Origin of the sequence: Falsiruegeria mediterranea M17 (genome assembly GCF_900302455.1) — a bacterium.
Lineage (GTDB): Bacteria > Pseudomonadota > Alphaproteobacteria > Rhodobacterales > Rhodobacteraceae > Falsiruegeria > Falsiruegeria mediterranea.
Genome location: NZ_ONZG01000002.1, coordinates 392,494 through 450,164 on the forward strand (window position 1 = coordinate 392,494; position 57,671 = coordinate 450,164).

Annotated in this window: 47 protein-coding genes and 2 pseudogenes (2 of these 49 only partly in view); 19 read left to right on the forward strand and 30 right to left on the reverse strand. The window is 58.8% G+C overall.

What is annotated here, in order from left to right:
* Both TRM7615_RS05245 and TRM7615_RS26110 read right to left on the reverse strand, forming a co-directional pair.
* Positions 1–707: the 5' portion of an adenylate/guanylate cyclase domain-containing protein gene (locus TRM7615_RS05245; protein ID WP_165821366.1), read on the reverse strand. 1 nt of this gene lie to the left of the window's left edge; 707 of the gene's 708 nt are visible here — the first part of the coding sequence; it begins with the start codon at positions 705–707; only part of the stop codon is in view: it crosses the left edge, with 2 bases visible at positions 1–2.
* Positions 708–804: 97 nt separating this feature from the next.
* Positions 805–930: a hypothetical protein gene (locus TRM7615_RS26110; RefSeq protein ID WP_268877546.1), complete on the reverse strand. Its 126-nt coding sequence runs from the start codon at positions 928–930 to the stop codon at positions 805–807.
* Positions 931–1,176: 246 nt separating this feature from the next.
* Between TRM7615_RS26110 and parE the strand changes: the two genes are divergently transcribed.
* Entirely contained in the window at positions 1,177–3,135 is a 1,959-nt protein-coding gene (gene parE / locus TRM7615_RS05250) for a DNA topoisomerase IV subunit B (RefSeq protein WP_108785842.1), read from the forward strand.
* 9 nt (positions 3,136–3,144) lie between these two features.
* Here the strand turns inward: parE and TRM7615_RS05255 are convergent, their stop codons facing one another.
* On the reverse strand, positions 3,145–4,083 hold the full coding sequence (locus TRM7615_RS05255) for a hypothetical protein (protein ID WP_165821367.1): 939 nt from the start codon (positions 4,081–4,083) through the stop codon (positions 3,145–3,147).
* Positions 4,084–4,386: 303 nt separating this feature from the next.
* Between TRM7615_RS05255 and TRM7615_RS05260 the strand changes: the two genes are divergently transcribed.
* Entirely contained in the window at positions 4,387–5,154 is a 768-nt protein-coding gene (locus tag TRM7615_RS05260) for a hypothetical protein (protein WP_108785844.1), read from the forward strand.
* On the opposite strand, the gene TRM7615_RS05265 is transcribed toward TRM7615_RS05260, so the two are convergent.
* Complete coding sequence (locus tag TRM7615_RS05265; RefSeq protein ID WP_108785845.1) at positions 5,142–5,819, reverse strand: TIGR04283 family arsenosugar biosynthesis glycosyltransferase; 678 nt, start codon at positions 5,817–5,819, stop codon at positions 5,142–5,144. The two genes, TRM7615_RS05260 and TRM7615_RS05265, sit on opposite strands and share 13 nt — an antisense overlap.
* A 72-nt stretch (positions 5,820–5,891) precedes the next feature.
* Between TRM7615_RS05265 and ygfZ the strand changes: the two genes are divergently transcribed.
* A complete protein-coding gene (gene ygfZ / locus TRM7615_RS05270; protein WP_108785846.1) occupies positions 5,892–6,626 on the forward strand; it encodes a CAF17-like 4Fe-4S cluster assembly/insertion protein YgfZ in 735 nt (244 codons plus the stop codon).
* 71 nt (positions 6,627–6,697) lie between these two features.
* Positions 6,698–7,633, forward strand: coding sequence for an ABC transporter transmembrane domain-containing protein (locus tag TRM7615_RS05275; RefSeq protein WP_108785847.1), 936 nt, complete (start codon positions 6,698–6,700; stop codon positions 7,631–7,633).
* 307 nt (positions 7,634–7,940) lie between these two features.
* Here TRM7615_RS05275 and efp read toward each other — a convergent pair whose 3' ends face one another.
* Entirely contained in the window at positions 7,941–8,504 is a 564-nt protein-coding gene (gene efp / locus TRM7615_RS05285; RefSeq protein WP_108785848.1) for an elongation factor P, read from the reverse strand.
* 219 nt (positions 8,505–8,723) lie between these two features.
* Here efp and TRM7615_RS05290 point away from each other — a divergent pair, with 219 nt between their 5' ends.
* Positions 8,724–9,044, forward strand: a complete 321-nt coding sequence (locus TRM7615_RS05290) for a DUF6280 family protein (RefSeq protein WP_108785849.1) — start codon at positions 8,724–8,726, stop codon at positions 9,042–9,044.
* Between the two features lie 58 nt (positions 9,045–9,102).
* Here the strand turns inward: TRM7615_RS05290 and TRM7615_RS05295 are convergent, their stop codons facing one another.
* On the reverse strand, positions 9,103–9,672 hold the full coding sequence (locus TRM7615_RS05295) for a cobalamin biosynthesis protein CobQ (RefSeq protein WP_108785850.1): 570 nt from the start codon (positions 9,670–9,672) through the stop codon (positions 9,103–9,105).
* 67 nt (positions 9,673–9,739) lie between these two features.
* On the opposite strand from TRM7615_RS05295, the gene TRM7615_RS05300 reads away from it, so the two are divergent.
* A complete protein-coding gene (locus tag TRM7615_RS05300; protein WP_108785851.1) occupies positions 9,740–11,194 on the forward strand; it encodes a cobyric acid synthase in 1,455 nt (484 codons plus the stop codon).
* A 3-nt stretch (positions 11,195–11,197) separates the two neighbouring features.
* Here TRM7615_RS05300 and TRM7615_RS25475 read toward each other — a convergent pair whose 3' ends face one another.
* The 4 genes from TRM7615_RS25475 to TRM7615_RS05325 all read right to left on the reverse strand — a co-directional run bounded on the left by TRM7615_RS25475 (position 11,198) and on the right by TRM7615_RS05325 (position 15,680).
* Positions 11,198–12,265: a hypothetical protein gene (locus tag TRM7615_RS25475; RefSeq protein ID WP_165821355.1), complete on the reverse strand. Its 1,068-nt coding sequence runs from the start codon at positions 12,263–12,265 to the stop codon at positions 11,198–11,200.
* Between the two features lie 76 nt (positions 12,266–12,341).
* Positions 12,342–13,760, reverse strand: coding sequence for a TolC family outer membrane protein (locus tag TRM7615_RS05315; RefSeq protein WP_108786007.1), 1,419 nt, complete (start codon positions 13,758–13,760; stop codon positions 12,342–12,344).
* A gap of 93 nt (positions 13,761–13,853) precedes the next feature.
* Complete coding sequence (locus TRM7615_RS05320; RefSeq protein ID WP_108785854.1) at positions 13,854–14,507, reverse strand: protein-L-isoaspartate O-methyltransferase family protein; 654 nt, start codon at positions 14,505–14,507, stop codon at positions 13,854–13,856.
* A 273-nt stretch (positions 14,508–14,780) separates the two neighbouring features.
* Positions 14,781–15,680: a LysR family transcriptional regulator gene (locus tag TRM7615_RS05325; protein WP_108785855.1), complete on the reverse strand. Its 900-nt coding sequence runs from the start codon at positions 15,678–15,680 to the stop codon at positions 14,781–14,783.
* A gap of 98 nt (positions 15,681–15,778) precedes the next feature.
* Here TRM7615_RS05325 and TRM7615_RS05330 point away from each other — a divergent pair, with 98 nt between their 5' ends.
* The 5 genes from TRM7615_RS05330 to TRM7615_RS05350 all read left to right on the forward strand — a co-directional run bounded on the left by TRM7615_RS05330 (position 15,779) and on the right by TRM7615_RS05350 (position 20,563).
* Complete coding sequence (locus tag TRM7615_RS05330) at positions 15,779–16,564, forward strand: CmcJ/NvfI family oxidoreductase (RefSeq protein ID WP_108785856.1); 786 nt, start codon at positions 15,779–15,781, stop codon at positions 16,562–16,564.
* 38 nt (positions 16,565–16,602) lie between these two features.
* Positions 16,603–17,391: an SDR family NAD(P)-dependent oxidoreductase gene (locus TRM7615_RS05335; RefSeq protein WP_108785857.1), complete on the forward strand. Its 789-nt coding sequence runs from the start codon at positions 16,603–16,605 to the stop codon at positions 17,389–17,391.
* A 98-nt stretch (positions 17,392–17,489) separates the two neighbouring features.
* Entirely contained in the window at positions 17,490–18,335 is an 846-nt protein-coding gene (locus TRM7615_RS05340; RefSeq protein ID WP_108785858.1) for an enoyl-CoA hydratase/isomerase family protein, read from the forward strand.
* A gap of 149 nt (positions 18,336–18,484) precedes the next feature.
* Positions 18,485–19,390, forward strand: a complete 906-nt coding sequence (locus TRM7615_RS05345; protein ID WP_108785859.1) for a 2OG-Fe(II) oxygenase family protein — start codon at positions 18,485–18,487, stop codon at positions 19,388–19,390.
* 186 nt (positions 19,391–19,576) lie between these two features.
* Positions 19,577–20,563 carry a zinc-dependent alcohol dehydrogenase family protein gene (locus tag TRM7615_RS05350; protein WP_108785860.1) on the forward strand — a complete coding sequence of 329 codons (987 nt, stop codon included), beginning with the start codon at positions 19,577–19,579 and terminating at the stop codon, positions 20,561–20,563.
* Positions 20,564–20,709: 146 nt separating this feature from the next.
* Here the strand turns inward: TRM7615_RS05350 and TRM7615_RS05355 are convergent, their stop codons facing one another.
* The 6 genes from TRM7615_RS05355 to TRM7615_RS05380 all read right to left on the reverse strand — a co-directional run bounded on the left by TRM7615_RS05355 (position 20,710) and on the right by TRM7615_RS05380 (position 26,988).
* The gene (locus TRM7615_RS05355) at positions 20,710–21,684 is read right to left on the reverse strand and encodes a D-2-hydroxyacid dehydrogenase family protein (RefSeq protein ID WP_108786008.1); all 975 of its coding nucleotides are present in this window, start codon (positions 21,682–21,684) and stop codon (positions 20,710–20,712) included.
* Positions 21,684–21,866 (reverse strand): hypothetical protein, encoded by a 183-nt coding sequence (locus tag TRM7615_RS05360; RefSeq protein WP_108785861.1) that lies wholly within the window; start codon positions 21,864–21,866, stop codon positions 21,684–21,686. The genes TRM7615_RS05355 and TRM7615_RS05360 overlap by 1 nt, the downstream gene beginning before the upstream one ends.
* An 8-nt stretch (positions 21,867–21,874) precedes the next feature.
* The gene (locus tag TRM7615_RS05365; protein ID WP_108785862.1) at positions 21,875–22,690 is read right to left on the reverse strand and encodes a universal stress protein; all 816 of its coding nucleotides are present in this window, start codon (positions 22,688–22,690) and stop codon (positions 21,875–21,877) included.
* The gene (locus TRM7615_RS05370; protein WP_108785863.1) at positions 22,687–23,787 is read right to left on the reverse strand and encodes a 4-oxalomesaconate tautomerase; all 1,101 of its coding nucleotides are present in this window, start codon (positions 23,785–23,787) and stop codon (positions 22,687–22,689) included. Before TRM7615_RS05370 ends, TRM7615_RS05365 begins: the two co-directional genes overlap by 4 nt.
* 10 nt (positions 23,788–23,797) lie before the next feature.
* Positions 23,798–25,828 (reverse strand): tripartite tricarboxylate transporter permease, encoded by a 2,031-nt coding sequence (locus TRM7615_RS05375; RefSeq protein ID WP_108785864.1) that lies wholly within the window; start codon positions 25,826–25,828, stop codon positions 23,798–23,800.
* A 71-nt stretch (positions 25,829–25,899) separates the two neighbouring features.
* Positions 25,900–26,988 (reverse strand): type 2 periplasmic-binding domain-containing protein, encoded by a 1,089-nt coding sequence (locus tag TRM7615_RS05380; RefSeq protein WP_108785865.1) that lies wholly within the window; start codon positions 26,986–26,988, stop codon positions 25,900–25,902.
* 137 nt (positions 26,989–27,125) lie between these two features.
* Here TRM7615_RS05380 and TRM7615_RS05385 point away from each other — a divergent pair, with 137 nt between their 5' ends.
* Both TRM7615_RS05385 and TRM7615_RS05390 read left to right on the forward strand, forming a co-directional pair.
* A complete protein-coding gene (locus TRM7615_RS05385) occupies positions 27,126–27,794 on the forward strand; it encodes a response regulator transcription factor (protein WP_108786009.1) in 669 nt (222 codons plus the stop codon).
* On the forward strand, positions 27,794–29,167 hold the full coding sequence (locus tag TRM7615_RS05390) for a sensor histidine kinase (protein WP_108785866.1): 1,374 nt from the start codon (positions 27,794–27,796) through the stop codon (positions 29,165–29,167). Before TRM7615_RS05385 ends, TRM7615_RS05390 begins: the two co-directional genes overlap by 1 nt.
* Positions 29,168–29,325: 158 nt before the next feature.
* On the opposite strand, the gene TRM7615_RS05395 is transcribed toward TRM7615_RS05390, so the two are convergent.
* Positions 29,326–29,784 (reverse strand): Lrp/AsnC family transcriptional regulator, encoded by a 459-nt coding sequence (locus TRM7615_RS05395; protein WP_108785867.1) that lies wholly within the window; start codon positions 29,782–29,784, stop codon positions 29,326–29,328.
* A 114-nt stretch (positions 29,785–29,898) separates the two neighbouring features.
* On the opposite strand from TRM7615_RS05395, the gene TRM7615_RS05400 reads away from it, so the two are divergent.
* Both TRM7615_RS05400 and TRM7615_RS05405 read left to right on the forward strand, forming a co-directional pair.
* Entirely contained in the window at positions 29,899–31,101 is a 1,203-nt protein-coding gene (locus TRM7615_RS05400; protein ID WP_108785868.1) for a methionine gamma-lyase, read from the forward strand.
* Between the two features lie 10 nt (positions 31,102–31,111).
* Complete coding sequence (locus tag TRM7615_RS05405) at positions 31,112–33,508, forward strand: thiamine pyrophosphate-binding protein (protein WP_108785869.1); 2,397 nt, start codon at positions 31,112–31,114, stop codon at positions 33,506–33,508.
* Positions 33,509–33,834: 326 nt separating this feature from the next.
* On the opposite strand, the gene TRM7615_RS05415 is transcribed toward TRM7615_RS05405, so the two are convergent.
* From TRM7615_RS05415 to TRM7615_RS05425, 3 genes are all read right to left on the reverse strand, one after another.
* Positions 33,835–34,995 carry a calcium-binding protein gene (locus TRM7615_RS05415; protein WP_306417716.1) on the reverse strand — a complete coding sequence of 387 codons (1,161 nt, stop codon included), beginning with the start codon at positions 34,993–34,995 and terminating at the stop codon, positions 33,835–33,837.
* Complete coding sequence (locus TRM7615_RS05420; protein ID WP_207775211.1) at positions 34,965–36,854, reverse strand: integrin alpha; 1,890 nt, start codon at positions 36,852–36,854, stop codon at positions 34,965–34,967. Before TRM7615_RS05420 ends, TRM7615_RS05415 begins: the two co-directional genes overlap by 31 nt.
* Positions 36,855–37,288: 434 nt before the next feature.
* A complete protein-coding gene (locus TRM7615_RS05425) occupies positions 37,289–40,996 on the reverse strand; it encodes a calcium-binding protein (protein WP_108785872.1) in 3,708 nt (1,235 codons plus the stop codon).
* 367 nt (positions 40,997–41,363) lie between these two features.
* Between TRM7615_RS05425 and TRM7615_RS05430 the strand changes: the two genes are divergently transcribed.
* Complete coding sequence (locus tag TRM7615_RS05430) at positions 41,364–41,687, forward strand: site-specific integrase (protein ID WP_125133642.1); 324 nt, start codon at positions 41,364–41,366, stop codon at positions 41,685–41,687.
* A 787-nt stretch (positions 41,688–42,474) separates the two neighbouring features.
* Here TRM7615_RS05430 and TRM7615_RS25880 read toward each other — a convergent pair.
* A pseudogene (locus TRM7615_RS25880) lies at positions 42,475–42,624 on the reverse strand (IS5/IS1182 family transposase); the annotation flags it as partial.
* Positions 42,625–42,858: 234 nt separating this feature from the next.
* On the opposite strand from TRM7615_RS25880, the gene TRM7615_RS05435 reads away from it, so the two are divergent.
* On the forward strand, positions 42,859–43,113 hold the full coding sequence (locus TRM7615_RS05435; protein ID WP_108785874.1) for a hypothetical protein: 255 nt from the start codon (positions 42,859–42,861) through the stop codon (positions 43,111–43,113).
* An 8-nt stretch (positions 43,114–43,121) separates the two neighbouring features.
* On the opposite strand, the gene TRM7615_RS05440 is transcribed toward TRM7615_RS05435, so the two are convergent.
* Entirely contained in the window at positions 43,122–47,249 is a 4,128-nt protein-coding gene (locus TRM7615_RS05440; RefSeq protein WP_108785875.1) for a calcium-binding protein, read from the reverse strand.
* A gap of 123 nt (positions 47,250–47,372) precedes the next feature.
* Between TRM7615_RS05440 and TRM7615_RS05445 the strand changes: the two are divergent.
* Together TRM7615_RS05445 and TRM7615_RS26200 are read left to right on the forward strand one after the other, a co-directional pair.
* A pseudogene (locus TRM7615_RS05445) lies at positions 47,373–48,498 on the forward strand (IS3 family transposase).
* A complete protein-coding gene (locus tag TRM7615_RS26200) occupies positions 48,393–48,668 on the forward strand; it encodes a lytic murein transglycosylase (RefSeq protein ID WP_108785876.1) in 276 nt (91 codons plus the stop codon). The pseudogene TRM7615_RS05445 and the gene TRM7615_RS26200 overlap by 106 nt, the downstream one beginning before the upstream one ends.
* 207 nt (positions 48,669–48,875) lie before the next feature.
* On the opposite strand, the gene TRM7615_RS05455 is transcribed toward TRM7615_RS26200, so the two are convergent.
* The 8 genes from TRM7615_RS05455 to TRM7615_RS05490 all read right to left on the reverse strand — a co-directional run.
* Positions 48,876–49,085 (reverse strand): hypothetical protein, encoded by a 210-nt coding sequence (locus tag TRM7615_RS05455; RefSeq protein ID WP_108785877.1) that lies wholly within the window; start codon positions 49,083–49,085, stop codon positions 48,876–48,878.
* Positions 49,086–49,113: 28 nt separating this feature from the next.
* On the reverse strand, positions 49,114–49,845 hold the full coding sequence (locus tag TRM7615_RS05460) for an NlpC/P60 family protein (protein WP_108785878.1): 732 nt from the start codon (positions 49,843–49,845) through the stop codon (positions 49,114–49,116).
* A 70-nt stretch (positions 49,846–49,915) separates the two neighbouring features.
* Positions 49,916–50,278, reverse strand: coding sequence for a hypothetical protein (locus tag TRM7615_RS05465; RefSeq protein WP_108785879.1), 363 nt, complete (start codon positions 50,276–50,278; stop codon positions 49,916–49,918).
* Between the two features lie 18 nt (positions 50,279–50,296).
* Positions 50,297–50,626: a hypothetical protein gene (locus TRM7615_RS05470; protein ID WP_108785880.1), complete on the reverse strand. Its 330-nt coding sequence runs from the start codon at positions 50,624–50,626 to the stop codon at positions 50,297–50,299.
* On the reverse strand, positions 50,623–50,958 hold the full coding sequence (locus TRM7615_RS05475) for a hypothetical protein (RefSeq protein ID WP_108785881.1): 336 nt from the start codon (positions 50,956–50,958) through the stop codon (positions 50,623–50,625). Before TRM7615_RS05475 ends, TRM7615_RS05470 begins: the two co-directional genes overlap by 4 nt.
* Before the next feature lie 12 nt (positions 50,959–50,970).
* Positions 50,971–51,810, reverse strand: a complete 840-nt coding sequence (locus TRM7615_RS25720) for a hypothetical protein (RefSeq protein ID WP_207775212.1) — start codon at positions 51,808–51,810, stop codon at positions 50,971–50,973.
* Entirely contained in the window at positions 51,807–52,739 is a 933-nt protein-coding gene (locus TRM7615_RS05485; RefSeq protein ID WP_108785882.1) for a hypothetical protein, read from the reverse strand. The genes TRM7615_RS25720 and TRM7615_RS05485 overlap by 4 nt, the downstream gene beginning before the upstream one ends.
* Positions 52,736–57,671, reverse strand: the 3' portion of a protein-coding gene (locus TRM7615_RS05490; RefSeq protein ID WP_108785883.1) for a coiled-coil domain-containing protein. 821 nt of this gene lie beyond the right edge of the window; the window shows 4,936 of its 5,757 coding nt (coding positions 822–5,757); its start codon lies beyond the right edge, outside the window; it ends in the stop codon at positions 52,736–52,738. Before TRM7615_RS05490 ends, TRM7615_RS05485 begins: the two co-directional genes overlap by 4 nt.

Here is a 57,671-nt window from a genome sequence, read left to right on the forward strand (position 1 = left end):
CAATCGTTCAAACCCTGCATCGCCTGTTTCAGCTCGTTGCGTGCGCGTTTCTTTTCCAAAGACGCCATCCGCGAGGGATCTTTTACGAATGTGACTGCGGCGCTGTGATCTGAAAGGGCATGGGCTTCTCTTGTGCCAAGAACGCTGTATGTTTCGAGAGGGCGGACGAACCCTTTTACCGTCACAGCTCCAGCAGGTTCGGTCAAAATCGCGCCTTTGACCAAGGCATTTGTTTCATGAGCCAAAAGGAGTCCCCCGGCGTCAGCGGATGCTTCCATCCTCGCGGCCAAGTTCACCTCGCTCCCAATGATCGTAAAATCCATGCGCTGATCGGAACCGAAATTGCCTACTGTGCAAAACCCCGTGTTGATTCCGATGCGTAGATCGATGGATGCGTCCAACCCTTGCTCTCGCCACGACTCCCGCAACTTCGACATGCGCGCGCGCATCGCCAGTGCCATCTGAACACAACTGATTGCGCTTTCTTGCGCGCTTGCCCCGTCTGCGGCATCCCCAAAATGAACGACCACCGCGTCGCCGATGAACTTGTCCAGAATTCCGCCATACCGCAACACAATCTCGGACATCTCGGTAAGATACTGATTGAGCAGCGAAGTCAGTTCCTCGCTTTCCAACCGCTCGGTCATGGTGGTGAACTCCACGATGTCCGAAAACAGCACCGTCAGCTTCTTGCACTGAGAGGCCACCTCGACCTTTTGCGTTCTGGCGAAAATCGATTGATACAGCTGCGGAGAGATGTATTTCCCAAGTCGGGCTGACCATGAAGGTCAGGCAACAGCTGGCCTAGTTGGAAAAGACCGTGGCAGGAATGTTGCGTACCGTTTCCACGAACTTCTCGACGCTCAATTCGCGGATGGCGTCAGCCTCATTGACTGGAGTCGCGGCAAAGTCGGGATCGGGTTGTGACATGAGCGAGAGCGTGCGTGTTTCTGATCACCCCGGCAAGGACGGCGCGCGCAACAGAACAGCCACGTAATAGCTCCAGCTCTTCGCCCGACAGCCTTGGCATTCAATACAAAACACGGACAAATAGGCAGCTCCCCGGCACCGCTGACGCGCCAAGTTATACACAACACCCTGCGTCCCCCCTTCCCCCCAACCACATCACCTGCCATAATACCTGCCAAACAAGAGCCCAAGAATATGAGCAGCGACATGCCCGAAGATCTGTTGAGCGGAGCCCCCTCCGCAACTTATGACGCCTCCTCGATCGAGGTGCTCGAAGGGCTGGAACCGGTCCGCAAACGCCCCGGCATGTACATCGGCGGCACCGACGAGCGCGCGCTGCACCATCTGGTGGCCGAAGTGCTCGACAATTCGATGGACGAGGCGGTTGCTGGCCACGCCAACCGGATCGAGGTTGAGCTGCACGCAGATTACGCCATCACCATCCGCGACAACGGGCGCGGCATCCCGATTGATCCCCACCCCAAGTTCCCGGACAAATCCGCGTTAGAGGTCATCCTGTGTACCCTGCACGCGGGCGGCAAGTTCTCGGGTGAAGCTTATGAAACCTCGGGCGGTCTGCACGGGGTGGGCGCATCGGTCGTGAACGCGCTGTCCGATTCCATGGTCGTGCAGGTGGCGCGCGACAAGCAACTGTTCGAACAGCGCTTCTCACGCGGCATCCCACAAGGTCCCGTCGAAAAAATCGGCGCGGCCCCCAACCGGCGCGGCACCACCGTGACGTTCCACGCGGACGAGGAAATCTTTGGCCACCACAGGTTCAAACCCGCGCGCCTGTTCAAATCCATCCGCTCCAAGGCGTACCTCTTCTCGGGCGTGGAAATCCGTTGGAAGTCCGAGATTGATGACGGCGAGACACCGACCAGCGCCACGTTCCACTTCCCCGGAGGTCTGTCGGATTACCTGACCGAGACATTGGGCAGCGCGTCGACTTATGCCGACGTGCCCTTTGGCGGCACTGTGGATTTCAAGGAAAAGTTCGGCACGCCGGGCAAGGTGGAATGGGCGATCAACTGGACGCCCTCGCGCGATGGCTTCATCCAGTCCTATTGTAACACCGTCCCCACGCCCGAAGGCGGCACCCATGTCGCCGGGTTCTGGGCCGCGATCGTCAAGGGAATCAAGGCTTATGGCGAGCTGGTCAACAACAAGAAGGCCGCTCAGATCACCCGCGAAGACCTGATCACCGGCGGTTGCGCGCTGGTCAGCTGTTTCATCCGAGAGCCGGAATTCGTGGGCCAGACCAAGGACCGTCTCGCCACGGTCGAAGCACAGCGGCTGGTGGAAAACTCGGTCCGGGATCATTTCGACAACTGGCTGGCGGCGGACACGAAATCCGCCGGTGCGATCCTCGACTTCCTGATCCTGCGCGCCGAAGAGCGGCTGAAGCGGCGTCAGGAAAAAGAAACCGCGCGCAAATCGGCCACCAAGAAGCTACGACTGCCCGGCAAGCTGACCGACTGTTCGTCGAACACTCGCGAAGGCACCGAGCTATTCATCGTCGAGGGCGACTCGGCCGGTGGGTCGGCCAAGATGGCGCGCAACCGCAAGACCCAAGCGCTGTTGCCCCTGCGTGGTAAAATCCTGAACGTTCTGGGCGCCGCCAGTTCGAAACTCAGCTCCAACGCCGAGATCAGCGACCTGACGCAGGCGCTTGGCGTCGGCTTGGGGACCAAGTTCAACGTTGATGATCTGCGCTATGACAAGGTCATCATCATGACCGATGCGGACGTCGACGGTGCGCATATCGCGGCGCTGTTGATGACGTTCTTCTTCACCCAGATGCGCCCGATGATTGACGCGGGCCACCTGTATCTGGCCTGCCCGCCCCTCTTCCGCCTGACCCAAGGCGCCAAGCGTGTGTACTGCGTGGATGAGCCGGAACGGGACGCGTGGCTGGAGAAGGGTCTGGGCGGCAAGGGCAAGATCGACGTCTCGCGCTTCAAGGGTCTGGGCGAAATGGACGCCAAGGACCTGAAAGAGACCACGATGGACCCGAATTCCCGCACCTTGATCCGGGTGACGATTGACGAGGACGAACCGGGCGAAACCGGAGATCTGGTCGAACGCCTGATGGGCAAGAAACCCGAACTGCGGTTCCAGTATATTCAAGAGAACGCGCGGTTTGTGGAGGAGTTGGATGTTTAAGACACCAGCTCACTCTGGTGACCACTGCCAATTTCTGTGATCTAAGAGGCTATGCACCCTCCAAAGGAATACGTTGGAGACATTCAACTTTCGTTGCCACCTAGCGGTTTCGCCTGTGCCGTTGTCGACAAGATAAGCAGGCTTTTCGCGTGTCACTATTTCAACGGGCTTGTCTCGAAAGTAACGTCCGATAAGGCTGTTTAAGTGCAAGTCTTCACCGCCATAGCCGAACAAAACAACTGCATCAGACTCGTTCATGGCCTCTTCCAACTTCATCCAATAGGTTCGAAGTAGTGGACTTGACGCAATAACTGCCGCTTTGTGTGCGACATGGGTCAACACCAGATGTGTCGATGAATGGCCAATTAAAGCATTCACCCCTGCAAGGTTTGTCTTTCTGATAAGGCCCTGACCGTCAGTAAAGTAGAGCGGACTCCCATGAAGGTGCAAATAGTACCCCTGGTAGGTCGGACGATGTCTTTCCAGGTTTCCTTCTGCAAATTGATGCTGGAAGCCGTCAATAGGATAATGGTTTGGGCGAAATAGCTGACTTCCAATAAATGATCGATACAATAACTCATCATAGTTCAACGTCGCAATGTGGCTCCCAGTACCAGCCACGCTATCGATCAGAGTTGTTACAAAATCAATTGGCAGAGTGTGCTCTAGCCGATGAAAATATACAGCAGCTCGAAGAAAGTAACTTCTAATTGCATTTGGAAACGCTCTTCCAGTTTCGTTCAACCACCCCGCACCACCAGCGACTTCAACTTTTGATATCTCATCACACGCAGCGAGAACTCGTTGAAGCTTGTCAAGTTGCTCTTCGCCCTGAGGAGCCGCAGTTATGTCACCTTCGATTACTTCTTCTGGTAGACACTGATGAATCAACTGTTTTTGTTCGCCAGAAAGGACCGTACTATCGTCCCACGCCGATTGCAGTGCCATTGATAAACTGTAGTCCTCATTAGAAATCGCTCGTCCGAGACCATTTCCAAAAATGTACATTTTTCTCAAAATACAAACCTTTGCAACTTCGCCAAACCCAAAACAACTTCTGGTTATATTTCGCGGGAAATATCGTCAATAGAAGTTCATCACCGTAGGAAGGCTTGAAGCTATTTCCCGGGGGGAAGGTCAGGCGCAGCAAAATGCTCTGCATTTTGCTTGGGGGTGTTAGAGAGAGCGACACTAACCCTACAAATGCGTGAGGGCTGTTGCGTCACCCCACCAGCCGCCTAAACTCACCCCATGAACTTCATCGCTGACAACCAACTCCCCCTGCTCATTGCCTTTTTCCTGGCGGGCTGCATCGGCACCGGGTTCCTGTTCCGCAAACCCGCAGGCCACCGGGCGTGGAAGCTGGCGGATCTGGTCTGGGTCGTTTTGGGCGGCATCGGGGCCTTGGTGGCGGTGCTGGCGGGGCTCTACAAGGCCGACAGCTCGCGTCTGGATCGGCAGATCGACATCGCCTATGCCGCCACATCCGCATTCGACCGCGACGCCGCGCGGTTCCGGTTGCGGTTCTGCGACCCCGCCTATGACAGCGATATTGCGGTGCTGTGTGACAAGGTCGAGTTCCTCTCGGCCTCAACCGCGTCCAACGCCGAACTGCCCCTGTTCATCGCCGTGACGAATGAGGTTGCGCCTTTGGCGGGGTTGAGCTTTCTCTTTGGCTGGGGAGGCGATGACATGGACGAGATGGACGAGATGCGCCAACAGGCCAACGCATTCGATCCTGATCAGTTCCTTGTCTTCACTACGCTCGATGAGCCCACCAAAGCAGCCGTCGACAACATGCGCCGCAAGGTGCCGACGATTGCGGGCGATTACCTGATCCTGGCGATGGCCTATGACGATCTGGTCGAGCAGGTCGGCAAGCTGAAAGACGAGTGGGAGTATCTGCAGGACAACGCCCATATCCTGATCCTGCAGGTGATCGCGCTGTGTTTGGTGAGTTTCGCCGCGCCCTTTCGATTGGGCAAATCGGTGGTCGAGTTGGTGGATCAGCGGCGATAGCTGTCGGCCAGCGTCTCGGGCGACGTTCCGGCAAAGTACCGCATCAGCGTCCACAGGTTCCGGCTGCCCCGCTTGAGCCATCCGGCGCGCTGATACCGCTCGGCACTGGTGATCGCGCGCACGGGCAGGCCGGTGAGGCATGGGAGGGCGCGGACAATCGCCACATCCTCCATCAACGGCTGATCGGGATAACCGCCCGCCTTGTCATAGTCGATGCGCCGCACCAGAAGCCCCTGATCACCGTAGGGCAGCCCAAAGAGCCGCGACCGCAGATTGGCCCAACCTGCGACCCAAGCGGGCATGATCCCCCGCGCGCGGAATGCCAGTTGGAACCAGGCGGGCGCGCGGTTGGTCTGGATGTGGTCGGCGACAGCTTCGCTCCATCCTGTGTCCAGCACCGTGTCGGCGTGCAGCACCAGCAGCCATTCGCCCTTGGCCTGCGCGCAGCCGCGCCGCAATTGCCCACCACGAGACGGCGCGCCGGTGACGATCTCGGCCCCGGCCTCCTCGGCGATCTTGAGCGTTGCGTCGGTTGAACCCCCGTCCGAGATGATGAGCTCACGGATCAGCCCCTGCCCCAGCCCCTCCATCAGCGCCTCAAGCGTGCGGGCCAGATTGGCCTCGGCGTTCAGCGTGGGGATTATGATGCTGATTTTGGCGGGCATGTCCGTCCCCTCTGGTCACTGGCTTGGGTTCTCCTATATCACTGGCGCGTGGATTTGAAACGAGGGACCGCCATGACCGCCCGCCGTATCCTGCGCCTGAGCGGCGCGGACACTGTCACTTTCCTGCAAGGGTTGGTGACCAATGACGTGGACAAGCTGGATCAGGGGCTGGTCTATGCTGCGATCCTGACGCCGCAGGGCAAATATCTGGCCGATTTCTTTCTGGCACGCGATGGCGATGACGTGCTGCTGGACGTGGCCGAGGAGCTGGCCGATGGGCTGGTGAAACGGCTGAGCATGTACAAGCTGCGCGCAGACGTGCAGATCACCGACAGCGGGTTGAACCTGCAACGTGGCAGCGGTGAGGCCCCCGAAGGTGCTCTGCCCGACCCGCGCCATGGCGAGATGGGTTGGCGTGCCTATTCCACCGCCCCGGCCAGCGATGATGGCACGGATTGGGATGCAATTCGGGTGGCGCATTGTATCCCCGAGACGGGCATCGAACTGACCCCAGACAGCTATATCCTGGAAAGCAGGTTTGAGGTGTTGCAGGGCGTCGACTTCAAGAAAGGCTGCTATGTTGGCCAAGAGGTCACGGCGCGGATGAAACACAAGACCGAGCTGCGCAAGGGATTGCGCCAGGTCGTGGTCGAGGGTGACGCACCGGAGGGCACCGAGATTGTGGCCAATGGCAAATCGGTCGGTACTCTGTTCACCCAATCGGCCGGCAAGGGGATCGCCTACCTGCGCTTTGACCGGGCCAAGGGAGATATGCAAGCCGGAGAAGCCACGGTTCGTCTTGATTAACCCAAGGGTTTGAATTTCAAACCAAAGACCGGCACAGTGTCGACCAGGCAAGGGTCTTGGGGACACATCGCATGCTTCAGCTATACGCAGCCATTTGGCGGGTCAGTTCGGGTCGGCAGATCGTTCTGATCATCCTGTCGCTGGCCATCGCTTTTCTGGCTGCCGTCCCGCTGGAGTTCCAAAAGGACATCGTCAACCTGCTGACCGAGAACGAGATCAACGAAGAGGATCTGTTCTGGTACTGCTCATTCATGATGCTGGCGATCCTGCTGAGCCTGGGGTTGAAATGGCTGATGGGGTATCGCTCGGGCCTGCTGGGCGAGGACATCATCCGCTTGATCCGAAGCCGCCTGGTCGACGGGGCGATCTCTGCCGATAGCCAAGGCACCAGCCTGCGCAAAGGCACCCTGTCCACCGCTGTCTCGGCCGAAGCCGAAGAGTTGGGCAAGTTTGCAGGTGCCGCCATCTCGGAACCCGTGGTGCAGATCGGCACATTGGTCAGCGTGATCGGCTTTATCGCGACTTCACAGCCGGGGCTTGGGACGATCGCCCTGCTGATGATACTGCCGCAGGTGGTCATCGTTCTGGTGACGCAGCGCAAGGTGAACCAATACGTGGCCGAGCGGGTGCGCGTCCTGCGCAAGGCCACGGATCAACTGACGGCCCGCGACGTGCAAGAGGCCGAGGCTGCTGTCAAAACCCATTTTGACGAGATCTATGAAGCCCGGCGGCACATGTTCATCTGGAAGCTGTCGACCAAGTTCCTGCTCAGCACGATCAACGGCGCTGGAACCGTGGCCGTACTGTTGCTGGGTGGCTGGCTTGTGATCGAGGGGAAGACAGACATCGGAACTGTGGTTGCCGCCACCATCGGCCTGGGTCGCATTCAGGCACCGACCGCCTTTTTGATCGCTTTTTACCGTCAAGTCAGTGCCAACCGGATCAAATACGAGCTTCTGCGGGAGCTGTTTGAAGGTATCCCTACCCAACAGACGCAACGGGCCTAAGGCCCATGGCACACGCAAACACTGTCATTCGATCCATAAACCTGGCTGGGGAGACCATCTGTGTGGACATCTTTCGCCGCCCCAATGCAGCTACGGATTTGACGAATTTCGCCGCGACCCCGAGGACGCGCGCGGTTGGTACAGCATCGGGTATTTTGGAAACCAGACGTTTGAAAGCTTCGACGCAGCCCTCACTGCGGCCTGTGATGCGGTGCACTGGCTTGGCGACGCTTTGACCAACTAAACTGTCACAAAAAATGGCCGCCTCCCTCGGAGACGGCCATTTGTAATTCTCAAACGCTTCGGATCAGGCGCGTTCCGAGTATTCCATGGTCTCGGTGTTCACCACGATCATCTCGTCCTGGCCAACAAACGGAGGCACCATGACCTTGACACCGTTGTCCAGGATCGCAGGCTTGAACGAATTGGCAGCGGTCTGCCCCTTCACAACCGGCTCGGTTTCGACGATCTGGCATGTGACTTTTTGCGGCACCGTGGCGTTCAGCGCCTCGGAATCATAAAATTCGACAACAATTGTCATGCCGTCCTGCAGAAACGGGCGGCGATCCCCCAGCAATTCTGCGGGCAATTCGATCTGCTCATAGGTCTCGGTATCCATGAACACGAGCATGCCATCGCTCTCGTACAGGAACTGCTGATCTTTCTGTTCCAGGCGCACGCGCTCGACCTTGTCTGCCGAACGGAAGCGTTCGTTCAACTTGGATCCGTTGCGCAAGTTGCGCAGCTCGACCTGGGCAAAAGCGCCGCCTTTACCCGGCTTTACGTGATCGACCTTGACCGCGGCCCACAGACCGTCATTGTGCTCCAGAACATTGCCTGGACGAATTTCGTTCCCATTGATCTTGGGCATGACATATTTCCTTCACACATGCTTGATGCAGAGTTTGCAGACCCTATATCTGGCGGGACGTTACCTGGCAAGACAACGATACCTAGTGCTGCGGTTGCAGCGAGCCATGCAAATGACGCAACGGCGCTATGCAGAAACGGGGTACCCGAATCAAACCTGATCCGTCATAAGGAACGCCACGCCGGAAATTGCAAGAGCAAGAACAACAAGGAAGACGAGATGAGAGATTTCGTTGACGGCACTGCCTTTAATAATGAACAGGGCAATCGTGCACGTAAACTATTCGCAGCCGTTGTGTTGGCTGCACTGGATGACGCCATCGCCGATGACAAGAAATACGGCAATGGTCCTGAACAGATCGCCCGTTGGGCACGGTCGCGCGACGGCCGTGAAGTCCTGAGCTGCGCGGGCATCGACCCGAACGAACGCGTTGTCTCGGGCCTGATGGATTTTGTTGGCCGCGGTGTGCGCACCTCGGTTGCGCTGTCGCGCGAAGAAAGTGAGCGTCGAAACGCCGCTCAGCAGGCTGAAGCTGCCTAAACACAAAGCACTGCTGCATGAAAAAGCGTGCTCCTGGGGGAGCACGCTTTTCCTTTTTCTAGAAGTGCGACAGCCATTGGCTGGCCACCCATAGCTCGGCCGCCAACAGGCTGCCAAACCCCACCCGACCCCATGCGCTGATCCCCCCGCGCCACAGGTGCAAATAGGCCAGAACACAGGCTGACACCGCGATTGGAACGATCCAATGGGCGTGATGACTGCTGTCCCAATAGCTTACGGGGCTGTGAAACACCCAATCGTTCAGCGGCCAGAAATGCGCCCGGCCATCGCCCGAGTGCAACACGAAATCAGTCCCCAAATGCAACAACCCTGCGCTGGCAAAGGCCGTCATGGGTCGCCATCCCAACCGCAACGCCAGAGCCATAATCACACCCCAGATCAAAAACGAATTGTCGATTGCAAACACTGTCTGCCAGGCAGAAGAAAAGTAGAGCTCGCCAAACACCACATCTTCGGGGATGCCCAAGACAAACAGGGACACGCCGGCCAGCACATAGAGCGACACATCAGGCATCACCGCACCCAGCAGCGCGGCCCCCATGATCCGGCCATGACCGGGGACGCCGAAAGCAGCGGCCCCGATCAGAAGGTGCGCGGGTGTATTCATTTCGTCGCTTCCGGGCTTTCCCTTTGAGCACAAATCAGGTCATCTGCCCCCAGCATAGGAGGCACGCATGGTTCAGACCATCATGATTCAGGGCACCGGCAGCAATGTCGGAAAATCGATGTTGGTGGCGGGTCTTGCGCGTGCTTATACCCGTCGTGGCCTGCGCGTGGCCCCGTTCAAACCACAGAATATGTCCAATAACGCCGCCGTGGCCGAAGGCGGCGAGATCGGTCGGGCGCAGGCGCTTCAAGCCCGCGCGGCAGGGCGTGAGCCGCACACGGATATGAACCCGATCCTGCTGAAGCCCGAGACCGACACCGGTGCACAGATCATTGTGCAAGGCCAGCGACGCGGCACCATGCGCGCGGGGGATTATCGCAAGAGCAAGACACAGCTACTCGAGGCGGCGTTGGAGAGCTTTGGGCGCCTGTGTTCTGATGCCGATCTGGTGCTGATCGAAGGGGCTGGCAGTCCGGCCGAGACCAACCTGCGCGCAGGGGACATCGCCAACATGGGTTTTGCCTGTGCTGCTGACGTGCCTGTCATTCTGGTTGGCGACATTCATCGCGGCGGCGTGATCGCTCAGATCGTGGGCACTCAGGCCGTGCTCGACGACACCGATCTGGCACAGGTCGCAGGTTTTGCGGTAAATCGGTTCAAGGGCGACATCACACTCTTTGATGAGGGACGCGATGACATTGCCGCGCGCACCGGCTGGCCTTGTCTGGGCGTGGTGCCCTGGTTCGACGATGCCTGGAAGCTACCGGCCGAGGACATGATGGACATCCGCTCGCACATGGGCGGGGCCTGCAAGGTGGTTGTACCGCAACTTGCGCGAATGGCAAATTTCGACGATCTCGATCCCCTGTCGGGCGAGCCCAATGTCTCGGTCGAGGTTATCCCGGCAGGTCGCCCCCTGCCCGGCGACGCTGATCTGGTTCTTCTACCTGGCAGCAAATCCACCATTGGCGATTTGAATTTCTTCCGCGCTCAGGGGTGGGACATTGACCTACACGCACATGTGCGGCGCGGGGGGCATGTGGTGGGACTGTGTGGCGGCTATCAGATGCTGGGCCAGACCATAGCCGACCCCGAAGGGATCGAAGGCTTCTCCGGCGAGGTCGAGGGGTTGGGCCTGCTAGATGTACACACGGTCATGGTCGGCCAAAAGAAAGTGACCCGGACGCAAGCCTCTGATGCCCAGACCGGCCTGCCCGTCTATGGCTATGAGATCCATATCGGCCGCACCGAAGGCCCCGATTGCACCCGTCCCTGGCTTACGGTCGGCGATCGCCCCGAAGGCGCGATTTCAGCATCTGGTCGGGTGCGCGGCAGCTATCTGCACGGGATGTTTGCATCCGACAGCTATCGCGCGGCATTCCTGCAAGAGCTGGGGCACAATTCGGGTTTGACCTACGAAGAGAGCGTCGAAGACACACTCGACGCTCTGGCTGATCATCTGGAGCGCCACATGGATCTGGATCAATTGCTGGGCCTTGCGCGAGCGCCCAAGCGCGCTTGACCGTTACTCAAGCTCCTGCGCGGTCAACGCGCGATGGATTTCCCGGCGGACAAGCTTGCGCACATTGCGGGTGATCCGCTCACCCAATGCGCCCTGCAGCTCCTCGCGCACGATGTCAGCCACCAGTTCGCGCAGGCTTTCCTCGTCCAGAACCGCCTCGTCCGAAGTAAAGACTGACGCGTCCTCCTCGGCGTCCTCGGGTGCGAATTGAACATCCTCAACACGCGCCTGCACTTTTGGAGCGACCTCTTCCACAATGTCTTCGACGATTTCTTCGGCGTCCAAGACGTCGCCCGCTTCGGCATGATCTTCCCATGACATGGCAGCGACCCGGGTTCCGGAATAGGCATCATGACCGTCGCCATCGGGCTCCCATTGATCCTGCGTCCGAGCGATCACAGCCTCAAGTGCCTCGATTTTCGAGGTCAGCGGCTCAGCCTCAACCTCTGGGTGGTCGACTTCATCATCGACGATGTCTTCGACGGTCATTTCGGCGAAAACTTCGTCGTCCAGATCGCTCTCTTCGGCCGGATCAAACGGAAGTTCTTCGGCTTCGGCTTCGGCTTCGGCTTCGGCTTCGGCTTCGGCTTCGGCTTCGGCTTCGGCTTCGGCTTCGGCTTCGGCTTCGGCTTCGGCTTCGGCAGAGAAATCTTCCTCGGGCTCTAAGACAACCTCGTATTGCTCGTCCAGCACCATGGCTGCCGGAGCTTCCTCGGTCTCGGCGGTGTCCTCCTCCGGGAAATACTCCTCGACGGCCTCACCCAGTTCATGAGCCGCCCCATACAAGGTTGCATCCGGATCGGTCCACGGTGCCGCGTCATCGACTTCGACCTGAGTCTCTTGCGGTTCGGCATCAGCGTTCTCAAGTTCGACGACGTCGATGTCGTTCACTTCCGGTGCATCATCGATGGGTTCGGCGACACGCAAGGCCGGGGTCAGAACAAGGCGATCCGCGGCAGGTGCTGGCTTTGCTGCCTCCTGCCGCGCTTCTGTTCTGCTTTCTTCACTGACCAACCGTCTGATCGAGGACAGGACATCTTCGATCTGAACGTTCGCTACAGGATCAGACATGTGCTTTCACCGCTCTTAATCTCAAGTCGCAAGTGTAGCCGCACACATGGATTCTCACAACAGATAGCGAGAATTCTCACTTCTTACCTAGTGCTTCCAGGACACGGTCCAGATCCTTGCTCCGCTTAGAGACTTGGGCGGGCGCCCCTTTGACCAGATTGTAGTAGAGCGTCGGGTCATAGATCTGCACTGCCAGTCCCAGCCGCTCTGCCGTCAGCAGACCTTGTGCCGACAACAGCTGATAGGCTGCCAATGACCGCTCGGCGCGCGCTTGGATCTGCGAAGTCTGCGCATCCAGCAGTTCCTGTTCCGAGGTCAGAACGTCAAGCGTGGTCCGTGCACCCAACGTGGCCTCTTCGCGGATACCATCAAATGCGACCTGTGCCGCACGCACGCGTTCGTCTGTCGCGCGCAGGTTGGCCTGAGCGGTTTCGAACCGGACATAAGCCTGGTTGACCGCCTGGATGACGTCCTTTTGCGTGTTCAGCAAGCTGGCCTTGACCGAGTCGCGGGTTGCCATCGCCCGGCGTATAGTGGCAGCCAGGCGACCACCGGCATAGACCGGTTGACGGAAAACCAATCCGGCGCTGGCGGTGTTGTTGTAGTTGGAGTTTCCGAACGTGTTCGTAATCCCGACGTCCGCCCGAATACTGGCAGTTGGGCCAAGTGCCGCGCGCTGACGATCCACAGTCAAATCAGCTGCTTTGACCTGGTGCTGAACGGACAGAATGCTGGGATGGTTGCGCACCGCAATCGCGACAGCGTCGCTGATCGATGCGGGGTGCCGCGGCAAACGAGGCTGGCCAGCCGTGCGACCAGGGTCCCGGCCCACCGCATTGACATACTCCGCCTTGGCCGTGGTCAGCGCACCCTGCGCATCCGCCAGGTTGGCACGAGCAGCTGCAACGCGCGATTCGGACAACGCCACGTCGGTGCGTGTGACTTCACCCACCTCGAACCGATCCTGCGACGCCCGCAGTTCTTCGCCCAGAACCCGTACGTTGTTCTGACGCAGGACAACGTTTTCTTCCTGAAGCAAAACGTCCATGTAGGCGGAAACCGCACGCAACAAAATCGATTGCTCGACCTGAAGAAGGCTCTGGCGGGTCGCAAGAACGGTTTCCTGCGCGGCCTGTTTCGCCAGGATGCTGGCGCCACCATCGTACAGCAGCTGAGTGAGCTCAAAACCGCTGAAAAAGGTCGAGGTACGGGTTTCCGTGACCAGATTGTTGGATTGATTGTTGACCAAGGCCCGCTGTACGCGAACCGTGAAATCGATGATCGGGCGCAGGGCCGAAACAGCGATGGCCACATCCTCGTCCGCGGCCCGGAGGAGCGCGCGGTTCTGTTCCAACAGGCCACTGGTGTTGTACGCGCCGATGAGCGCATCCGCCAGATTGTCTGCATGTCCCTGTTTCGGCATCATGCCTGCCAGGACAACTCCGGCTGACAGTACCGCGACCTTTGCAAGTCTACGTGCCACTGCTCTGCGCATCGCTTGCTTCTCCATCGCATTACAAATGTTCAATTCAGATTGCTCTTTATTCCGCCAACAGGCAAGGTCGCACCCTACGGAACCGGCGAAAAATCACAGTTGAAAGGCGCGGGCCTTCTCAAAACCCGGCAAAATCGGCGCTGTGGCATTAAATGCAAAGCGCCAGGTCACGCGATCACCGGATTTATGTCCGATACGCACAGTGCCCAAATCGCCCTCCATGAAGATGCACCCGATGCGGCCCCCATCCTTCAGCTGATCCAGCAACGTCTGCGGCACCTCTTCGACACCGCCCTGGATCACGATGACATCATAGGGTCCGTGGTCTGCGGCACCTGCGGTCAGAGGTCCGGTATGAACCACCGCGTTGTCCGCACCCGTCTCCATCAAGATGGTTTGCGCCTCGCTGGCCAGTGTCTCGTCTTCTTCGACTGCGACCACCAGTTCGGCCATGCGGGCCGCAACAGCGGTCGAGTAGCCAAAGGTCGCGGCCACATCCAGGACCACTTCATCGTTCCCGATGTTCAACCCATCCAGCATCTTGGCCAAGGTCCGTGGCTCCAAAAGGCTGCGGCCAGCGCCCAAATCAATCAGATCTTCGGCATAGGCTGCTTCGCGCTGTGCATCTGGCACAAAGTGCTCGCGTGGGACGGCCAACATGGCGTCGATGATGGGAAACTTGGTCACATCCGAGGGTCGAACTTGGGTGTCGACCATCATGCGGCGGCGGGCGGCAAAATCTGTCATGGCATGCTCTTGTATCGAACGGTTGCAAGCGCTTGTGCCACATCCCTGCCCAACCGGCAACGCCTCCTACGCATTTGAGCCAAAGCGCCACACACATCTGTGTCGCGCGCCACGACAGGGTAAAACGCCAACGTCCCCCATACGGCACCCCCAGGCAGATGTGACCCGGAAATACTGTCTCATCCTTCCCCTGAAAACACCTGACCAAACATGCAACTCAGTTCCAAGCTATGAGATCCGTTGTTCACGCCGGGCTCAGGAACAGGAGGCCATTCAAGACAAATTCGCACGGCCCAGATGTTCGATCAGGAAATCCATGAACACGCGCACTTTGACAGAAACGACATTGCTCTTTGGGTAGATCAACCAAAGCGCCGGTTTGTTTTCAAGCTCATAGTCCGGCAGCACACGCGTCAACGTACCGCCTGCAATCTCCTCGTGCACAGCCCAGAGAGAGTTGATGGAAATGCCTGCACCATCAAGCGTCGTCAGTTTCTGGGTCAGCCCGTCGTTCAAGATCAGGTAATGGGCCGCAGTCTTTGGGTTGAACTGTGCTTGTGCCCCTTCGCTGGAAACCAGGGTTCTTGGTTCAGCATCCTTGAATGCAATCAATCGATGGTTCGCAAGATCGCCTGGGTCTTTCGGGGTTCCATGGCGCTCCAGATAAGAGGGCGAGGCACATAGAATGCGCGTGTCATCAGCCAACTTGCGTGCGGTGAGGCTACTGTCTGCAAGAGCCGAGTTGCGGAGCGCAAGATCAAAGCTCCCCTCGATGAGATCAAACTGCGCGTCCGACAGGTGCAGGTCGAGCCGTAGGTCAGGGTATTTGTCCATGAACTTTGGCAACAGCGGCGAAATGTAAAGCTGTGCAAAGGTGCTAGGCGCAGCAAAGCGAAGGGTTCCGCTGACCTTTGTGCGCCCCTTGCCCAGGGCGGCAAGCGCGGCTTCTTCCTGGGCGATCATTTCCCGCGCATAGGGAAGAAAGTCCTGCCCTTCGAGAGACAGGGATACTTTGCGCGTTGATCGGTGCAACAGATCCGCACCAACGAGACGCTCCAACTTTGCGATGCGTGTACTTGCGACAGCGGGCGCCATGCCAAGCGTGCGGCCTGCCGCGCTGATGTTCAGTGTCTCGCAGGCGAGAACAAAAAGGCGCAGGGTCTGAGTGTCCATATCATTTACTTTTTCGGAATAGTGAAATCAAATATGCCATCTTTATATACATTTCGAAAGTTATAATTCTGTTCGCGAGACGACAACAGGAGCACCCAATGGCCCAGATCGCGACCGTAAACTACCATGTGCACAAGCCGGAACGGCAGGCATTTGAACTGGACGCTGGCGGGACTGTCGGTAACTTGGTTTCGCCCGAGCTGGTACCAAAGCAGGTGGCCGTGCGCGATGTGCGCGTGTCAGATGCAAACCTGTCGTTCGAAGGTAACTCCGTAGCTTTCAAGACTTTTCCAACGGATGTGCAGTCCTTTGACGCAGGAATGGACTGGCAGGACACCTACAACCACGAACTATCCAAACTGCTGACCTCAGAACTCGGTGGGCAGGAAGTCATCATTTTTGACCACACTGTGCGTGTGGACGACCCAAAGGCAGACCGCGCACCGGCCCGCAATGTACACAGCGACTACAGCGTAGATGGGGCCAAAAAGCGCTTGATCGACATCTTGGGGGAAGACAAAGCCACCGAATGGTCCAAGGGTCATTATGCCTTTATCAACATCTGGCGGCCCATCGGTGCCCCGATCAACTCTGCTCCACTGGGGTTTATCCGCCCATCCAGTGTGGCCGATAAGGATTGGATCCTGCTTGATCTGATATATCCGGATCGCAGGGGACAGATCATGGGGATTGCGGCAAACCCGGATCATGATTGGCTCTATATGTCCAAAATGACCCCTGATGACGTGGCATTCTTCAACATTTTCGACAATCGCGGCCTGCCTTCGATCGCCCATAGTGCGTTGGACATGATCGAGGACCCGAAAATTCACACCATCCGGCGCAGCATCGAAAGCCGAACTTTGGTTCGTTACGCGGCCTAATCCCCAAAGCCGGGACCAGCAAAAAGAGAGATCAACCAATGACCAAGACCATTCTCATCACAGGCGCGACCGATGGTATCGGCCTTTTGACCGCACAAGCCCTTGCCGCTGAAGGGCACAAGATTCTCTTGCACGGCCGCAACGCGGCAAAGCTTGAGGCAGCAGCGAAAACTGTGGGCGGCACGACAGAGCAATACCTGGCGGACCTGTTCAATATGGCCGATGTGCGTGCGCTGACTGCCAGCATTCGAGCAAAGCACAGCCAGGTCGATGTGATCATCAACAACGCTGGTATTTTGAAGACTCCGAACACCGAAACACCGGATGCCCATGACATCAGGTTTGTGGTGAACACCTTTGCGCCCTATGCGCTGACGCGTGACCTTTTGCCGATCATTCCGACAGATGGCCGTGTCGTGAACCTGTCCTCGGCCGCGCAGGCGCCGATTGATCTGGACGCCATGCTTGGGCGAAAAAAGCTGGATGACATGGGAGCCTATGCGCAAAGCAAGCTGGCCATCACAATCTGGTCCCGCGAGATGGCAAAGGAACTGCCAGAGGGGCCTGTGATTGTCGCGGTGAACCCTGGATCACTGCTGGCATCCAAGATGGTCAAAGAGGGATTTGGCATTGCCGGAAACGATCTGAGCATCGGCGTGAATATTCTGCGCGAGGCGGCACTTGGGGCCTCTTTTGCAGATGCCAGCGGCAAGTATTTTGACAACGACAGCGGGCAGTTCGCACAGCCACATGCGGCGGCACTGGATACGGCGCACAGCGCTGATGTGATGAAGGCCATCCAGGATGTACTGGCCCCTCAGCCCTAAACAGAACCCGCCCGACTGACACGCGGCCTCAGCCCCCCCCCTTCGAAACCGAAGCAACCCGCCAGAGACTTCTGCGCGGCTCCAAGAAAGGCAGTCCAATGAAATACGAGAACTTCACCACATTCGATGTCAAAATCGAAAACGCAATCGCCACCGTCACCTTTGATTTTGGAACTGTGAACGTACAGGGCCAGGAAATGCTGGCCGATCTCAACAGTCTTGCCATGCGACTGGAACGTGACCGCGAGACAAAAGTGGTGATCTTTCAATCGGCCAACCCGGAAATCTGGGTTTGCCACTATGACACCGAACTGCTGAAAGACATGTCGACCGAGGCCGTGTCGCGCGAAGAGGCGCAACTGCTTGATCTTCAATCCGTTTGCGAGCGCATCAGCAGGGTTCCCCAGGCCACGATCGCCAAACTGGAAGGCTTTGCACGCGGCGGCGGGCACGAGTTGGCCCTGGCGCTCGACATGCGCTTTGCTGTGCGTGGCAAGTACAAATTCATGCAGATGGAAGTTGGCATGGGCATTCTACCTTGTGGCGGCGGCGCCTCGCGCATGGCCCGCCAAACCGGCCTGGGTCGCGCCTTGGAGATCATCCTCAGCGCACGCGATTTCAGCGCGGATGAAGCCGAAGCAATGGGTACGATCAACAAAGCCTTTGAGGCGGACGAGATTGACGACTACGTCACGACCTTGGCCAATCGCATTGCCAAGTTCCCGGCTGAATCGATCAATGCCTGCAAGCAAATGGTTTATGAATCGATCGACAAACCAATTGAGGACGCGCTGAAGGCCGAGGCCTATTGGCTGTATCAAGCGACCAGTAAAACGCCAGCCGTCAAACGCTTTGCCATCGCCGATGAGCAAGGGTTGGAACACGATCTGGAGAACCAGCGCAACTGGAACACCCTGGTCATGGATGTCCAGGACATCCAATAAAACCTTCCCTGACAGGGCGTCCCAAGCCGCGTTTGGGGCGCCCGACAAATCCATCCCCAAAGGCCAGGGACCAGCCCAGATGGTCCGGTTTTTTCCGCTAAACGAGCAGCCCACAAAGGTTGCATGACAGTCACGAGGAGTGACATGAAATGACACAGCCTTCACTTGAACGCGCGCGTTCAATCACGCGCCCCACCCGCGAAGAGATGCTCAATCGGGCACCCGCCTCGCAGCAGTTTTGGACCCAAAACAAGGGATTGCTGGCGGATGCGTGGAAAGAATGGGAAGACACCGATCTGAAACCCATCCTCGACAGCAGCCTGTTTGATCCCAAACTGCGCGCAACCGTCGAGCAAGCCTGGGACGACCCCAGCAAAGAGATCGCCGTAAAAGATCTGTGGGAAGAGGTCTTTCCGGGTGTCTATGAGGCGCAATTCTTTGATCCGACACAGCTCTCGGTCTTGCGCGACTACCTTGAACGCGCCGCCTCTGCGAATATCCCTTTGCGCCCACCTTACGGGATTTCGCTGAACCGAGGGGGCGCGATGCTGGACAGCCGTTCAGAGGGCTACCTTGCCGCGCCGCAGTTTCAGCGGTTCTACCGCAATCTGATGGATGCCTACATGCGGCCAATCTCGCGGTTGCTGTTTCCGGATATTGTTGGGTACGACACCCAGACCTTTGGGTTTTCCATTCAATGGCAGGCGGATGCCGATACTTCATTGCGGGCCCATACGGATGCATCTTCGGTCACGCTGAACCTCAACCTGAATCTGCCCGGAGAAGTGTTTTCCGGATCCGGCGTACGGTTCTTTGACCGAGAAACCCGTAAGGTGGCGGAACTGAATTTTGCCCCTGGCAAGGCCCTGATCCATCACGGCAGCGTGCCCCATGAATCCATGCCGATCACCAAAGGCGAGCGATCCAACCTGGTGCTCTGGCTGTACGGAGACCACGGACAGGTGCCCCGCTTTGGCGGCCATCAGGCAGAGGTTGATGCGAAACAACGCTGGAGCGTGCCGACGACACCAAATGACGGTTTCGCCCCGTTCTAGGGCCAACCACGCACCATTTTTGACTGTTTGCGAGGGTCCCCGAGGCGGGTGGCCCTCGTATTTCTGTCAGAGATACCGCACCTCATTATATCCAAAATCGGAAAACTGAACTTATTTTTGGGTCAATTTACGCAACTTCAGAATACTATATCTCCTGCGCATCACTTATTCTTCAGGATGTGCACAATGAAAGCCACGACCCTCACCGCCTACGGCGAAACCGCAAAGTTCGAAGCCGCCGACCTGCCCAAACCAGAGCCAACCTCTGGTCATGTTGTTGTGCGCATTGCGGCCAGCAGCGTGAACACGGTTGATACTATGATCCGCGCAATGGGTAATGATTTGCCGCTCTCTCCTGCTCTGCCTGCCGTTTTGGGTATGGATTTTGCCGGGGTCGTCGAGGCCGTTGGCGAAGGCGTGAGTCAGTTTTCCGTAGGTGATGAGGTCTACGGCTGCGCCGGCGGTTTGGCTGATCTGCCGGGCGCATTGGCTGAATTCATGCTCGCCGATGCGCGACTGATCGCGCACAAACCCAAATCCATCTCGATGCGCGAAGCTGCGGCCATGCCCTTGGTCGGTATCACCGCCTACGAGGGACTTGAGCGCGCAGGCATCGCGGCTGGCCAGAAGGTTCTGGTTCAGGGGGGCGCCGGCGGCGTTGGTCACGTTGCGCTGCAGCTGGCCAAATACTTTGGCACCGATGTCTATGCCACCGGCACCGGCGACAAACAGATGGAGGTGATCAAGGGCTATGGCGCGACGCCGATCGATTTCGCTGCTGAAAAGATCGCGGACTATGTGTCCGAGTACACGGATGGTGCGGGTTTTGACCTGATCTTCGATTCCGTTGGTGGTGCCAACATGACAAATTCATTCGAGGCCGCCGCGCTCAATGCCAATATCGCCACAACCGTCGGGCTGCTGGAACTTGACCTGTCGCCCGCACACTTCAAGGGCCTGTCGCTGCACATCGTATTCATGTTGTTGCCGATGCTGAGCAATCAGGGCCGTGAAAAGCATTGCGCCATCCTGACCGAATTGGCGAGCATTGTGGACGCGGGCGCGTTGAAGCCCTTGCTGGATGACACCGCCTTTGACCTCGACACTGTCGGCGACGCCTATGATCGTCTGACAAGCGGACAGGCCATCGGCAAAGTGGTCATCGACGTCTAGCCCACAGGGACACCTGCAAGAGTGGTTGCCGAACGAGCGCTGATGGCAACCACTCGAAACCTTTTGATCCACATATAACGGGACAAAAGGTGATGAGTCGACTTGGTATTTTCAGCCTTGTTTGCCTGAAGCGAGGTCCACTGCGCTCAGCCAGCAACCTCTGGGTTGATCACATGGATCGGCGCCCCGCGCGCAAAGGCGTTCACCTGGTCGTAGATGTCTGCGAATTGCAGATCAAACTCGTCTTCGGTGACGAAACCGATGTGCGGCGTAGCGATTAAGTTGGGATGAGACAGCAGCGGATCGGTCGGGTCGATCAGCGGTTCGGTGTCGAACACATCAATGGCGGCCTTGCCTGGGCGGCCTGCGTTCAGCGCTTGCAACAGCGCGCCCGGTGCAATCAACCCTGCGCGAGAGGTGTTCACGAGCAGCGCATCGGGCTGCATAGCGGTCAAGTCCTGCGCGGTGATGATCCCTCGCGTGACCGGTTTCAGACGCAGGTGCAGGCTGACCACATCGGATTCGGCGAAAAAGGCCTGCCGACTTTGAGCAGTTACCTCACCCTCCGCTTGCGCACGGGCTCGCCCATCCTCCGAGGCCCACCAGGTCACCTCCATTCCAAAGGCGCGCGCATAACCGGCCACCAACCGTGCAATGCGACCATAGCCGTAAAGCCCCAGACGCCGCCCCTTCAGCGTCTTGCCGGCGCCTGACTGCCAACGCCCCGCCTTTACACTGGCCATCTGCCCAGGCAAATCGCGCATCCCGGCCAGGATCAGAGCCCAGGTCAACTCGGCTGCGGCATGGTTGGGAGCGCCGCCGCTGGGTATCTTCGAACAGAAGGCAACTCCGTGATCAGTACAGGCCGTGACGTCCACATGCGGATAGACCCCGCGTTGCGAGATCAGGCGCAGGTTCGGAAGTCGCTCCAACAGGGCACGCGTGACTTGGGTGCGTTCCCGAAACAGCACCATCGCTTCGGCGTCGGCCAGCCGTTTGGCCAGACGGTCGATATCCTCGACATGGTCGGTCCAGACGGTCACCTCATGCCCGTCGAGTTTGGCAAAACTGGGCAAGCCGCGCAGTGTATCGAACCAGTCATCCAGGATATGAACGCGCATCATTGCCCCTTGTGGTAAGCCGCCACGGCGTTCGCGGCGCGATCGTGCAGAACCGACAGGCGCTGAACCTCGGGATCTTTCAAATCCGGCATCGAGGTCAGCTCGGCCCCGATGGTGTCGCGCACCTCGCGCAAGCTGTCGATGGCGGCGTTGATGCGGTTTATTGCTTCTTGGGATGTCATGGTCTTCCTCAGTGAGACAGCAGAACGGGGATAGGTGCGGACCGAAGGACCCGGGCCGTGACACCACCCAGAAAGTCCTCGCGAAATTTGGAATGCTCATAGGCGCCCATGACCAGCAGACAGGGATCATGTTCGGCGCACCAGGCCAGCAAAGCCCGTGCCACGCCGGGGGTGTCGGCGATATGTTCGTGAGTGGCCGCAACACCATGACGAGACAGGTGCAGGGTGACATCCCCGACCGGGCGCGGCATGGCCTCGTCTCCGATGGTCAAAACGGTCACCTGCCCCTGATCCTCCAACAGGCCAAGCCCGTCCGACAGGGCCCGCGCCACCGCGCGCCCGCCGTCCCAGGCCAGCGTGGCATGCGCATGACGGGCCGTGGCATCGTGACCTTCGGGAACGATCAGGATCGGGCGGCCGCTCATCAGGGCGATGCGGTCGGGATGCAAGGTGACATGTTCGTCCACCCCGGCCTGATCCTGTCCGACAACCAACAGATCGAAGCTGCGCGCATGTTCGGCCAGAACAGCGTCGACACGCCCCGCAGCACGGGTGAAATGCAAACGATCGTCCAAACCCAGGCCATCGCTGACAACGGTAAACTGCCTCTCGATTTCATTCAGAATGTCGGCATTGGCCTCCGCGATGATCTCGCGCGCACGGGCCGGAACCCAGGCGGAATTGGGGTCCACCACCTCATGGGTGGAATGGGCCAGCAGCGCGGTGACATGGCCACGGTCACCTGCCAGTTGGGCCGCGTATTTCAGCGCCGTGATCGAGGCCTGCCCACCATTGAACGCCACCAGAATGTTGTACAGGTTCATGCGGTTTCCTCCTGCCCTGCCCAGGTATCGGCAGGGACATAGACGTGGCCGTCGGCCAGCTTGCGTGCAGTGCGCACCAGGCCCGCCGCGTTCAGGGCAAAGCCATCCTTGGCGCTGAAATCGACCAGCACGTCGATGGTGCCTGACGCATGTTCCAACACGACCTCGGCGGGGCTGGTGGTGGGGCGCGTCAGCATGCCGTCCGACACCGTACCCGGCGTCAACGCGCAAGAGGCCAGGCATTGTGCCCCTGTCACGGCCATGGTCGGATGGGTTTTCCACGGCATGAAGTAACGCGTGGCGATGGTGCCGCCGTCGCGCGCGGGGGCCAGCAGGCCGAACTTGGGCGTGACCGATTGGGTGACATCGCCCATGCCCATCAGCTTACCCGCCTCAAGGCGCATGGCCTCCATCCGGTCGAAAAAAGCGCGGTTGGCATCCAGCTCTTCGGCGCTTTCGTATCCCGTCAGGCCGAAATCCGCGGCTCGGGCGATGACAACCGGCATGGCGACATCCATGCAGGTCACTTCGATTCCGTCCACTGTGTCGCGCAGATTGCCCGTGGGAAGGAACGCCCCGGTGGACGAGCCCACCACGCCCATAAAGCTGAGCTGTACCGGCGCCGACGTGCCGGGCACGCCTGCGATCTCGGCGTCGCCCTCGTAGGCAAGCTTGCCGCCGGGGGTTTGCACCTTGGCGACGACCTGAGCATCGGTGTTCACGGCGCGAATGCGGATCTCGGTCACATCGCCCCTGGGTTCGATCAGCCCCATTTCAATCGCCGCAGGCCCAACACCCGACAGGATATTGCCACAGGTCGGTTTGAAATCGACCAGTTGCTCCTCGACCGAAACCTGAGCAAAGAAGTAGTCCACATCCGCCCAATTGTTGGTGCTCTTGGACAGCATGGCGACCTTGGTCGTCACGGCAGCGCCGCCGCCGATGCCGTCGATGTTCAACCCGTGCCCCGAACCCACGGCGGCAATCAGTACGCGCGCCAGGGTGTCCAGATCTTCGGGCAGATCCGCGCGCTGGAAATATGGCCCCTTCGAGGTACCTCCGCGCATATGAATATAGGGAATGGCGATCTGGGTCATGTCATCCTCCTCACTTCAGCGGCCAGGGCAGATCAACAGCGTCCTGCAACAGGCCCGGCGGGAAATCGCGGTTCAGGGCGCCCGCCATCAGGCACATGAAACCGATGCCGCAGGCGGTCAGCAGCAGCGTCTTGCCCCAGCTGGAACCGGCCCGAACCCGCAGGAAACTGATCAGAAAACCCACCAGGGCCAGGATGAAACCAACCACCCAGGTCGCGGCGATCAGTGCGGCGAACCAGGCCAGTGTGGACCACAAGCCATAGGGGGCATCGGCGTCTTCACCCGCCACCTCTTTGTCCGCAAAGATCGGGTCTCCTTCGGGGCGGCGTATCATCTGCACCAGCAAGATCGTGCAGCACAGCAAGGCAAAGCTGCCCACGACCAGCGGGATGATCTTGTCGGTCATGTTGTAGTCGGGGATCATGTTGGCGTTCACCAGCGCAACGATCAGATAGCCCGCCAGCACCAGGAGGAAGACCATCGGCGCGCGTTTGGCACCAGACTGCACCTCCCCCTCGGCCATGATCGACTTGGCCTGGCGAATGCCAAGAACAACCGAGACCACAGTGATAATGATCAACACGATCACGATGGGGCTGAAGACATATTCCATGCCCACGTCGAACCCCTTGCGGAACCGGAAAGAAGCGATCTGAAACGCCTGGTTGGTGAATTTCTCGACCGGGTTGGACAGGACAAAGCCGATCAGAAAGGCGGGTCGCGACCAATCAAACCGACGCAGGAAAATGCCGATGAGACCGATGGCAAACAGTGCCAGAAGATCCTCGAAGTTCTGACCCGACTGGAAAGCGGCAAAGCTGATCAGCATGAACAGGAACGGCGCCAGATATGTGAACCGGATCGTGGTCAGCTTGGCGATCCCACCCGAGGCGGCGATGCACAGCACCGTGCCAACGACATTGGCAAGCGCCAACAGCCAGACGATCGAATAGGTGATGTCCAGGTTGTCCTTCAACATGCCCGGGCCAACTTCGATATCGCCCGAGCCGAGCAAAGCCACGGCACCGATGAAGATCGCCATCGATCCGGATCCGGGAATGCCAAACAAGAGCGTCGGGACAAGCCCCCCGCCCTCTTTTGCGTTGTTCGAGCTTTCCGGCCCGATCACGCCACGGACTTCGCCCTTGCCGAAGTTGGACTTGTCCTTGGTGGTCTGTACCGAATGGCCATAGGCGATCCAGTCGACCACGCTGCCGCCCAGGCCGGGAATGATGCCCACAACGACGCCGATGACCGAACAGCGCACCGACAACCAGATATTGGCGAACCAGTCCTTTACGCCATCCAGCCAACCTGCGCCCAGGCTTGCGCCCTTGGCGATAGAGCGGTCCTGGCGCAGCAGGGATACGATTTCGGGAATGGCAAAAATGCCCAGGCCGACGATGACCAGTTTCAGCCCGTCGGTCAGATATGGAATGTCATAGGACGCCATGCGCAGGCTGCCGCCTGCATCCGCCTCGCCTATGGTGCCGATCATCAGACCCAGACCAGCCGCGGCCAGACCCTTGAGCGGGAAACGCCCCGCCAGAACGGCGACCATGGAGAGGCCGAGGATAGTGATCATCAACATCTCGGGCAGACCAAAGGCCAGGACGATGGGCCGAGCGACCAGGATGAACAGGGTCAGGAAACAGGCGCCAACAAGCCCACCAAAGAGCGAGCTGGAGAACGCCGCAGACAGGGCCCGGGCCGCCTGCCCGTTCTTGGCCATGGGAAACCCGTCCAGCACCGTGGCCTGCGAGGCCGAGCTGCCAGGGATCCCCATCAAAACAGAGGCGAATGTGTCTGAGGTCGGCACCACGGCGACCATGCCGATCATCAAAGCCAGACCCAGAACCGGGTCCATGCCAAACATGAACGGCAAAAGCAGGGACAGGCCTGCGATGCCGCCCAGGCCCGGAAAGACCCCCACGGCCAGGCCCATCACGACCCCCAGGACCAGGTATCCCAGAACAACAGGTTGCAGGATCAAACCCCACGCTTCTCCAAGCGCAGGAAGAGCGGTGGCGAAAGCCTCCATGGGAGCCGCCTTTCAGTAGAATTTTTGGGAAAAGTGGCGCGTGTAAGACCCACGCGCCAAGGTGGGAGTGATCAGTTCAGCGAGACGCCATAGGCCTCTTGCAGCCAGTTGGTCACAAAGGCCTTGGCCTCATCCGGGACCGAGGTCGCGGTGCCCAATGCACTCTGTGCGTCCGTGCCGGTGAACACCTGATACTTGCCAACCCGCTTGGACGAAATGTCTGCAAAATCAGCGCGCGCCACGACGGCCTGGAAAGCGGTGGTATAGGTGTCGATGACCTCTTGCGGCGTGCCAGCAGGCAGGAAGGCAAGCTTCTGCACCGGGAAGCCTGCGACGAAGAAGGCACGCCACGCATCCCAGGCCTCACCGTTGGTTTCACAGCCGTCGGTGGCCTCGCAGACCTCCTTGAAGGTCGGAATGTCAGGGAAGGTCGGATCGCGTACGATATTGCCATCCGCATCCAGCGCGCCCCAGGACATCATCGCCACGGCGTCGCCTGCCACCACCATCTCGGCCGACCCCTTCAGGTAGCCTGACGAGGTCTGGTAGTCGATTGTCGCTTCGCCCCGTTCAAACATCAGGCGGCCGTCACCGCGCCCCTTGATGCCGAACACTGGCTCCACGTTCATGCCCAGCATCTGCCAAGCCAGGAGCGGCACCAGATCCAGACGTGTGGCGCCTTGCGACCCATAGATGAAATCCACATCCTTAAGTCCGTTGGCCGAACCATCGAATTTGGCCCCGTCTTCGGCATTCAGATAGGCGACACCGCCCGTGCCCGAAGCCATAACCGGGTTCCAGTCCTTGTATTCATAGCGCACACGCGGATCGCCCAGCAGATAGGGAAACTGGGTCGAGCCCGAGGTACCAAACAACAGCGTGCCGTCATCATGGTCTTGTTCCTGGAACCAGTTGGCCCCCTTGGTGGACCCGGCACCCGGCATGAACTTTACCACCACCGTGGGATTGCCCGGCAGCTCTTCGGCCAGCAGCGGGGCAAAGAAGTTAGCCCATTTGGCCGAGCCCCCGGTTTCAGAGAACGGAATGACCCATTCGATCGTCTTGCCGGAAAAGTCGACCTCGGCGGCCGCAGGCGCGGCGATACCCGCGGCGGCGATCAGGCCGACAACGGCGCGGCGGGTGAAAGTGGAAACGGTCATTGGTTCCTCCCTGTTGACCAGACAAGCACGGAAGCCTCCTCAGCACCACCATGATTGCCAAACTGTACGGGGTTGATTCCCCTGTTGATCTGCTGATCATGGGGGATCAACCTTGCGCCAAGCTTGCGGACCCGGACATGCGGATTGCGATCGTCGAAGACAACGAAACCCTTGCCAATGCGATTGCCTATCGCCTGCGCGACCGCGGTCACGCGGTGGATGTGCTGCATGATGGAGAGCACGCCGATGACTTTCTGGCCCAGGATGGTGCCGACTTGGTGGTGTTGGATATCAACCTGCCGCGGCGATCAGGCTTGGAAATCCTGTCAGCCCTGCGCGCTAGGGGGGATGGCACGCCAGTCATCCTGCTGACGGCTCGGTCGGAAACCTCGGACCGGGTGGCCGGGCTGGACACCGGAGCCGATGACTATCTGGTCAAACCCTTCGAGATGGACGAGCTGGAGGCCCGCATTCGCGCCCTGTCTCGCCGCAAGGACCTGGACTATGGCGCGCAGGAGGTTCTGGGGTCCGTGACCTTTGACCGCTCGACACGCCAGGTCAGTGTAGCTGGCGCGGCACTGGATATTCCGCGCAGGGAACTGGCCGTGCTGGAATGTCTGGCGGAACGACGCGGGCGCATCGTGTCCAAGGCGCAGCTGATCGAGCATGTCTATGGTGTGGGCGCCGATGTCGAAGACAGCGCGATCGAGCCGCATGTCTCACGCCTGCGCAAAAGGCTGGCGCCGCATGGTGTCGGCATCAAGACCGCGCGCGGATTGGGATATCTGCTTGAGGTCACCGGCTGATGCGCCGCGCGTCGCTCCGTCTACGCCTCTTTGCGGTGATCCTTTCCCCACTTTTGATCATGGCGCTGATCGTGGGGTTCTGGCGGGTGACGGTCGCACAGCAAACTGCGCAAGAGTTGTTCGACCGCTCGCTTCTGTCCGCGGCCCTGGCCATTTCCCGAGATGTGGCCGTGTCCGAGGGGGACGTGCTGTCCGTTACCACCCGCGACCTGATCGGCGATGCCGCCGGGGGCGAGGTGTTTTACCACGCGACAGGCCCCGGGGGTATCTATGTTACCGGATACGCCTATCCACCGACCGGCGCAGACAAACCACGCCCCGCCTTGAACACGCCGCATCTGTTTCAGGCGATCTATCGCGGCGAAGAGGTGCGGGTGTTGCAGGTGACCGAGCGGTTGACCATCGACACTATGACCGGGGACACCACGGTCACTGTCTGGCAACGCCTGACAGACCGAAACCAGCTTGCAACTCAACTCGCGATCCGCGCCGCCGCCTTGATTGGTGTGCTGCTTGCAACGTTGGCCCTGGTGGTTTGGTTTGGCGTCGGGCTTGGCCTGCGACCGCTGCTGGATCTTGAGGAAGCAATTGCCGTACGGTCCCCCCACGATCTGAGCCGGATCAAGCGCCCTGTCCCGATCGAGGCACACGGCATTGTCCGTACACTCAACCGCCTGCTGGGCCAGGTCGAAGCCAGCATTGACGCACATCAGGCCTTCATTTCAGACGCTGCTCATCAACTGCGCAACCCGGCCGCCGCCGTGCAATCCATGGCAGAAAGCGTTCGGGATGCACGCTCGGAAACGGACCGCAATCAGCGCGTTTCCGAGCTGATTGCAGCAGCGCGCTCCTCTGCCCGTGTCGCGGACCAACTGTTGTCCCTAGATCGCCTTCAGCACCCTCTTCAACCTGCAGCACAACAGGAGCTCGATCTGGCGGCCCTTGTCCGGCAGACCTGTGCGGATATGGGGCCAATCGTTTTGAATGCCGGTACCGACTTCGATGTCGGGGTGCCGGATACCCCAGTGTACGTCCAGGGAGATCCGGTGTTTGTGACAGAGGCCATCAAGAACCTGATCGACAACGCGCTAAAGCATGGGGGTCGCAGTCTGAGCCTGGTGAAGGTTTCCCTGAACTGTGATGAAGGGGCTGCGCGAATTACCGTTGAAGATGATGGCAAGGGGCTGATCCCTGAACAGGCGGACACCGCTTTCCGACGATTTTCACAGATCGAACCGTCAGAAGGCAGCGGCCTGGGGTTGACGATCGTCTCTTCGGTGGCTGATCGACATGGTGGGCACCTGTCAATCAACAAGGTGGAGCGTGGAGCCAGTTTGACGCTGTCCCTGCCGCTTTCCACAACGCGGCCATGACGGTGCCCTACACCTGAACCGGCTCGCTGGAAGTCGTGCAGAAGAACGCCAGTGTTGCAAGCCACAGCTGTGCGATTGCCCGCCTTGAATTCAGCACTACCCCCACATGTGTTTACAAGCGCCAACACCCTGCGCTCATCCGGGCATTGCGTGGACGGTCAATCGATTACTGGAAACACGTTGGTCTTCTTGACCGTGGAATAGACGAAGCTGGTGTCGATCGAAGCAATTCCTCCGATGGGATGGATGCGATGGCGGATGAAATCTTCATAGGCGTCCAATCCGGGCACCACCACCCGCAGCTGGTAATCCGAGGCTCCGGTCAGGACATGGCATTCAAGCACTTCGTCAATCGCATGGATTCGGCTTTCGAAGCGGCGCACATCGTCTTCGTTGTGGCGCTCTAACCGGATGCGCACAAAGACCGTGATGGGCAACCCATAGGCCTTTGCGTCAACCTCGGCGCTGTACCCCCGCAGCGTCCCGCTGTCCTCGAGGTTGCGCAAGCGGCGCAGACACGGCGACGGCGACAAGTTGACCTCGGCGGCAAGATCCTGATTGGTCATGCGCCCATTGGCTTGCAGGGCGCGGATGATCTGTCGGTCTTTGGCGTCCATTTTACCCCCATATTGGCAGATAATGCCAAAATTTCAATTCAGTGAAGCATAACTCGCAATCATTCCCTCGCCAAGACATCGCATCCTGCCTCAAACACCATGAGAGAGGTTGCCATGAATTCATCCAAAGGCTTCGCCACCCGTGCCATCCACCACGCCTATGATCCTCAGCAGAACGAAGGTGCGCTGACGCCGCCCCTGCACCTGACATCCACCTTCGCGTTCGAGACCACCGAAGCCGGGGGCGAGATGTTCGCGGGCGAACGTCAGGGGCATATTTACAGCCGTATCTCGAACCCGACCTGTGATCTGCTGGAACAGCGCATCGCCACGCTCGAAGGGGCCGAGGCCGGGTTGGCCCTGTCCAGCGGCATGGGGGCGATCACCGCAGTGCTGTGGACCTTGCTTTCGCCCGGCGACGAGGTGATCGTGGACAAGACGCTTTATGGCTGCACCTTCGCCTTCATGCGGCATGGGCTGGCGAAATGGGGGGTGACGATCACCCACGTGGATATGACCGACGCAGAAAACCTGCGCGCCGCAATCTCGGAGCGGACCAGGGTCGTCTATTTCGAAACCCCGGCCAATCCGAACATGAGATTGGTGGACATTGCCGCCACCGCGGCCATCACGCATGAAGCCGGGGCACAGGTGGTCGTCGACAACACCTATGCCACGCCCTTTTTGACACGACCAATTGAACTGGGCGCTGACATCGTGCTGCATTCCGCCACCAAGTATCTCGGTGGACACGGCGACGTGGTCGCCGGGCTGGTTGCCGGTACAGCCGAACAGATCGCCGAGATCCGTCTTGTTGGCATGAAGGACATGACCGGCGCGGTCATGGCACCGTTCAACGCGATGTTGATCCTGCGCGGTCTGAAAACCCTGGCACTGCGCATGGAGCGTCATTGCGCTTCGGCTTGGGTTGTGGCCGAACATCTTCAGCAGCATCCGTCCGTTCGCGCCGTGCATTTTCCGGGGCTGGACAGTTTTGCCCAACACGAACTTGCAACGCGCCAAATGTCCAAACCCGGCGCGATGATCGCGTTTGAAGTTGACGGCGGCATGGTGGGCGGCATCCAATTCATGAACAGTTTGAAAATGATCCAACGGGCCGTGTCCCTGGGCGATGCCGAAACATTGATTCAGCATCCTGCTTCGATGACACACTCGACCTATACCCCCGAGGAGCGTGCCGAGCATGACATCACGGACGGGTTGATCCGCCTGTCGGTTGGGTTGGAAGATGTCGATGACATCATCGCTGATCTTGATCAGGCATTGCCCCAACCCGTCCATCACGCTGCCGAGTAAGGAGAGCCCCATGCCCACCGACATCGACCACATGAAGACCATCGAGCAACGGCTTTTGTGGCTGTCGCACTGGATGATCCACCACGCCAATCACGTGCGCCCCAAGGTGGACGGGATCAAGATCGGTGGGCATCAGGCCTCGTCGGCCTCAATGGTGTCGATCATGACTGCGCTCTATTTCTCGGCCCTGAAACCCGAGGACCGGGTTGCGGTCAAACCCCATGCCTCGCCGATCTTTCACGCAATGCAGTATCTGATGGGCAACCAGACACGCGAGAAGATGGAGAATTTCCGGGGCTTTGGTGGGGTGCAGTCCTATCCCAGCCGGACCAAGGATATTGATGACGTGGATTTCTCCACCGGCTCGGTGGGCCTTGGCGTCGCGATCACCTCGTTCGCGTCGATCATTCAGGATTACATCAAGGCCAAAAGCTGGGGCGATGACGCCCCAATGGGCCGAATGGTGGCGCTTGTTGGCGATGCCGAATTGGACGAGGGCAATATCTATGAAGCCCTGCAAGAGGGGTGGAAGAACGACCTGCGCAAGACGTGGTGGATCATCGATTACAACCGTCAATCGCTGGACGGGATCGTGCGCGAAGGGCTTTTTGAGCGGATCGAGAAGATTTTCGATGCCTTCGGCTGGGATGTGGTGCGCGTAAAGCACGGCGTGTTGCAGCGCGCCGCCTTTGAGGAACCCGGAGGCCACAAGCTGCGGGACTGGATCGACGCATGTCCCAACCAGGACTATTCGGCGTTGACCTTCATGGGCGGCGCGGTCTGGCGCAAGCGGTTGATGGATGATCTTGGGGATCAGGGCGATGTCTCAGCCCTGATTGACCGGCGCAGTGACGAAGAGCTCGCCGCGCTCATGGAAAACCTTGGCGGCAACTGCGTGGAAACCATGGCAGACAGTTTTGAGGCCATCACCCACGACCGACCCACCTGTTTTCTGGCCTATACGGTCAAGGGCTGGGGCACGCCCATTGCAGGTCACAAGGACAACCACGGCGGGCTGATGAACAACAGCCAGTTTGCGCAGTGGCAAGCCCATATGGGTGTCGCCGAGGGCGAGGAGTGGGACCCGATGGCCACGGTCGAAAATCCGGGCGCATTGCGGGAGTTCCTGTCCAAGGTGACATTTTTTGCCAAGGGCCCCCGGCGCTATCAGGATGGCAAGTTGGACGTGCCCTCCATCGCCATCGACACCTCTCGTGAAATCTCGACCCAGATGGCGTTCGGCAAGATCCTCGACGATCTCTCCAAGGGTGACAGCGATCTGGCCGAGCGGATCGTCACAACTTCACCGGATGTCACGGGAACCACAAACCTCGGCCCCTGGGTGAACCGCCGAAAGCTCTTTGCCCGTTCAGAGCAAACCGATGCCTTTATCGAGAACCGCATACCCTCTACCGCGAAGTGGGAGTTCACGCCCGAAGGTCAGCATATCGAGTTGGGCATTGCCGAGATGAACCTGATGCTGCTTCTGGGGGCGGCCGGTCTATCGCATTCCCTGTTTGGCAAGCGGCTCATTCCCATCGGCACAGTCTATGACCCCTTTGTTGCCCGTGGCCTCGATGCGCTGAACTATGCCTGCTACCAGGATGCGCGTTTTATCCTGGTCGGAACGCCCTCTGGCGTGACGCTGGCGCCGGAAGGCGGGGCGCATCAATCCGTTGGGTCGCCGCTCATCGGCATGAGCCAAGACGGGCTCGCAAGCTTTGAGCCCGCGTTCGCGGACGAATTGGCGGTGATCATGGGATGGGCATTCGACTACGTCCAGCGCGACGGCGAAGGTGACCCGAATGAGCGGACTTGGCTGCGCGATGAAACAGGCGGGTCAGTCTATCTGCGTCTGACAACCAATCCCATCGAGCAACCCGGAAAGCGTGTAGATGGGGATTTTCGCCAAGGGGCCATTGACGGGGCGTACTGGCTGCGCAAGCCGGGTCCGAATTGCGATGTGGTCATTGCCTATCAAGGCGCGGTTGCCCCCGAAGCGATCAAGGCTGCCGGAATGATTGGAGAAAACCGACGGGACATCGGCGTGCTCGCCGTGACCTCAGCCGACCGGCTCAACGCGGGCTGGACCGCAGCCCAGCGCGCGCGCTCGCGCGGCAACAAGGCCGCCCGCTCCCATATTGAGGTTCTGATGGCTCAGCTGCCACCGCATTGCAAAGTCGTCACCGTCATTGATGGGCACCCCGCGACGCTATCCTGGCTCGGCTCCGTCGCTGGCCATCAAACCATCCCCTTGGGGGTCGAACACTTTGGTCAAACGGGTACCATCGGCGACCTCTACCGCCATCACGGCATAGATGCCGCTGCCCTGGTCGAAAAAGTGAATGGTTTGACGGACGGGAAAGACGTGCGCCGCGGAGCCTTGGCCTCAATGACCACCGACTGAACACCAGCAAAGAGAAGCACGATGCGCCCCTCTGCAGCGAAGGTCTGTTTCTTGTCCTTCCTTTATATGGGGCGCTCGTCTATATGGGGCGCTCGTCGTTACGCAGGAAAGGCCGGGATCAGACCAATACACGAGTGAACCGAACAACCCGGGTTGATCAACTCGTCACGTCGTAAGTCCTTTTAACATTGGGTCGGCTACCGCCCATGCATCCGCTTCTTGCGCGCACGTGTGTCTTGGGTGGCCGTCTCACTGCCGTCATGGAAAGACCCAAAGATCACATCCCAAGGCATCTCTGCCGTCCCGTACGCGACGCCCAATCGCCTTCACAAGATTAGATCCCCGTCCGCAAACCGCAGGATCTCCGAGTGGATGACGATGTTTGTTCCGTCTCCTGTCCCTGGCCCGATGTAATCAACAGTGGTTCTGAAACCGTCATTGGTGATGGTGTATTCACGACGATCATAGGCAAAAAGAACGATGTCGGTTCCAAAGCCGCCGTCTAGCGTATCGTTCCCACCCGCGCCAATCAGGAAATCGTCGCCGTAGCCACCATTTAGATGGTTGTCCCCGTGATCTCCGGTCAGGCTATCATCGCCCCAGCCAGAGCTGACGTTCTCGATACCGCTATAGTGATCTCCCTTGGCCGCACCCGTCCAACCGCGCCCCGCCAGCAATGACAGGCTGATATCAGCAGCATTCTCGTAAAACCCGCCTGCAGTCAACAGATCGATGCCTGCGCCGCCCTCAATCGTATCTGCACCGATATCTGTGTAAAAGGTGTCGGCACCACCAAGCCCGCGCAGCTTGTTGTCATTGTCATCGCCACGTAGTTCATCAACGTAGCTGGACCCGGTGATGCCCTCGATGGATTCCAGAACAATCGAGCGTCCGAGCTCGCTGACGAATACAGTTTTGTCGGCCAAGTTGCCCGTAACGCCATCATTCGCATCCTGAAAAGAAAAGGTGTCAAATCCAGCCAAACCGTCGACGTTTCTCAGCGTTTGATGGGCGGGATCCCAGGTCATCATATCGTCGCCTGGTGTACCGAACAGGTTATAGGGATCGACGTCGCCATCAGCGAAACGAAAAACTTCGGCGTGAATGACAACATTAGGTCCGTCAAATGCACCGGGTTTATCGATATAGTCGACAATCGTCTGATCCCCGTTCTGCGTGATCAGATACTTGTCGCGATCATAGGCGAACTGCACGACATCAATGCCGTGACCTCCATCCAGCGTATCTCTCCCGCCGTTGCCCATCAGCGTGTCGTTTCCGTAGCCGCCATTCAGATGGTTATCCTCATGATCTCCGGTCAGTTCATCATTGCCCCAGCCCGAGCTGACATTCTCAATACCGCTGTAATGATCACCTTCCGCGGCACCAGTCCAACCGCGTCCCGCGATCAGTGACAGCCTGATATCGGCGGCACCACTAACAAAGTCCCCTGCGATCAGCAGGTCCGTGCCTGCACCGCCTTCGATGGTATCCGCCCCGCCATCTGTGAAAACGTATCCGCTCCACCAAGTCCTCGCAGCTTGTTGTCGCCATCATCGCCACGCAGTGCGTCCGCATAGCCGGAACCGGTGATGCCTTCGACATTGACAAGGGCGTTTACCTGATCGCCCGCAACAGTCACCCCGTCCTTCAAAGACGCATTGATCCCGGCTGCTGCAGTGTCAAAGAAAATCTGGTCAAACCCGTCGCCCCCATCGACGGTGTCAAGCCCAGCCATGGGCATGATCCAGTCCGAACCGCCCAGCCCAAATATTCTTTCGCTATTCTCGGTACCCGCAATGGTGTCATTTCCGTCTGTGCCGATGATGTCCGAGGAAATAGTGCTTCGCCCAAAGATCACATAACTCTCACCTGCGGAAGTTGTGCCTCCCGGGCTGGCCTGTATAGCTCCGATAATTAGATCATCGATACCGTCGCCATTGACATCCCCAGCGGAAGAGACGGACCTTCCGCTCTTGTCCAAACGTTCACTTCCCTCAATCACAAAGCCATTTCTGCCATTCAGAGAGGACAATGGCAGAGTGGCCTCAAAGCCAACGTTGCTGCCGAAAACGACATAGCTTTCGCCCGCACTCTCTATCCCACTGGGACTAGCGTTTTCAGCTCCTATAATCAGATCATCGATGCCGTCGCCGTTCACATCCCCAGCGGAGGAGACAGAGATTCCACTAATGTCGCGTTCGTTAGCACCTTGGATCGCAAATCCATTGCTGCCATCCAAAGAGGATACAGGCAGAGTAGCAGCAAAACCCGCAGTGCTGCCAAAAACCACATAACTTTCGCCTGCGTTGTACAAGCCACCCGGTTCAGCAAATATAGCTCCGACAATCAGATCATCGATCCCGTCGCCATTGACATCCCCAGCGGAAGAGACAGACGTACCAAAGTCGTCTCCAACTTCAGCGCCTTGGATGACAAAGCCATTGCTGCCGTCCAGAGAGGACAATGGCAAATTGGCCGCAAAACCCGCGGTGCTGCCAAAAACCACATAGCTTTCGCCTGCACTGGTTGGGACGCCCGCAACGTCATGAACTGCTCCGATGATCAGATCATCGATACCATCGCCGTTTACATCCCCCGCGGAAGAGACAGAGTTACCAGCAGTGTCATCTGAGTTAGCTCCCTCGATCACAAAGCCATTGCTTCCATCCAAAGAGGACGCGTACAACACAGTCGGGAAAGCCGAAGTACTACCGAAGACCACATAGCTTTCGCCTACTTCCCTTTGTCCGCCCACTTCAGCCTCTGGCGCACCAATGATGAGATCATCGATCCCATCGCCATTGACATCCCCAGCGGAAGAGACAGACGCTCCACTATTGCCGTTCAGTTGACCTTGGATCTCAAAGCCATTTCTGACCTGCCACAGATCGGAAAGTGGCAGGGTGGCCCCGAAACCTGCGGTGCTACCAAAAACGACATAGCTTTCACCTTCACGACTAGAACCAGCGCCTGATGCCCCAATGATCAAGTCACCTATACCGTCACCATTGACATCCCCAGCAGAAGAGACGGACCCACCACTGAAGTCGTAGGAAGCAATACCTTGGACCACAAAGCCATTGGCGCCATTCAGAGAGGACAGTGGGAGAGTGGCCCCAAATCCCGCTGTGCTGCCAAAAACCACGTAGCTTTCGCCTGCTTGGGATGTGGCGCCCCCTGCAGCACCATATGCTCCGATGATCAAATCATCGATCCCGTCGCCATTGACATCCCCAGCGGAAGACACGGATCCACCACTATAGTCGTACGGATCAATGCCTTGGATCACAAAGCCATTGCTGCCATCGATATCCGAAAGTCGGAAAACACCATCTGTTGTCACGTCAAATTTCCTCTTTTCTGAATAGTCGAAAAACGAACTCATACAGAGGCAGGATTCAGCCTCAGGGCACTGAAAAGGGAGAGAATAACTGACAATGCCCTCCATTTCGCTCTGTGTCCAGAAACAGGTGATTTACTGTTCCTTACGGATCAGCTGACATCCCCAAGGCTGAGCGTGATGCAGGCAAAATTCATACACTCGCTGGATTAGTAGCTACCGCACAATGCGCCGGATCATCAGGTGCGCAGTCAAAGCTCTCAACGCGGCATGCACCCCGTCCCAAAATGCGCAACCCAAGCATGGCTTTGCCGCGCTGGCTCCATCATCAGGTCCGCCGCATCACCCAACGCCTGCGTCAGCAACTTGACCAGGTAGCTGGGGTCGCACTAGGCGTTAACCGCGAACGCGCAAGGTTCGCTTTAATCCCAACCACCTCACAAGATCAAATCTCCATCCGCAAACCGCAGGATCTCTGAGTGGATGACGATGTTAGTTCCGTCGTCTGCCCCCGGCCCGGTGTAGTCGACAGTGGTTCTGAAACCGTCATTGGTGACAGTGTAATCCCGGCGAAAACCGGAGAACAAAACAATGTCGGTTCCATGCCCCCCGTCCAGTGTATCGTCTCCGCCTGCGCCGATCAGAAAATCATCACCGTAGCCGCCATTCAGGTGGTTGTCCCCGTGATCCCCGGTCAGGTTGTCATCGCCCCAGCCAGAGCTGACATTCTCGATACCGGTGTACTGATCCGCCAAAGCATCGCCAGACCAACCGCGCCCTGCCAACAGGGACAGGTGGATGTCAGCGGCCCCGGCAGCAAACTCGCCAGCAACCAAACGATCCGTGCCATCGCCGCCCTGGATGGTATCCGCACCAGCGTCGGTGTAGAATACATCCGGACCACCAAGCCCACTCAGCTTGTTGTTGCCTTCATCGCCACGCAGTTCATCCGCATAGCTGGAACCGGTGATGCCCTCGATAGACTCCAGAACAATCTCGCGCCCAAGCTCACTGACAAACACCATTTGGTCGTCCAAATCAGCCGAAACACCACCATTGGCATCGCCGAAGGAAAGCATGTCGAAACCCGCCAAACCATCCACCGTCCGCAAGGTGGTATCCGCCGGGTTCCAGGCCAGCCAGTCGTCGCCCGGCGTACCCCTCAAAGTGAAGGGGTCAAAATCACCATCCGCAAACCGAAGTATCTCGGTGTTGATGACAACATTGGGTCCATCAAAATCGCCAGGCCGGTCTATGTAGTCCACAATCGTCTGGTCCCCGTTCTGGGTGATCAGGTATTTGTCACGATCATAGGCAAACAGCGCCACATCAATACCGTGACCACCATCCAGCGTGTCTCGCCCACCATTTCCCTCCAGCGTGTCGTTCCCATAGCCGCCACTGAGGTGGTTGTCCCCATGATCACCGGTCAGTTGGTCGTTGCCCCAGCCAGAGCTGACATTTTCGATGCCGGTGTATTGGTCACCGTTTGCACCCCCCGTCCAGCCGCGTCCTGCCAGCAGCGACAGCCGGATATCAGCGGCGTTTTCATAGAATCCGCCAGCGATCAGCAGGTCCATGCCTGCGCCACCTTCGATCGTGTCTGCCCCAATATCGGTGTAAAACGTATCCGCGCCACCAAGCCCCCGTAGCTTGTTGTTGCCATCATCGCCACGCAACACATCCGCATAGCTGGATCCGGTGATCGCCTCGATGGATACCAGATCAATCGATCTCCCAAGCTCACTGACAAACACAGTTTGGTCGTCCAGATCAGCCGAAACACCACCATTGGCATCGCCGAAGGAAAGCATGTCGAAACCCGCCAAACCATCCACGGTTCTCACCGCAGTATCCGCCGGGTCCCAGGCCAGCCAGTCGTCGCCTGGCGTGCCCTTCAAAGTGAAGGGGTCGAAATCACCGTCCGCAAACCGAAAAATCTCGGTGTTGATGACAACATTGGGTCCATCAAACGCGCCGGGCCTGTCGATATAGTCGACAATCGTCTGATCCCCGTTCTGGGTGATCAGATACTTGTCACGATCATAGGCAAACAGCGCCACGTCCACACCGTGACCACCATCCAGCGTGTCTCGCCCGCCATTGCCTTCCAGCGTGTCGTTCCCATAGCCGCCACTTAGGTAGTTGTCCCCATGATCACCGGTCAGATGGTCATTGCCCCAACCAGAGCTGACATTCTCAATGCCGCTGTACTGGTCATTCTCGGCGGCTCCCGTCCAGCCACGCCCCGCCAGCAACGACAGCCGGATATCGTCGGCCCCGCTGGAAAACTCGCCAGCAATCAGCCAGTCAGTGCCTGCGCCGCCTTCGATGGTATCCTCACCAGCATCAGTGTAGAACGTATCAGCTCCACCAAGCCCGCGCAGCTTGTTGTTGCCAACATCTCCACGCAGTCGATCGCTAAAGCTGGATCCAGTCACGCCTTCGACATTGATGAGGGTGTTTGTCTCTCCTCCTGCGACAGCTCGTCCATCGGCAAGAGACGCGTCGATCCCCCCCGTTGCCGTGTCAAAGGAGGCTTGATCAAACCCATCGCCCCCATCGATGGTATCTATTCCGGCATTGGGCGTGATCCAGTCCGCACCGCCCAGCCCAAATATCCGATCGTTACTGTCTGTTCCAGACAGAACATCATCGCCTTCTGTGCCAACAATGGTATTTATCACCGACCATTCGGTTGTCCCGAAAACCGCATTAACGCGGCCATAGGGCGGATTAAATGAGTCCGGCTCAATTACAACTAGGTCGTCCAACCCGTCCCCGTTGAAGTCCCCCGCATTCGCGGCCCCTGTAATTGGATCCCAGATTTCGCGTGTTGCAATTATGAAGCCGTTACTTCCATCTAGGTCATCAAAATTCAGAGATGCATCGAAGCCCCCGCTGTTCCCGAATACGACGTATGCTTCAACGGAACCAACGGGATCGTACATACGACCGCTTACGACTACTTCGCTAAACCCGTCGCCGTTCAAGTCACCAGCCGATGAAACCACGTGACCACTGCGGTCCAAACGGTCACCCCGCTCATTGAATTTTCTGCCAATCAGTTCGAATCCATTCTGGCCGTTCAATCCCGCGAGAGAAAAGGTGGCGCTAAAATCATCGGCGCGTCCAAATACAACATAGCTTTCTCCATCACGTACATGGGAGTCTCTAGGATCTTGATTGGCGGACGGCGCACCTATGATCACGTCACCGAAACCATCACCGTTCACATCCCCCGCAGCAGAGACGGAGCTGCCGCTACTGTCCCCCTCCTCTATCCCCTCGATCACAAAGCCGTTGCTCCCATTCAACGAAGACAACGACAGGGTGGGCGCAAAACCTGCGGTGCTGCCAAAAACCACATAGCTTTCGCCTGCACCATCTCGCCCACCCGGATCAGCATTTCGCGCCCCGATGATCAGATCATCAATCCCGTCTCCATTGACATCCCCGGCAGAAGAGACGGACCCGCCACTATTGTCCCCCTCCTCTATCCCCTCGATCACAAAGCCGTTGCTCCCATTCAACGAAGACAACGATAGGGTGGGCGCAAAACCGGCGGTGCTGCCAAAAACCACATAGCTTTTACCTGCACTCTCTCGTCCACCTGCGGCACCGATGATCACGTCATCGATCCCATCGCCGTTCACATCACCGGCATAAGAGACGGACCCGCTGCTTCCATCGATCACAAAGCCGTTGCTGCCATCAATCGAAGACAACGGCAGGGTCGGCGCAAAACCTGCAGTGCTGCCAAAAACCACATAACCCTCGCGTGAAGCTCCGATGATCACGTCATCGATCCCGTCACCGTTCACATCCCCCGCAAAAGAGACGGACCTACCACTACCGTCCCGCTCATCTATCCCCTCGAACACAACGCCGTTGGTTCCATCTAGTTCAGAGATCGGGGTGGGTGCGTCAAAACCGCTTGCCTTACCAAAAACAACATAACTTTCACCAACATAGAATTTAGCATCGGTAGGAACGCCAGGGCTTCCAACAATTACATCGTCAAACCCGTCACCATTAAAGTCCCCTGCAAATGACGGCTTGATGCTGAAACGGTAATCTGAGTAATGCAGCAAGCCACCGTTTGTACCGTCCAGGTCTTCAAGTTTAAGAATTCGATCGGTCATGGTGAAATTTCTCCAAGGCTCATATGTTGACAAAGAAAGTGATTTACAGACGCGAAACTCTCAAAAAGGATATTGACCTAAGAAACCTACTTGGCTCGGCCTTCAACGGCAACCTTGGTGCACACACCAGATTGCCCGCAATTCACCGCTGTCAAAATGCAAACCTGAATGATCAGAAGCTGATCAGAGGCGAGCAGTCAAAAAGCCGCCGTTCTGCAGTGGCCCCATCATCCGGTCCAGCGCATCCGCCAGAGCGTGGGCAAGCGACTTCACCAGTTCGCCCTTGAAGACGCCACCCGAGAAAAAGCAACCTCACATCCCCTGGCCTGATTGGACCGTCGAAAAGTTCCGCAGCGAAGCAAATCAGATGGCACGGCTGATCTTTGAGCCGGGGATCGGAAGCGTCCAACGTCCAGATGACTGGACCCAGTTTCGCTGGAACGACTTTGACGCAACCGGCCTGCGCGTGGTGCAGCAGAAAACAGGTCGGGAACTCTACATCCCATGCACTGGCTATCTGATCCAAACACTGGAAACAGAGCCCAAAAACGGGCTGACCATCTTGACCAAACAAGACGGCACACCCCTGCCACATCGCCGTATGGCCCAAATCATGCGCGATGAACGTAAGCGGCTTGGGGTCGAAGCCTATGACCTTTATGCGTCCGCTATCGCGGCATCCACGAACTAGTCTTACACGGCTGCACAGACGATGAAATCACCAGCCACTCAAGGCACACCACCAAAGCAATGATTGAAAAATATGCTGGTGCAGCAAGGCAGCGAATTCGGGCTGGACAAGCTCACAAAAAGCGGCAATAAGGCCCCCGAACGGAACGAGCCCCGAACAAGAACGTGATAACTCTTGTGATAACTCGACAATCCGTTCCGCCCCGAAATCCTGCTCATAGCTTGATTTCACACCACAAAGGCGAGTTGGCGGAGTGGTGACGCAGCGGATTGCAAATCCAAAAACATTTCCAAATAAATCAGTACCTTAGCCCTGTTCAGTTATCAGGACAAAGGAAGAACGGGTCGAGAACCTGATAACTGCAATTCTACCCGGCCCTAGGCTGCTCCGGCCTCATCGGTAGACCCTCAGGCGCTTCGACTTCATGAGCGATCAACCGTAAGCGGATCCGCGCCCGCCTGTCCGAATTCTTGAGAGTCGCGCGCCATTCGTCTAGCTCAAGTAAGCGCCAGGGGAGATTAGGCCACCATTGCGGCTTGCTTCGAAGGCCGCGGCGCTTTGCCTAGGCACGTAGCGATCTATGAAAAGTCGCTCTGAACGCTGCCAGGCACACGATGCAAGCGGCCCTTACCGGCCACTCGAACAAAACCTGTCTAACGGCAGCTTCCAGCCCGAAGCTGACATTGACGTCCGCCACACACAAAGGGCCGCGATGCGGAGATAGTGTTGAAGAAGTCGACATTGGATCTGCCGATGGGCTCAGCCCAAAGCAGCCGGGCCGCTCCTCTCAGCCTGTTGGTTCTGGTTGCGGAACCAACTTGGCGAGTTTTCTGAGGTTTTGGGCCGTGGCTGCGAGTTGGAACTGTTCATATGCGCCTTTGGGCCCTCGAAGTCGCATCATTGGCACGCCGATGTATCGCTTCAGATGAGCGAAGAGCGCCATGCTCATCCATTAGGCTCACGGCATTGATACACGCGATGATGCCGTCAATCTTGGCGTAGCCTTGCCCAGACAGGCGGTTGTCTCGTTTCTTGAGGCGGCGGTTGCCGCTGGGCGTATCATCAACCAGCAGGCTGGCCACGTTGTAGCTCACCAGCGGTCAGTGATTGTGCCGTATCGCGTCATCAAGCAGGCGGCTTGCCGAGCAGCTTGAGACCATGGAGAAAGCCAATGAAGCCCAACGAAGGATTCTGGAGGCGGCGGCTCGCCGCCCTCGTAATCGCGACGAGCTGGTTGACCGGCTGCGCCACGGCGGGTTTTGAACCTGGCGGCGTGGCAGCATGTCCGCCAGTCGTGGAATACAGCAGGGAGTTCCAAGCGCAGGCGGCCGAGGAATTGGCGACACTGCCGGATGGGGCGGCGGTCGCGGAGATGCTCAGCGACTATGCAATGATGCGGGAACAGTTGCGCGCATCGTACCCGTAGAGGCCGGTTCAGAGCCCCCAGATGTTCAGCGTGGTGTCGTCGAAGATGAAGTATTCCACGTCGATCAGGCTGTCGGTGCCGTCGGAACCGACCACGGTGACGGTGTTCGAGGACGTCTTGGTGAGCGTGTATTCCGACCGGTTCCCATCGAAGAGCGCAAAGTCGGACGAGCCGCCGCCGTTGATCGTGTCGTCGCCCGCGCCGCCGCGCATCCGGTCGTTGCCGCCATAGCCAAAGATCAGGTCGTCGCCGCCCAGACCGTTGAGCTGGTTGACCAGGTTGTTGCCCGTCAGGCTGTCATCCTGGGCGGTGCCCACAAGGTTCTCGATCGAGAAATACAGGTCCCGCGTCGCGTCGCCCCGCGTGCCATAGCCCGAGGGCTCGCCATCGATCAGCGGACCGTTGCGCAGGCTCGCCGTGACCCCGCCCGCCGACAGGACATAGCTGACAGTGTCGATCCCCGCGCCACCGAAATAGCGCTCGCGCCCGCCGGACGAGCCGACGAACATGTCATAGCCGCCGAGACCCCGGAAATCGTTCTGGTTGGCATCGCCGATGAACAGGTCCTGATGGGACGAGCCGGTGATCCGCTCGATCGAGCTCAGCGTCTGGCTGGCGGCCAGCCCTGCGTTGTTGGCCGCATTGCTCAGGTCCAGCACGACACCGCCCAACTGGGCCCCGCCCGGCAGCGCGCCATCGGCGCTGAGCACGTCCTGGATGACCAACGTGCCGCGATCCTCGGCCAGCAGAAAGCTGAGCATATCCAGACCGTTACCCCCTTCGAGCGTGTCATTACCCTCGGTCGCGATGAACCAGTCATAGTCGCCCTGGCCGCGCAGCTGGTTGGCATTAGCATCGCCCTTGAGCATGTCGGCATAGATCGTGCCGGTGACCCGCTCGATGTTGATCAACTGGTTCATGTCGCCGCCAAAGATATTGGCGGTGCCCGCCGCCAGGTCGAGCGTCAGCGTGAAATCGAGGTTGGTGCGCGCCGGGTTGAAGGGCGTGCCGAGGAAGTCGGCCATGTCGTTGCCCGCACCCCCGTCGATCGTGTCATTGCCCGTGCCCGGACGGATCCAGTCATTGCCGCCAAGACCATTGATCCGCTCGGACGCGTTGGTGCCCTCGATGGTCTCGCCGTCATCTGTGCCATTGCGTATCTCCACGCCTGCCATGGCCAACAGCTGCGAAAAGCTGAGCGTTGTGTCGGTAAACACGATTGCCTCTACATCGCTTGCGACAAAATCACGTCCTTCGCCGGATTGAACGTACAAACCGTCAACTGCTTGCGAGACAGTCACATTGGTCTCGGATGGCGAGATGTAGGCGGCATCTTCGATGGCAACCGTGTCTTGGCCGCTGCCGCCCCAAAACACGTCATTCCCACCGCCCCCGCGCAGAAAATCATCCCCGTCGCCGCCCCGGAAAACCTCGTCCCGGTCGGAGCCGACGAGGGTATTCGCCAGGGCGTTCCCGACAACGGTCAATGCCGGGAAGGCAGATGGCAAAACCCAAGCCTCGGTGAAAACAGGCATGGGAAGGGCCAGTTGCGTACCGTCGACAACGACGTTGTCATGGTTCCGACCCAGATCGAATTGAGTCTCGCTTCCAGGACGCCAGATGATGGTTTCCTTGACCTCCGGATCGCCTTCGCCGAGGTCCTCGTTGCCCTCGGACCAGATTACATGGCCGTCGGTATCAAGCTCGATGATTATCGTGCCACCCAGGCTGTTGAAGTAGTCCTCGTTCTCTTTCTCGATGCTCAGCATTGCATTTGCGAAAATCGCCTTGATGATGCCCTCACCGACACCAACAATTGCAGATGGAACCTTGAACGGGGCCAAAAGGAGCTTGCCGGCCTCTGCCGCCACGCTTTGGGGGGGCTCGGGGCAATAGTCTCCCATCAACGCGTCGATGCCATTGGACGCAAACACACCGGCGATATGTGAGGCGTACTGCGAAAGTGCATTGTCCAGATAGACATCAATCGCCTGTCGAAACCGATCTGTGAGCTCCTGCTTCAATGGGTCGTTCAGGCCGAGTTCCGGACTTTCCGGGAACAGCCGCTCCAGGAAAACCTCCCAAGGGTCCTCTGGTGCGCCGGGGAGCCCAAGAAAACCGCTCACGCCCTGATCAATGTGTTTGTCGATATTGGTTTTCACCGATCGGAGCGCCATGAGTGCCTCGATCACGGGGCGCCCGACACAGACGGCTTGCCGGACCAGGTGGGCGGTATCGCGTTCCCATTGGGCGTCGTCGAAATTCTCTTCAACGGTGTTGATGCGCACGCCGGGTCTGCCCAGGATTTCCTCGGGGTGCAGGGTTACTTCGTCGTTGATCTCTGTAAACGGGTTCCGTTCGAACTCCACGACACCAATGTTGGTAAGCTGGGGCGTGGTGAACTTGAGAATAGCGGTGGAGGACGAAAAGTGATCCCTGTAATAGAAACTCATCTGGCTGGCGTCGGAAATGTCTCCCATGAAGTAAAGCGGCTCGTCAACCGGGTTCCAGTCAACGATGATGTCGCGGGACGGCGTATCGACGCTTGCGCCAGTGCCCACAAGGAATGTGTCGTCCGCGCCGTATCCCCGCAGGCTGTCATCGCCCGACCCGTCCCAGATCAGGTCAACGCCGCCACCCCCATGTATGGAATCGTTGCCACCGTTGCCGAGCAGAAAGTTGTAGTCCCACCCGTCCCAATCAAAGAGACCGCCCCAGATGGAATCGTTGGCGCTGCTGCCAATGATCAGATCACTCTCTCCGCCGCCATCTGCAAACTGATCGCCGGGCAACATGATGATCACGTCGTCTCCACTGTTCCCGTCGAGCGTGCCGTTTTGCCCCCCGCCGATCAGGACGTCGGAATAGCGCGACCCTTGCGCACCTTCCAGGTTGGTGAACGTGTCCAGGACCTCTCCGGTTTCAACGCTGAGCACCGTTTGCGATGGCGCGGTTCCCCCCGCCGAAATGACCGAGAAATAGGACCCTAGATCAAGCTCGTTGTCCGGGTCGATCCCCTGAAGGATTCCGCCGAGGTCGAAGGTGCTCGTGCCCAGGTTAACGACCGCACCGGCCGTGGAATGGCCGGATAGGAACCTCCCCGACCAGGAGTCCATGCCGTCACCGCCGTCAAGCTGATCCGATCCGCGTCCGCCAGCCAGTGAATCGTCGCCTGCGCCGCCCAGCAGGGTGTCGTCGCCGTCACCGCCAAAGAGTTCGTCGTCGTCTGCCCCTCCATCCAGGGAATCCGCATCCCCCTCACCAAAGAGATCGTCGCGACCATCCCCGCCGAGCAACGTATCTTCGCCAAAACTGCCAAAGAGTTCGTCACTCCCACCACGACCTTCGAGCAGGTCATTTCCATCCAGGGTGCTATCGCGACGGGTCAGCTGCGGATTGCCAAACCTGTTTCCAGTGTAGCTGGGGTCCCAGGTTGCGTGGCCCCCGCTCAGGTAGTCGCTGCCATCGCCACCGATAAGGGTATCGTTGCCGAGACCCCCGTGTATGATCTCTCCGGCCGAAGACCCGTCGGGGCTTGCCGAAACGTGATCATTGCCGTCGCCCGCAAAGAACGGGATCCACGCGGAATAAGAGGGTTGATAGGGGCCGAACATGATTTCAAGGGCAGCATCTTCGCCCGCCAGAACAACAATGTCGTTTCCGGCCCCGGATGACATCAGCTCGGATTTGAACCGCCCGATGCTGTACCCGTCTTTGAACTCTCGGAGCCCGGTAAAAGCATTGGGGTCATTCCCGTAGTCAAACGTGTCGTCGCTTTCGGTAAAGGGCAGGGACGTGGCCCAGAACTGTACGGTGATACCCGGGGCAGACGACTCGTCTTCATTTCGCGGGCGACCTTCGGTGAAAGCCCGGATGGTCGTTCCATTTCCGCCAGTGACTGCGACGCCCCTCAACGGAACGCCCATCTCGCCGTTGGAATAACGTTCGAAATCCGGGTCCCACGTTCCGAAGCCCAAGCCAATGGAATAGTAGTCATCGGTGGATTGGATGTAGGCGGCCCTTTCAAAGTAGGTGCGCCCGCCGTCTTCGGTGTTTATGAAACCGGCGCTTATGGCGCGCCCGGGTTGGAATGTTTTATACGAGATTGCGTATTCGTGACGTACGACGGTATACATTGCTGGCCTCGTCTTCCGGAAAGGTTGACCTTAGGTTAGTGCAACGCAGCCTGTTCAGGCAACAAGTTGGTCTTCCCCCACTGAAGTGGTCCTCCGCTATGTTTAGGAAAACGGAGGAACGCCATGGCAAACAAGCGCCCGAAGCCCGAAGAGATTGTCACTAAGTTACGGCAGGTTGAGGTTCTGACGGGGCAAGGGATGCCGCGTCTGGATGCGATCAAACAGATTGGTGTGACTGAACAAACCTATTATCGCTGGAAGAAGAAGTACGGCGGGATGGGCGCGGACCAATTGAAGGAACTGAAACGGCTACAGAAAGAAAACGAACGACTGAGAAAGGCCGTATCTGATCTGACGCTGGACAAGCTCATTCTGGCGGAAGCTGCGAAGGGAAACTTCTGAGCCCCGCTCGCCGCCGAGCTTGCATTGACCGTGTTCGTGCTGAGCTGAATGTCTCGGAACGTGGTGCTTGCCGCGTTCTGAGACAGCACCGATCCACGCAACGCAAAGTGCCAGTTGGTCGCCCAGACGAAGGACGGTTGGTTGCCGATTTGATCGAGCTGACGGACAATATGGTCGATATGGCTATCGCCGGATTGCAGCGCTGCTGCGAGAGGCGGGCTGGCTTGTGAATGACACGCGCGTGGAACGGTTATGGCGGCGAGAGGGGCTGAAAGTGCCAATGAGACAACCAAAGAAGGGGCGGCTCTGGCTCAATGATGGGTCGTGCGTTCGGTTGCGACCTGAATACCGTGATCATGTTTGGTCCTACGACTTCGTGCATTGCCGGACAGATGACGGAAAGGCTTTCCGAATGCTCAACATCATCGACGAGTACAGCCGAGAATGTTTGGCCATCCGTGTAGATCGCAAGCTGAACTCAGGCAACGTCATCGACGTCCTGAGTGACCTGTTTATCCTGCGCGGCGTACCGTCGTTCATACGTTCCGATAACGGTTCAGAGTTCGTTGCCCAGGCCGTGCAGGATTGGATCAAGGCCGTCGGTGCAAAGACGGCGTACATCGAACCAGGCAGCCCTTGGGAGAACGGATACTGCGAGAGCTTCAACGCCCGGCTCAGGGATGAGTTCCTGAACGGCGAAATCTTCTACAGCCTGCGAGAAGCTCAAATCTTGATCGAAGAATGGAGAAAACACTACAACACCAAACGACCACACAGCGTTCTGGGCTACCGCCCACCCGCTCCGGAAACCATCGTGCAGATGGACCAAAGGCCGATCATGCACTAACAATCAAATTGGACCACTCAGATGGGGCTGACCACATCTACTTCGCTGTAACAAGAAACTTTAGAGTTTTCCGTCTCTACAATGACTCGATCGGCTATGCATTGTCGATTGGCCTTCTTTCAGATTTGCTCTCAGGGCGTCGCTCTTTGCCCCTTACTTTTTTAGATTAAAGAAATCAACGTTCACTTCCTACTTTCAGGGGATAACGCATTGGTCAGAACTCACTCTGGTGCGCACTACTGTTGGGGCTTTCCGTATAACCCATACTATCTATTGCCGGACGATAGATGACGAAGATGCCCCCCCGCCAGCTCTCGCCAGCGGGGGGGCTTACTTTGAGTCTCCGGCGATAGGTTGGACGTGTGACAGGCCGGAGCTTAGATGCCAATGCTCTTGGTCGCCTTCACGCGGCCATAGATCGCCAACAGGCCACCTGCAGCTGTGATCACGCTGTTGACGTGCTGCGATGCCTCGGATGCGTCGGCACCCGTCACAGTCAGGCCGAACATCCCAGCGACTGGCGGCGCAATGGCGATCACCGCGCCCCAGATGGTCTTGGACATAAGGAAGCTTTTGATATCCTCCATGGTATTTTCCCTTTCGGATGATTGAGGCTCAGGCCTCGTTGGTGGAAAGAATTTGACCCGCCGAATTCATGATCGGCAGCGGGCGTTGGTGCGCCGCTGGCCAGGTCGACGGCCAGCGCAAGGCCAGCAACCGGCTGCCCGCCAGCCAACTGTCGCGGACCATATTCGACTGGTTGCCGCCCCGAATGCGGTAGCGATGGGTTTTAGGGTCATAGCCAACCGCGAAACCGACATGCCCGCCCTTGCCGCGCGTGAACGACGCGACCGCGCCATAGACCCGCCCGCATTTGACGCCGTAGTCCGCAAAGTTGCGCGCCCAATAGGGGTTGCGCTCGATGCTAGGCGGCAGGGGTTCATCAGACAGCGCCAGTTCCAGCGCCGTGATCGCGGCATCGCCGCACCAGGGAAACCGGGCCGGATCCCCCAAGGTCGAGCCGTCAGAGGCCAGCCAGGCGCGCAGCTCTGCATTGTCGCGGACTTCATGCAACCCCATGACTTTGCCGATCTCGACCAGCCATGGCGGTTCAGGGGCCGTCTCTGGCCCAAATTTCACGGGCTCGGCTTCGGACACGGCATCCCGCAACCGGGCCAAAGTAATCGGCCCGACATAGGCGCGCGGGCGCAACCCCTCTGACCGCTTGAAAGCAATCACAGCCCGATCGGTCGCCGGGCCTTTGATCCCGTCGATCAGACCAGGATCGAGGCCAAGCGTTTGAAGCGCGCGCTGCAACCAGCGCACGTCATAGGAAAGCGTCGTCATTGGTCCCTCCAATGCAAAAGACCCCGCAGGCGGGGCCGGTTTGGTCTTTGGTTCTTCGGGGGCCCGCCGGTTAGCGGGTTGGGATCATCTGGGCTCGCTGCAAAAGCTCCCGCAGCAGCCGATTGTTTTCGCTGAGCTGGGTTTGCACATCCTGCATACGCTTGGAAAAATGCGAATAGTTGGCATCGCGCGCCGCGTTCTTGTTCTCCAGATTGCGCACCCGGATCGCGAGCTGGTCACGCTTGCCCGCTTCGCTGCTGATCTGAAGGGATAGTTTATCGAGTTCATCGCTCAAATCATCGATACCGCTCGACATTGTGGCGGTTTGCGTTCCAACCCAAACACCGGCGGCAACCAGCGCTGTCACGATGGTCCAAGCCAACCCCTTGTTGATGGTCAGACCCCGGTCGCTGTTCTCTATCACTTTGCCCATAAAAAACTGCCTCTTTGTTCAGAACTGCTCGATCAGCTCGGCCACGCCTTCGGGCAGATCCGGCCATGCGCCGTCGTGTGTGACGTCAGCCTGCGGATCTTCGATCAGCGGCAGGCAGGCCGCGCGCATGGCTTGAACCCATCCCAGAGCAGCCACCCAGGCTGCCTTCTGCTGAGCATCCAACAGATCCGCGGAGCTTGCGGCAGTGATGTTGGTTTGGGCCGTGTCCGATGCGGCTGCAAAGATCCGGCGACGGCATTCAGCCTTGACCAGCGTTGTGCGCCGGGCGCGAAGCTTGGACTGTTTGGCGTCGGCGGTGATGATTTGGCTCAGGTCGATGTTGCTCATGTGTCATCCTCCTCGGCTGGCAGATCATCCCCTGCGACCACACTGTGAACCGGGATTGGGACGTTACCGCCCGAGACGATGAGTGACGCCGGAAAGCGCGTCTCGTCAGGCGCGTTTGGGCCATGGGGCAAGAGCAAGGTCAGGTGGATTTGCCCCTCGATGCGTTCGACATCAGAGGCCAGCCAATCGCAGGACACGGCAGCGCGCGGCAGGGTTGCCCCTTCGGGCAGGGCGGCAAAATCGAAGGCCTCCCCATTGAGGGTAAGGACATCTCCCGCAACAGCAGCCGTCAGCGGTATATCGTGGCGGATCGGGGTAAAGGCTATGTGCATCTCAGTCCTTTCTTAGTACCAGCGGCCAACGGCCAAAACCTGATGAGATTCAGACGTGTTTGCAGGCCAGACCGCGTTCATGGAAACGCTCAGGCTGCGAGACAATGCCCCGCTGCCGGTCCAATAGCTGCGTTCACGGGTGCCCGACGTCGGCGGGACCTTTGCTGTCATGTGCACGACAGGATCACCGGTGAAGCCTGCGGGGAAAGTCCAGTTGGCTGATATCGTGACATCCCCACCGCCCACGAGATCCAGCACATGCCAGCAAATCTGAGTTCCGTCTGCAAAGCGCACATATTCGCCATTGGCATTGCCGCCCCGCTCGATCACGGCACCGGTGATTGCCCCTCCTGCCTGGCTGACAGCTCCAACGACATCATCGGTGCCAAACATGGCGTTGGGTCCGCTCCAGGTCGCGCCGCTGTCGCCGCTGCCCATAACCAAAATGCGGTTCTGCGAAAAAAACAGTCGGCGGATCGTAAAACTGTCGTCACCGATGCGCCGGGTGGCGTTGATGATCGGACTGTATCGCGAGGTACTGTCTGGAAACGTTGCAATATCTGACGAACCACCTGCCCCAGCGTAGAACCCTGATGCCAAAGGCACCTGGCCATCTATCAGGCGCACCTCGACGCTGTCCGTCGCGCCAAGCCCGAACGAGCCGACACGCAACAGACGGCCCGGCGTCTGATCCAGGCCGTTTTCGACAACCTGAAAGAACTCGCTGGCCGACAACCCGTTGAACTGCCCCGGCAGGCCCAACAGCCATTCCAGCAGATCCCGCATCCGGTTGTTGAACTCAGGATCATTTTCATCCGGCAAAACGCCGCCAAACGCATTGATGATGCTCACTCGACCACCCCTCTCATTTCCAATTGCCCGTCCGAAAAGACCGCCTCACCGGGCAGTTCCAGATCATTGATCAAACCGTAAACAAGCGTCCCGTAGCGCTCGGTGCCGAGCGCCTGATAGGCAACTACCAGCCGCCCGCTGTTCCTCATGACACGCCGCAAAATCCGCTCGGTGTTCTCGGTCTCGTAGCTGAAGCGATAGTTCACCAGGCGTATCTTTTGCCGCGCCACCGGTGCGATGTTTCCGTATTGGTCTTCGTTGAGTTCGGAGAAATCCCGGAAGTCCACCGTGGTGCCAGGCCGGGTGATGCCCAGGTTCGCCTGCGTGCCCAACACCATCGCGCCGATTTCCGCTGTTCCGGTTCCTGCATCAACGGTGACATGCACAAACCGGTTCCCGCCACGCGGCAATCCGGTCACAAGATAGACCCGCGCGAACTCCCGTTCTGCAAACCAGAAATCAAACTGGTTGCTGACCTCGATCGGATCGAACAGAGAAAACGTCTTGTCCCAGATCAGCGCGTCCTGACTGGTGTACACACGCACCCGTACCGTCCCGCCCCGCAACCCAAAGAAAGCAAGCGCATCGCAGGTGCGATCCGTCTGAACCTTGAACTCCACCGACCCCGCGTGGCTTGTTCCGGATCCGATTGTGCCATCAAAGGCGCGCAAACGGTTTGTGGGTCCGATGACCAGCCAATTCGACCCATCATCGGCTGATGGATCATTGCCCTGATTGTTGTCCTGCAACGATTCAAACACATGCTGTCCAACCAGATCGACAACCCCGACCTTGTAGGGCTTGGCAGCGCAGATCCGATCCCCTTTGGCGTAGGATACCCCGGCGGCATAAGCGGGATGATCCAAGGCAGGCAGGTTGCTGTAGGTTATGCTCGCCTCGGACACGACCATGGCTTCGATGATATTCATGATGCAGCGTCTCTCTGCTTGACCCCATCCAGATCCAGCTTTTGCAGTGTCTTGTCGCTTGACCGCACACGGTCATTGATCTGGCCCAGACGGGCGATTGCCTGAGCAAAATCGCGCCGCAGCAGATCCAACACGCTGACCACGTTTCGCTGATCGAGCATGGCCGAGGCGTCCGAATTGCTGATCACGCGGCTGGGGCCGGTGTGCTCCAACTCCCACCCAGTTTCACCGACGATACGCCAGCCGCCCTGGTGCGCCCCGCCCGCCGCATGGCCGGGCACATTCAGCCCAATCGATGACCAATCAAGCGCCCCAGGCTTGAACACACGCCGCCCACTGGCAATCTCGTCCTGCCCGTACTGATCAAAGTGCCTCTGCGCGCCAACGCCTGCGCGCTGCACGTCGCCATAGGCATTCAGATACGCTTCTGGCTTGACCTTGAGACCGGCCGAGCCGACCAGCCCCAAAAGCGCCCGGCGTGTCTGATAGCCCGAGCGGTCCACGTAGATGTCATCCAGCTTGTCGCTGGCACTGAACGATTTGACCCGATAGGCCAACTGGTTTGCCGTTCCGTTGGTATTGACACCCGCCAGCTCTGCCAGCTTGTTGAGCTGCTGCTCGGTCGCGATGTACTGCCCCTTGTCATTGCGCAGCATCCCGGCTGCATAGCCGTCCAGCGCAGCTTGCTTTGGCTGATCCGTGATCGCCTTGCGCAACGCACCAAGAGCACCGGTCAGGTCAGTCATCGGTGCCGCAATGCCCGACTGCAACGTCGTGCCAAACCAGCTCGAAAACCCCGCAGACGGGTCAAACCGAAACGACCCGCCCAGGGTAATCGTCCCCGAACTGGCACCACTGATCGAGGCCAGCAAGGCCTTTTGTTCGGACGTCAATGATCCGGTGTCCACCAGACCCTTGATCACCCTCTGCACCGTTCCGGTCCCGAGATTGAGCTGCCGAAGAAGAGCGGTCTCTGTGGTGGTGAATTCCGGGCTGTTGAGCTGTGCGTTGATGACGCGCTTGGCGGTGCTGCTGGTCTCTCGCAACAGCTCCAGATCGGCGCTGTTCAGTGAGGCACCATAAACTGCATCAATCGTGACCGCCCGCAAGGCCGCCGTGTTCGACTTGAGCAGCAACGCGCGCACGGGTTCCGGCACCCCGGCATTCAAAATCGCTTCGATGTTCAGAGCCAACCGACCTTGCTCGGACAGCAGGGCGCGCTGCAAGCCGGATGGCACCCCTTCAGACAGAGCCGCCAGGACGGAAACAGAGAACGTCTGGACACCCCCTAACACCAACTTGCGCACATCCCATCCGACAGAATGGCTCAGCGCCGCCCGAACGGCGACATCAAAGGTCCCGACATTCTGCAACGCGAGGCGCACGGCGCGCGGATCTGCGCCGGATGACAGCGCAGCATTGACCGTGCGCACAAGCTCGGAATTGCCGACCAAAGCGAGGCGACGTGTCTGGTCATCCAGATCCGCGCCAACCACAAATTGAAGGGTTCGGCGCAGATCGCCGCCGGTCGCCAACGCCAGGTCACGCGTTTCCGGCGCGATGTCGTTGCCATCCAGCACAAAGCTGATGGCCTTGATGTGTTCCGAGGCTGTATTCAGCGCCAACCATTTGTCTGGCGCAGGCAGATCCGAGCGCACGACAAAATCAATGGTCGAGGTCAGCCCCGTTTCGGCGCTACGGATCAGGGCTTTGAGATAGTCCGGGATGTCCACTTGGGGCAGCAGATCCACCGCGACCTGCAAACGCTGTTTGAGCGCATCATAGGAAAACGCCTCGGCCTCCTTGATGGCTCCTTCCAGCCCTGCCAGCGAGTCCTGAAAGTCTGCCAGGGTCCCATCGAAGTCGCGGGCCAGGTCCTGAATGGAGACATCAAGCTTGCCGATCTGCTCATTCGTCAGCCCTTCGAGTTGCAGGAAATTGCTCAATCCGGTCAGCACATCCACCTGCTGCTGATAGAGACCCTGCAGAACATCCTGATTGGCCCCTTCCAGTTCTGCCAGACCAGCCAGAAACTTGACCTCTCCCTGCAACTGCCCCGCAAGTCGGCGGTATTCCAGATCGCTGCGCGAGGTTGCCCGTGCATTGGCCAAATAGGCGTTCACCAACCCCGGAACATCGCGCGCGGCCTCGGCGTCCCCGCCGCGTGCCTTTTGCAAGACGGCATCCAAGGACGCCCGATTGGCCGCTGCGGCCTGATCCCGACCTGCGCCGCCAAGGTTCGAACCAACCAACTGGCGCAGAAAGTCCCGCAGGGATTCCGACACGCGGTACCACAAGGAAGCCGCCGATTTGCTCTCGGTCACCATTTTGCGCGCATCATCCAACTGCGCCCCGAGCGCGCCCCCGATCTGATCGACCAGCCCCGTCACGGAAATCGCCAGCGCCCCGACCTTGGGCAGAACACTGTCCAGGGCACCCGACAGCTTGATGACTTCGGCATAGGCGTTGCGCCCGGATTCCGTGGTGGTGTCAAAGCCCTCAACCATTGCCCGCAACTGCGCCCGGCTTTCAGGCATGACGAGACCGAGATCTCCGAAGGTATCCCGCAACCGTCGCAGCGTGATCTCGCTGCGCTCGCTCTCGGAATAGACCGCCTGTAGATAGGCCGAGGTCGCCGCGCTCATGGCCTCGATCCCGCCGAACACATCAGAAAGATGCGATGCTGCATCTGCGCCTGCCAAAGAAACAGCGAAGGCGCGATGGCCCAGGAGATCAGCCATATCATTGGCCGCACTCAGGCTGTCCGACAGCCGCTTGAGCGTTTCCTGCGCACTCTCCCCCGTTCGAGAAAAGGCATCGGTGCCCAGAACCAACGCGGCCATCTTCTCGGATGCGACGTCGATGTGTCCGCTCAGTTCCTCCTGTATCTGCGCCTGCGTCTTCCCGTTCGTCCAGAGCGTGAACTGTTCATCGTTGAACTCCGCCAGCGCGGACGAGCTGAGCCCCAGGGTCAAGGCCATGGCCTTCAAACCCGTGGTGACACCACGCATGGTCGTGTCCAGGCTCGCCTGGATCTCATCCGGGACCGGCTTGTAAACGGCCTTGTTGCTGCGGAACGCACCCCCCTTGTAGAAGTCGAATTGGGTACCGTCGAAACCATCGACGCCGAGGGTTCCACGCAAAGCGGTGCCCGCATATTTGCGAGAAAAGGCTTTCGAAAGAGCGTAAACCCCGGCCAGCAACGCCCCGACAGCAGGCAGAGCTGCACCAATCGCCCCAAGCCCCCCGACAGAGCCGGAGACCAACCCGCCAAGGTTGGCGAAAGAGGCACCCAGACCACCGCCAGACAACACACCGCCCAGCCCGCTGCCAATACCCCCCAGAAGGCCACCGCCGCCCAGGAAACCACCGCCGCCCAGCAAACCACTGGCCTGCGATCCCAACAGCCCGCCCAGCAAGCCACCGCCACCGCCGCCCTCGCCAAGGACGGCCCCAGCCGTACCGCCCAACGCCAAGCGATCCAAACCCAGAAAGCCGGTGACCGAGGCAATGATCGGAAGGGTGAACCTGGTATTTGCGAACTGAAAGGCGATGTCTTTCAGCATGCCTTTGACGGTATCGCCCAGGCTACCACCCTCAAAGGCCGTGCGCGTGATGTTGTCGGCCCACCGGGACTGCTGATCAGCCACGCGCCGTGTCGCGGCCTCGGCATCATCCAGCGCCACCACCTGACCGGCCAGCGCCTTGATCTGTGCCTGCGAGTATTTGCCCGCCTCGGTTCCGAGACGCTGCTGCACCGACAAGACCGCCTGATACATCTGGCGTTCTTTGCCAGCCAGTCCCAACAGGGTGCGGCGTTGAGTGATCTCCCTCGTCAACTGGCTCTCGACCTTTTTGGCCCCGCCACTGCCGCCGCTGGCTGTGTTCAGCTTGTTGAGCGCCGCTGTGCGGTCCTGGTATTCCTTCGTCAGTTGCTGTTCCAGCTCATACTGCTGGACGCGCTGATCAATGCCCGCCTGCACCTGCCGTCGCTGCCCGTCATGCATACTGTCGAGCGCAGGCAGTGAGGCCTCCAACTCGGCACGGTATTTGGCGACATTGGCGCTCAGCTCACCACCACCCGACGCCAGCGCCGAGATCCCCGCCCGCAAGCCCGCAATCTTGGCATCGGCGCTCGCCAGTGCGCCCGGCAGGCCAGACAGGAAGCTCTTGAGGTTTGCCGCCTGCCCCGCGGCTTGGCCGATGTTGCCCGCAAGGTTGCCAGCCGCCACCACATTGCGTTCGGTCAGATCCACGTTCTCCGAGGTGATCCCCTTGAGCGTGTTCCAGCGCCGTTGCAACTCCGCGATATTTGCCGAGATCTGTTCGAGGTTGGCCTGCTCTTCCTTGGTCAGATGGGTTTGACTACGCACCCCGTCCAACAGCCGCCGCTGCTCGGTCAACGCTCGCACCAATGCCTGTTCTGTTTCCTCATAGGCCGCGCGCAGCTTGACCGGCATTTGTTCGAGATCATCACCCGGCGCTCGCATGCTTGTCAGAGCGGCCTGATATTGCCCTATCGCCTCCAACACCTGGTAATATCCAAGCGCCTCAAGCTCTTTTTCCTGTCGCTCGCGCACCAGTGCTGCCGTCACTGCCTGGCGCGCCTCAGCCTCGGCCATCTTGGCCTCGATAGTGGCCAGCGTGACAGGCCCCCCTTCGCGCAGGGCGTCTGCCAGACGGGCCGTCGCCCGATACTGATCCCCCATGGCATAGGTCACATTATCCATTGCCAGAGCATGCGCTTCGGCAAAAGACGTCGTGTCTCGCATCGATCCGGCAAATGCAGTCCCAACCGTCGCCGCCAATGCCAGGCCCGCGACCACCACCCCAACCGGCGTTGCCAAAGACGCGACGACCCCAACCAGAGGAGCCGCCACCTTCAGAATGGCACCAAGACCGAGCGCCAACGGGCCGACCGTCGCCGTCAAA

Coding starts and splice junctions, on each gene's coding strand:
- TRM7615_RS05345 (WP_108785859.1), top strand. CDS start 18,485: ATGACACAGCCTTCACTTGAACGCGCGCGTTCAATCACGCGCCCCACC.
- TRM7615_RS05290 (WP_108785849.1), top strand. CDS start 8,724: ATGAGAGATTTCGTTGACGGCACTGCCTTTAATAATGAACAGGGCAAT.
- parE (WP_108785842.1), top strand. CDS start 1,177: ATGCCCGAAGATCTGTTGAGCGGAGCCCCCTCCGCAACTTATGACGCC.
- TRM7615_RS05375 (WP_108785864.1), bottom strand. CDS start 25,828: ATGGAGGCTTTCGCCACCGCTCTTCCTGCGCTTGGAGAAGCGTGGGGT.
- TRM7615_RS05400 (WP_108785868.1), top strand. CDS start 29,899: ATGAATTCATCCAAAGGCTTCGCCACCCGTGCCATCCACCACGCCTAT.
- TRM7615_RS26110 (WP_268877546.1), bottom strand. CDS start 930: ATGTCACAACCCGATCCCGACTTTGCCGCGACTCCAGTCAATGAGGCT.
- TRM7615_RS05320 (WP_108785854.1), bottom strand. CDS start 14,507: ATGACAGATTTTGCCGCCCGCCGCCGCATGATGGTCGACACCCAAGTT.
- TRM7615_RS05435 (WP_108785874.1), top strand. CDS start 42,859: ATGAAGCCCAACGAAGGATTCTGGAGGCGGCGGCTCGCCGCCCTCGTA.
- TRM7615_RS05475 (WP_108785881.1), bottom strand. CDS start 50,958: ATGCACATAGCCTTTACCCCGATCCGCCACGATATACCGCTGACGGCT.
- TRM7615_RS05275 (WP_108785847.1), top strand. CDS start 6,698: ATGCTTCAGCTATACGCAGCCATTTGGCGGGTCAGTTCGGGTCGGCAG.
- ygfZ (WP_108785846.1), top strand. CDS start 5,892: ATGACCGCCCGCCGTATCCTGCGCCTGAGCGGCGCGGACACTGTCACT.
- efp (WP_108785848.1), bottom strand. CDS start 8,504: ATGCCCAAGATCAATGGGAACGAAATTCGTCCAGGCAATGTTCTGGAG.
- TRM7615_RS05390 (WP_108785866.1), top strand. CDS start 27,794: ATGCGCCGCGCGTCGCTCCGTCTACGCCTCTTTGCGGTGATCCTTTCC.
- TRM7615_RS05325 (WP_108785855.1), bottom strand. CDS start 15,680: ATGGACACTCAGACCCTGCGCCTTTTTGTTCTCGCCTGCGAGACACTG.
- TRM7615_RS05425 (WP_108785872.1), bottom strand. CDS start 40,996: ATGACCGATCGAATTCTTAAACTTGAAGACCTGGACGGTACAAACGGT.
- TRM7615_RS25475 (WP_165821355.1), bottom strand. CDS start 12,265: ATGTCTGATCCTGTAGCGAACGTTCAGATCGAAGATGTCCTGTCCTCG.
- TRM7615_RS05460 (WP_108785878.1), bottom strand. CDS start 49,845: ATGACGACGCTTTCCTATGACGTGCGCTGGTTGCAGCGCGCGCTTCAA.
- TRM7615_RS05405 (WP_108785869.1), top strand. CDS start 31,112: ATGCCCACCGACATCGACCACATGAAGACCATCGAGCAACGGCTTTTG.
- TRM7615_RS05455 (WP_108785877.1), bottom strand. CDS start 49,085: ATGGAGGATATCAAAAGCTTCCTTATGTCCAAGACCATCTGGGGCGCG.
- TRM7615_RS26200 (WP_108785876.1), top strand. CDS start 48,393: ATGGAGAAAACACTACAACACCAAACGACCACACAGCGTTCTGGGCTA.
- TRM7615_RS05470 (WP_108785880.1), bottom strand. CDS start 50,626: ATGAGCAACATCGACCTGAGCCAAATCATCACCGCCGACGCCAAACAG.
- TRM7615_RS05335 (WP_108785857.1), top strand. CDS start 16,603: ATGACCAAGACCATTCTCATCACAGGCGCGACCGATGGTATCGGCCTT.
- TRM7615_RS05430 (WP_125133642.1), top strand. CDS start 41,364: ATGGCACGGCTGATCTTTGAGCCGGGGATCGGAAGCGTCCAACGTCCA.
- TRM7615_RS05370 (WP_108785863.1), bottom strand. CDS start 23,787: ATGACCCAGATCGCCATTCCCTATATTCATATGCGCGGAGGTACCTCG.
- TRM7615_RS05300 (WP_108785851.1), top strand. CDS start 9,740: ATGGTTCAGACCATCATGATTCAGGGCACCGGCAGCAATGTCGGAAAA.
- TRM7615_RS05385 (WP_108786009.1), top strand. CDS start 27,126: ATGCGGATTGCGATCGTCGAAGACAACGAAACCCTTGCCAATGCGATT.
- TRM7615_RS05295 (WP_108785850.1), bottom strand. CDS start 9,672: ATGAATACACCCGCGCACCTTCTGATCGGGGCCGCTGCTTTCGGCGTC.
- TRM7615_RS05340 (WP_108785858.1), top strand. CDS start 17,490: ATGAAATACGAGAACTTCACCACATTCGATGTCAAAATCGAAAACGCA.
- TRM7615_RS05380 (WP_108785865.1), bottom strand. CDS start 26,988: ATGACCGTTTCCACTTTCACCCGCCGCGCCGTTGTCGGCCTGATCGCC.
- TRM7615_RS05265 (WP_108785845.1), bottom strand. CDS start 5,819: ATGCCCGCCAAAATCAGCATCATAATCCCCACGCTGAACGCCGAGGCC.
- TRM7615_RS05485 (WP_108785882.1), bottom strand. CDS start 52,739: ATGAATATCATCGAAGCCATGGTCGTGTCCGAGGCGAGCATAACCTAC.
- TRM7615_RS05350 (WP_108785860.1), top strand. CDS start 19,577: ATGAAAGCCACGACCCTCACCGCCTACGGCGAAACCGCAAAGTTCGAA.
- TRM7615_RS05315 (WP_108786007.1), bottom strand. CDS start 13,760: ATGCGCAGAGCAGTGGCACGTAGACTTGCAAAGGTCGCGGTACTGTCA.
- TRM7615_RS05355 (WP_108786008.1), bottom strand. CDS start 21,684: ATGCGCGTTCATATCCTGGATGACTGGTTCGATACACTGCGCGGCTTG.
- TRM7615_RS05440 (WP_108785875.1), bottom strand. CDS start 47,249: ATGTATACCGTCGTACGTCACGAATACGCAATCTCGTATAAAACATTC.
- TRM7615_RS05330 (WP_108785856.1), top strand. CDS start 15,779: ATGGCCCAGATCGCGACCGTAAACTACCATGTGCACAAGCCGGAACGG.
- TRM7615_RS05255 (WP_165821367.1), bottom strand. CDS start 4,083: ATGGCACTGCAATCGGCGTGGGACGATAGTACGGTCCTTTCTGGCGAA.
- TRM7615_RS05360 (WP_108785861.1), bottom strand. CDS start 21,866: ATGACATCCCAAGAAGCAATAAACCGCATCAACGCCGCCATCGACAGC.
- TRM7615_RS05260 (WP_108785844.1), top strand. CDS start 4,387: ATGAACTTCATCGCTGACAACCAACTCCCCCTGCTCATTGCCTTTTTC.
- TRM7615_RS05365 (WP_108785862.1), bottom strand. CDS start 22,690: ATGAACCTGTACAACATTCTGGTGGCGTTCAATGGTGGGCAGGCCTCG.
- TRM7615_RS05465 (WP_108785879.1), bottom strand. CDS start 50,278: ATGGGCAAAGTGATAGAGAACAGCGACCGGGGTCTGACCATCAACAAG.
- TRM7615_RS05395 (WP_108785867.1), bottom strand. CDS start 29,784: ATGGACGCCAAAGACCGACAGATCATCCGCGCCCTGCAAGCCAATGGG.